This is a genomic window from Paenibacillus sp. FSL R5-0490, assembly GCF_001956215.1.
Classification (GTDB): domain Bacteria; phylum Bacillota; class Bacilli; order Bacillales; family Cytobacillaceae; genus Cytobacillus.
The window spans coordinates 1-49,939 of record NZ_MRTQ01000030.1 but is presented as its reverse complement, the minus strand read 5'-3'; the positions used below and the strand labels follow the sequence as shown (position 1 = coordinate 49,939).

The 49,939-nt window shown below is 41.1% G+C and carries 51 protein-coding genes and 2 riboswitches; of the genes, 27 read left to right on the top strand and 24 right to left on the bottom strand.

What is annotated here, in order from left to right:
* Positions 1–92: 92 nt before the first annotated feature.
* Complete coding sequence (locus BK139_RS20615; RefSeq protein ID WP_048009322.1) at positions 93–407, bottom strand: DUF948 domain-containing protein; 315 nt, start codon at positions 405–407, stop codon at positions 93–95.
* Between the two features lie 192 nt (positions 408–599).
* Positions 600–701, top strand: a riboswitch (purine riboswitch).
* Between the two features lie 90 nt (positions 702–791).
* Between BK139_RS20615 and BK139_RS20610 the strand changes: the two genes are divergently transcribed.
* Both BK139_RS20610 and BK139_RS20605 read left to right on the top strand, forming a co-directional pair.
* Positions 792–2,087: an NCS2 family permease gene (locus BK139_RS20610; RefSeq protein WP_076262525.1), complete on the top strand. Its 1,296-nt coding sequence runs from the start codon at positions 792–794 to the stop codon at positions 2,085–2,087.
* Positions 2,088–2,303: 216 nt separating this feature from the next.
* The gene (locus tag BK139_RS20605) at positions 2,304–3,221 is read left to right on the top strand and encodes a cation diffusion facilitator family transporter (RefSeq protein ID WP_076262522.1); all 918 of its coding nucleotides are present in this window, start codon (positions 2,304–2,306) and stop codon (positions 3,219–3,221) included.
* A gap of 62 nt (positions 3,222–3,283) precedes the next feature.
* Here the strand turns inward: BK139_RS20605 and BK139_RS20600 are convergent, their stop codons facing one another.
* A complete protein-coding gene (locus BK139_RS20600; protein ID WP_035326772.1) occupies positions 3,284–3,601 on the bottom strand; it encodes an ArsR/SmtB family transcription factor in 318 nt (105 codons plus the stop codon).
* Positions 3,602–3,684: 83 nt separating this feature from the next.
* Entirely contained in the window at positions 3,685–4,323 is a 639-nt protein-coding gene (locus tag BK139_RS20595; protein WP_076262520.1) for a hypothetical protein, read from the bottom strand.
* A gap of 183 nt (positions 4,324–4,506) precedes the next feature.
* Here BK139_RS20595 and BK139_RS20590 point away from each other — a divergent pair, with 183 nt between their 5' ends.
* Positions 4,507–5,205 (top strand): response regulator transcription factor, encoded by a 699-nt coding sequence (locus tag BK139_RS20590; protein WP_076262533.1) that lies wholly within the window; start codon positions 4,507–4,509, stop codon positions 5,203–5,205.
* Positions 5,195–6,604, top strand: a complete 1,410-nt coding sequence (locus BK139_RS20585) for a sensor histidine kinase (RefSeq protein WP_076262530.1) — start codon at positions 5,195–5,197, stop codon at positions 6,602–6,604. The genes BK139_RS20590 and BK139_RS20585 overlap by 11 nt, the downstream gene beginning before the upstream one ends.
* A gap of 46 nt (positions 6,605–6,650) precedes the next feature.
* On the opposite strand, the gene BK139_RS20580 is transcribed toward BK139_RS20585, so the two are convergent.
* The 5 genes from BK139_RS20580 to BK139_RS20560 form a co-directional block, all read right to left on the bottom strand.
* Positions 6,651–8,006: a hemolysin family protein gene (locus BK139_RS20580; protein ID WP_076262518.1), complete on the bottom strand. Its 1,356-nt coding sequence runs from the start codon at positions 8,004–8,006 to the stop codon at positions 6,651–6,653.
* A gap of 64 nt (positions 8,007–8,070) precedes the next feature.
* Complete coding sequence (locus BK139_RS20575) at positions 8,071–8,472, bottom strand: MerR family transcriptional regulator (RefSeq protein WP_076262515.1); 402 nt, start codon at positions 8,470–8,472, stop codon at positions 8,071–8,073.
* Between the two features lie 297 nt (positions 8,473–8,769).
* Positions 8,770–10,062: a hemolysin family protein gene (locus tag BK139_RS20570; RefSeq protein WP_076262513.1), complete on the bottom strand. Its 1,293-nt coding sequence runs from the start codon at positions 10,060–10,062 to the stop codon at positions 8,770–8,772.
* Positions 10,063–10,268: 206 nt separating this feature from the next.
* Positions 10,269–10,811 (bottom strand): GNAT family N-acetyltransferase, encoded by a 543-nt coding sequence (locus BK139_RS20565; RefSeq protein WP_076262511.1) that lies wholly within the window; start codon positions 10,809–10,811, stop codon positions 10,269–10,271.
* A 104-nt stretch (positions 10,812–10,915) separates the two neighbouring features.
* Positions 10,916–12,055 carry a histidine kinase N-terminal domain-containing protein gene (locus tag BK139_RS20560; protein ID WP_076262509.1) on the bottom strand — a complete coding sequence of 380 codons (1,140 nt, stop codon included), beginning with the start codon at positions 12,053–12,055 and terminating at the stop codon, positions 10,916–10,918.
* Positions 12,056–12,324: 269 nt separating this feature from the next.
* On the opposite strand from BK139_RS20560, the gene BK139_RS20555 reads away from it, so the two are divergent.
* On the top strand, positions 12,325–12,795 hold the full coding sequence (locus BK139_RS20555) for a helix-turn-helix transcriptional regulator (RefSeq protein WP_076262506.1): 471 nt from the start codon (positions 12,325–12,327) through the stop codon (positions 12,793–12,795).
* Between the two features lie 46 nt (positions 12,796–12,841).
* Here the strand turns inward: BK139_RS20555 and BK139_RS20550 are convergent, their stop codons facing one another.
* The gene (locus tag BK139_RS20550) at positions 12,842–13,378 is read right to left on the bottom strand and encodes a universal stress protein (RefSeq protein ID WP_076262504.1); all 537 of its coding nucleotides are present in this window, start codon (positions 13,376–13,378) and stop codon (positions 12,842–12,844) included.
* A gap of 319 nt (positions 13,379–13,697) precedes the next feature.
* On the opposite strand from BK139_RS20550, the gene BK139_RS20545 reads away from it, so the two are divergent.
* On the top strand, positions 13,698–15,788 hold the full coding sequence (locus BK139_RS20545) for a transglycosylase domain-containing protein (RefSeq protein ID WP_076262502.1): 2,091 nt from the start codon (positions 13,698–13,700) through the stop codon (positions 15,786–15,788).
* Positions 15,789–15,844: 56 nt separating this feature from the next.
* Entirely contained in the window at positions 15,845–16,591 is a 747-nt protein-coding gene (locus BK139_RS20540) for a class I SAM-dependent methyltransferase (RefSeq protein WP_076262500.1), read from the top strand.
* Positions 16,592–16,735: 144 nt separating this feature from the next.
* On the opposite strand, the gene BK139_RS20535 is transcribed toward BK139_RS20540, so the two are convergent.
* On the bottom strand, positions 16,736–17,059 hold the full coding sequence (locus tag BK139_RS20535; RefSeq protein WP_076262498.1) for an HPr family phosphocarrier protein: 324 nt from the start codon (positions 17,057–17,059) through the stop codon (positions 16,736–16,738).
* Positions 17,060–17,316: 257 nt separating this feature from the next.
* Here BK139_RS20535 and BK139_RS20530 point away from each other — a divergent pair, with 257 nt between their 5' ends.
* The 10 genes from BK139_RS20530 to fumC all read left to right on the top strand — a co-directional run bounded on the left by BK139_RS20530 (position 17,317) and on the right by fumC (position 27,811).
* A complete protein-coding gene (locus BK139_RS20530) occupies positions 17,317–18,603 on the top strand; it encodes an MFS transporter (protein WP_083675419.1) in 1,287 nt (428 codons plus the stop codon).
* A 95-nt stretch (positions 18,604–18,698) separates the two neighbouring features.
* Entirely contained in the window at positions 18,699–19,316 is a 618-nt protein-coding gene (gene sigY / locus BK139_RS20525) for an RNA polymerase sigma factor SigY (protein ID WP_440231570.1), read from the top strand.
* A complete protein-coding gene (locus BK139_RS20520; protein ID WP_076262493.1) occupies positions 19,270–19,620 on the top strand; it encodes a YxlC family protein in 351 nt (116 codons plus the stop codon). Before sigY ends, BK139_RS20520 begins: the two co-directional genes overlap by 47 nt.
* Positions 19,617–19,817 (top strand): hypothetical protein, encoded by a 201-nt coding sequence (locus BK139_RS20515; protein WP_048011862.1) that lies wholly within the window; start codon positions 19,617–19,619, stop codon positions 19,815–19,817. The genes BK139_RS20520 and BK139_RS20515 overlap by 4 nt, the downstream gene beginning before the upstream one ends.
* A gap of 15 nt (positions 19,818–19,832) precedes the next feature.
* On the top strand, positions 19,833–20,036 hold the full coding sequence (locus BK139_RS20510; RefSeq protein ID WP_061792357.1) for a hypothetical protein: 204 nt from the start codon (positions 19,833–19,835) through the stop codon (positions 20,034–20,036).
* Entirely contained in the window at positions 20,017–20,334 is a 318-nt protein-coding gene (locus tag BK139_RS20505; RefSeq protein WP_048011864.1) for a YbjQ family protein, read from the top strand. Before BK139_RS20510 ends, BK139_RS20505 begins: the two co-directional genes overlap by 20 nt.
* Positions 20,335–20,541: 207 nt before the next feature.
* On the top strand, positions 20,542–21,330 hold the full coding sequence (locus BK139_RS20500; RefSeq protein WP_076262491.1) for an alpha/beta fold hydrolase: 789 nt from the start codon (positions 20,542–20,544) through the stop codon (positions 21,328–21,330).
* A gap of 787 nt (positions 21,331–22,117) precedes the next feature.
* Positions 22,118–23,875 (top strand): ABC transporter ATP-binding protein, encoded by a 1,758-nt coding sequence (locus BK139_RS20495; RefSeq protein ID WP_076262488.1) that lies wholly within the window; start codon positions 22,118–22,120, stop codon positions 23,873–23,875.
* A complete protein-coding gene (locus tag BK139_RS20490; protein ID WP_076262485.1) occupies positions 23,872–25,884 on the top strand; it encodes an ABC transporter ATP-binding protein in 2,013 nt (670 codons plus the stop codon). The genes BK139_RS20495 and BK139_RS20490 overlap by 4 nt, the downstream gene beginning before the upstream one ends.
* A gap of 544 nt (positions 25,885–26,428) precedes the next feature.
* Positions 26,429–27,811 carry a class II fumarate hydratase gene (fumC, locus tag BK139_RS20485; RefSeq protein WP_076262482.1) on the top strand — a complete coding sequence of 461 codons (1,383 nt, stop codon included), beginning with the start codon at positions 26,429–26,431 and terminating at the stop codon, positions 27,809–27,811.
* Between the two features lie 68 nt (positions 27,812–27,879).
* Here fumC and BK139_RS20480 read toward each other — a convergent pair whose 3' ends face one another.
* Complete coding sequence (locus tag BK139_RS20480; protein ID WP_035326833.1) at positions 27,880–28,098, bottom strand: alpha/beta-type small acid-soluble spore protein; 219 nt, start codon at positions 28,096–28,098, stop codon at positions 27,880–27,882.
* A 296-nt stretch (positions 28,099–28,394) separates the two neighbouring features.
* Here BK139_RS20480 and BK139_RS20475 point away from each other — a divergent pair, with 296 nt between their 5' ends.
* Positions 28,395–28,637 (top strand): hypothetical protein, encoded by a 243-nt coding sequence (locus BK139_RS20475; protein WP_076262479.1) that lies wholly within the window; start codon positions 28,395–28,397, stop codon positions 28,635–28,637.
* 89 nt (positions 28,638–28,726) lie between these two features.
* Here BK139_RS20475 and BK139_RS20470 read toward each other — a convergent pair whose 3' ends face one another.
* Both BK139_RS20470 and BK139_RS20465 read right to left on the bottom strand, forming a co-directional pair.
* Entirely contained in the window at positions 28,727–29,836 is a 1,110-nt protein-coding gene (locus tag BK139_RS20470; protein ID WP_076262477.1) for an ABC transporter ATP-binding protein, read from the bottom strand.
* 115 nt (positions 29,837–29,951) lie between these two features.
* The gene (locus BK139_RS20465; protein ID WP_076262475.1) at positions 29,952–30,845 is read right to left on the bottom strand and encodes a PucR family transcriptional regulator; all 894 of its coding nucleotides are present in this window, start codon (positions 30,843–30,845) and stop codon (positions 29,952–29,954) included.
* A 128-nt stretch (positions 30,846–30,973) separates the two neighbouring features.
* Between BK139_RS20465 and BK139_RS20460 the strand changes: the two genes are divergently transcribed.
* Complete coding sequence (locus BK139_RS20460) at positions 30,974–31,234, top strand: metal-sensitive transcriptional regulator (protein ID WP_076262472.1); 261 nt, start codon at positions 30,974–30,976, stop codon at positions 31,232–31,234.
* Between the two features lie 317 nt (positions 31,235–31,551).
* Here the strand turns inward: BK139_RS20460 and BK139_RS20455 are convergent, their stop codons facing one another.
* A complete protein-coding gene (locus BK139_RS20455; RefSeq protein WP_076262470.1) occupies positions 31,552–31,737 on the bottom strand; it encodes a hypothetical protein in 186 nt (61 codons plus the stop codon).
* 89 nt (positions 31,738–31,826) lie between these two features.
* Positions 31,827–32,033: a YheE family protein gene (locus tag BK139_RS20450; RefSeq protein WP_076262468.1), complete on the bottom strand. Its 207-nt coding sequence runs from the start codon at positions 32,031–32,033 to the stop codon at positions 31,827–31,829.
* 98 nt (positions 32,034–32,131) lie between these two features.
* Here BK139_RS20450 and BK139_RS24155 point away from each other — a divergent pair, with 98 nt between their 5' ends.
* Positions 32,132–32,302, top strand: coding sequence for a hypothetical protein (locus BK139_RS24155; RefSeq protein ID WP_169799746.1), 171 nt, complete (start codon positions 32,132–32,134; stop codon positions 32,300–32,302).
* 83 nt (positions 32,303–32,385) lie between these two features.
* Here BK139_RS24155 and BK139_RS20445 read toward each other — a convergent pair whose 3' ends face one another.
* From BK139_RS20445 to BK139_RS20430, 4 genes are read right to left on the bottom strand one after another with little or no spacing between them, the layout of a single operon-like run.
* Positions 32,386–33,555: a YheC/YheD family endospore coat-associated protein gene (locus BK139_RS20445; protein WP_076262466.1), complete on the bottom strand. Its 1,170-nt coding sequence runs from the start codon at positions 33,553–33,555 to the stop codon at positions 32,386–32,388.
* Positions 33,552–34,916, bottom strand: coding sequence for a YheC/YheD family endospore coat-associated protein (locus BK139_RS20440; RefSeq protein ID WP_076262464.1), 1,365 nt, complete (start codon positions 34,914–34,916; stop codon positions 33,552–33,554). Before BK139_RS20440 ends, BK139_RS20445 begins: the two co-directional genes overlap by 4 nt.
* On the bottom strand, positions 34,894–35,997 hold the full coding sequence (locus tag BK139_RS20435; protein WP_076262462.1) for a YheC/YheD family endospore coat-associated protein: 1,104 nt from the start codon (positions 35,995–35,997) through the stop codon (positions 34,894–34,896). Before BK139_RS20435 ends, BK139_RS20440 begins: the two co-directional genes overlap by 23 nt.
* Entirely contained in the window at positions 35,957–37,372 is a 1,416-nt protein-coding gene (locus BK139_RS20430) for a YheC/YheD family endospore coat-associated protein (protein ID WP_076262460.1), read from the bottom strand. Before BK139_RS20430 ends, BK139_RS20435 begins: the two co-directional genes overlap by 41 nt.
* Positions 37,373–37,598: 226 nt before the next feature.
* On the opposite strand from BK139_RS20430, the gene BK139_RS20425 reads away from it, so the two are divergent.
* The 3 genes from BK139_RS20425 (at position 37,599) to BK139_RS20415 (ending at position 39,848) form a co-directional block, all read left to right on the top strand.
* Positions 37,599–38,738: a DUF445 domain-containing protein gene (locus tag BK139_RS20425; protein WP_076262458.1), complete on the top strand. Its 1,140-nt coding sequence runs from the start codon at positions 37,599–37,601 to the stop codon at positions 38,736–38,738.
* A 106-nt stretch (positions 38,739–38,844) separates the two neighbouring features.
* Positions 38,845–39,195: a YlbF/YmcA family competence regulator gene (locus BK139_RS20420; protein WP_076262456.1), complete on the top strand. Its 351-nt coding sequence runs from the start codon at positions 38,845–38,847 to the stop codon at positions 39,193–39,195.
* Between the two features lie 128 nt (positions 39,196–39,323).
* Positions 39,324–39,848, top strand: a complete 525-nt coding sequence (locus tag BK139_RS20415) for a D-glycero-alpha-D-manno-heptose-1,7-bisphosphate 7-phosphatase (RefSeq protein WP_076262454.1) — start codon at positions 39,324–39,326, stop codon at positions 39,846–39,848.
* A 66-nt stretch (positions 39,849–39,914) separates the two neighbouring features.
* Here the strand turns inward: BK139_RS20415 and BK139_RS20410 are convergent, their stop codons facing one another.
* The 5 genes from BK139_RS20410 to BK139_RS20390 all read right to left on the bottom strand — a co-directional run bounded on the left by BK139_RS20410 (position 39,915) and on the right by BK139_RS20390 (position 44,019).
* Positions 39,915–40,115: an alpha/beta-type small acid-soluble spore protein gene (locus BK139_RS20410; RefSeq protein ID WP_009331452.1), complete on the bottom strand. Its 201-nt coding sequence runs from the start codon at positions 40,113–40,115 to the stop codon at positions 39,915–39,917.
* 250 nt (positions 40,116–40,365) lie between these two features.
* Positions 40,366–41,145: an energy-coupling factor transporter transmembrane component T family protein gene (locus BK139_RS20405; protein WP_076262452.1), complete on the bottom strand. Its 780-nt coding sequence runs from the start codon at positions 41,143–41,145 to the stop codon at positions 40,366–40,368.
* A complete protein-coding gene (locus tag BK139_RS20400; protein ID WP_076262450.1) occupies positions 41,132–42,832 on the bottom strand; it encodes an ABC transporter ATP-binding protein in 1,701 nt (566 codons plus the stop codon). The genes BK139_RS20405 and BK139_RS20400 overlap by 14 nt, the downstream gene beginning before the upstream one ends.
* Complete coding sequence (locus tag BK139_RS20395) at positions 42,816–43,412, bottom strand: ECF transporter S component (RefSeq protein ID WP_076262448.1); 597 nt, start codon at positions 43,410–43,412, stop codon at positions 42,816–42,818. Before BK139_RS20395 ends, BK139_RS20400 begins: the two co-directional genes overlap by 17 nt.
* A 1-nt stretch (position 43,413) precedes the next feature.
* On the bottom strand, positions 43,414–44,019 hold the full coding sequence (locus BK139_RS20390; protein ID WP_076262446.1) for a YkoF family thiamine/hydroxymethylpyrimidine-binding protein: 606 nt from the start codon (positions 44,017–44,019) through the stop codon (positions 43,414–43,416).
* A gap of 86 nt (positions 44,020–44,105) precedes the next feature.
* Positions 44,106–44,207, bottom strand: a riboswitch (TPP riboswitch).
* 216 nt (positions 44,208–44,423) lie between these two features.
* Here BK139_RS20390 and BK139_RS20385 point away from each other — a divergent pair.
* The 4 genes from BK139_RS20385 to BK139_RS20370 all read left to right on the top strand — a co-directional run bounded on the left by BK139_RS20385 (position 44,424) and on the right by BK139_RS20370 (position 49,826).
* The gene (locus BK139_RS20385) at positions 44,424–45,290 is read left to right on the top strand and encodes a Cof-type HAD-IIB family hydrolase (RefSeq protein WP_076262444.1); all 867 of its coding nucleotides are present in this window, start codon (positions 44,424–44,426) and stop codon (positions 45,288–45,290) included.
* 254 nt (positions 45,291–45,544) lie between these two features.
* A complete protein-coding gene (locus BK139_RS20380; protein WP_076262442.1) occupies positions 45,545–47,059 on the top strand; it encodes a coproporphyrinogen III oxidase in 1,515 nt (504 codons plus the stop codon).
* A 142-nt stretch (positions 47,060–47,201) separates the two neighbouring features.
* Positions 47,202–48,827 (top strand): long-chain fatty acid--CoA ligase, encoded by a 1,626-nt coding sequence (locus BK139_RS20375; protein ID WP_076262440.1) that lies wholly within the window; start codon positions 47,202–47,204, stop codon positions 48,825–48,827.
* Between the two features lie 207 nt (positions 48,828–49,034).
* The gene (locus BK139_RS20370; RefSeq protein ID WP_048010725.1) at positions 49,035–49,826 is read left to right on the top strand and encodes an enoyl-CoA hydratase; all 792 of its coding nucleotides are present in this window, start codon (positions 49,035–49,037) and stop codon (positions 49,824–49,826) included.
* The last annotated feature ends 113 nt before the right edge of the window (positions 49,827–49,939 follow it).

Genomic DNA, 49,939 nt, shown 5'->3' with positions numbered 1-49,939 from the left:
CGATTGATCGAAGCGCTAGCGGAGATCTTAGCGACACTAGAACGCGACTAACAATCAGTGGGGGATAAGGAAAACCCTCACTGATTGAAGTTTCACTTTATCTGATGGATAAAAGGTATTTTAATGTTCCACCACTTTTTAATTTTTTTTGGTGTTTCTTTAACAGCAGCCACTGTATTATTAAATGTTTGTTTCTTAAAATTGATATCCCTTTGGATTTCTTTCTGGGTTGCTGTCAGTTCGTCAACCCCATTTTTCACTTGATCTGCTTTTAGCTGCATGACAGTGCTTATTGCTGTCAGCTTCTTAATTGCGGGTTTGGCATCCTTGTACGTTTTAAAAGCATAGATGCCCAGAAAAATCAGAGATGCTGCTATAAGAATCAAGCTTGCATAAACAATGAACATTACGACCTGCCTCCTCATGCGGGTTTTCTTATTATTTACCCATTAACGCAAAAAATTAACGTTAAATCTTCTTAACCACTTTGATAAAGAGAATTCTCAGAATAAATTAAAGAATTGACGTCCAAATTAGAGTTTGCTAGAATTGGTTTCATTATATCAATATATAATGTTTGGGCAGTACACTAATTGATGTGCTGAGCCTTACATTTTACCTGTATATGTTCAGAGATAGGGTCTGAGCGTTTCTACCGGGCTGCCGTAAATAGCTTGACTACAGGGGATATAGCTTGTTTGAATAGGCATGCTATTTTCTTCTGTTTTTCTTTATGGCAGCTTCGCATCTTGCGGAGCTTTTTTATTTTCCAAAAAAAAGGAGGGAATGGCATGTCATCTTTTTTCCGGTTTCATGAAAGAGAAACATCATACAAACAGGAAACAATTGCAGGTTTAACCACATTTTTATCAATGGCATATATTCTAATTGTAAATCCAATTATCCTTAGCCAGGCCGGAATGGATAAAGGGGCTGTTTTTACTGCTACGGCACTCTCGGCTATTATTGGCTCTTTATTAATTGGCCTGCTGTCCAATTATCCGATTGGGATTGCCCCAAGCATGGGCCTCAATTCTTTCTTCACTTTTTCTGTCTGCATCGGAATGGGTATTCCGTGGCAAACGGCATTAACAGGTGTTTTTATCTCAGGGATCTTATTTGTGATTTTAAGTTTATTAAAAATACGCGAAAAAATTATTAACATTATACCGAAGGATTTAAAGCATGCAATTGCAGGCGGCATCGGATTTTTTATTGCTTTCATAGGATTGAAAAATGCGGGCCTTGTTGTAGGAAATGATGCGACATTTGTGGCGATTGGCGATATCAAATCCCCAGTCACGCTTCTGGCTGTTTTCTGTTTTATATTAACAATCGTTTTAATGGTAAGAGGAGTTAAAGGGGCCATTTTCTATGGTATGGTCATTTCAGCAGCTGCCGGAATGTTAATTGGCATTATTGATAAGCCGGAAAAAATCATCGGGGCCATCCCGAGCCTTGAACCGACATTTGGTGAGGTTTTTCTTCATATCGATCAAGTCTTTACTCCGGAAATGCTGGCAGTAATATTTACTTTCTTATTTGTTGCCTTTTTTGATACAGCCGGAGCCTTAATAGCGATTGCAAGTCAGGCTGGCTTAATGAAAAATAATGAAATTCCTAATGCCGGCAAAGCGCTTTTGGCTGATTCCAGTGCAACTGTAGTAGGTTCTGTGCTTGGAACTTCTACAACTGCTTCCATGATTGAGTCCAGTTCAGGGATTGCAGCTGGAGGCAGAACAGGTTTTACATCAGTAATTATCTCTGCATGCTTCGCGGTTGCATTATTCTTTTCTCCATTGCTCAGTGTGATAACGGCTGAAGTAACATCGCCGGCACTGATCATTGTTGGAGCACTGATGGCCATGGAGGTAAAACATATTGATTGGGGTAAACTGGAAATCGCAATTCCTGCGTTCGTGACCATCTTAATGATGCCATTGACCTTCAGTGTAGCAACAGGGATTGCACTCGGTTTTATTTTATACCCAATTACAATGCTGGCACTTAAAAGGCCACAAGAGATCCATCCCATCATGTATGGACTATGTATTGCATTTATGGGTTATTTTGTTTATCTTGCATAAGGGAAAGGGGCTGCCTGCAGAGTCGGGCAGCCTTTTTGTGATTTCTATAATTACATGGATTTCAATTTTCTGCTGTTTTTTGTTGATTTCGTCAGAAGATGTTTGAGCGTATTTATTTAGTCTAAATTAAATGGGAATAATAAAAATTATTGAACAATAAGCCAAAGTCATACATAATATATATGAGCATATATTCATATAAAAGGGGTGCATTATATGGGACACAGTCATGGGCACGGGCATTCACATGACCACCATCACACTGGCAATAAAAAGGCGTTGATGTGGGCATTTATTTTAATTGCTTCATTTATGATTGTAGAAGTGATTGGCGGTATATGGACTAATAGCCTTGCGCTGCTATCGGACGCCGGGCACATGCTGAGTGATGCAGCTGCGCTTGGCTTGAGTTTTCTGGCGATCAAAATAGGTGAAAAAAAGGCGACGAATTCAAAAACATTTGGCTACAAACGATTTGAAATTATTGCTGCTTCAATAAATGGCATTACACTGCTCCTAATTTCTCTTTATATTTTCTATGAGGCCTATCACCGCATTCTTGAGCCGCCGGCCGTTCAAAGTATGGGAATGCTCGTGATTTCATCGATTGGTCTTCTCGTCAATATTGCAGCAGCATTCATATTAATGAGCGGGGATAAGGATCATAATTTAAATGTCAGAAGTGCTTTTCTGCATGTTCTTGGTGACCTGCTTGGTTCTGTTGGAGCAATTGCCGCTGCACTTTTAATTTATTTCTTCGGGTGGGGCATTGCAGACCCAATAGCAAGTGTAATAGTAGCAGTTCTCATTCTTGTAAGCGGATGGAGAGTGACAAAAGAGTCTTTCCACATTCTAATGGAGGGGACACCTTCCCACCTGAACCCAGAGGATATTAAAAGTGCGCTCCTCGGACTTGCACATGTAAAAGACGTTCATGATCTTCATATTTGGACGATTACTTCCGGTTTTCCTTCTCTTAGCTGCCATCTTGTAATTGAAAATGAGGGCGGACACGATGCAGTCCTTCATGCGGCTCAATCTGTGCTGCATGATGAATATGGGATTGAGCACAGCACGATACAAGTGGAGGGAGAAAGAAAAGGCTGTCCCGGCCATAATGAAAGCTGCAATTAATAAGGCCCTTAGGACAGCTTATTCTTCTGCGTTCCTTTGTGGGCAAGGCTCTTCCGCTTTTCTTATGAATGCTGGCTATGTTCAATTGCCTGGTTCAATAAACTTATAACATGTTCATCATCATGGCTGTAGAAGAGAGTAGTTCCTTCACGGCGGAATTTTACCAGACGCAGGTTTTTCAAAAAGCGAAGCTGGTGAGAAACGGTAGACTGGAGCAGGGATAGATTTTCGGCAATTTCATTTACAGAATACTCTCCATGAAATAATAAGTGAAGAATTCTAAGCCTTGTTGGATCTGATAAAGCTTTAAAAGTCTGGGACACCATGAATAAAGTTTCTTCATCCAGGTCGGCTGGGTACACCGGGTTTTCATCTGTCATTTTGTTTCACCTCTCCCTCTCATTATAAGTCTGTTTTATATAAAACGAAACCGCAGAGATGTTCACTCTGCGGTTCTGCCTTATTATTTTGCCTTTCTGATTTCCTTGTGAATTTCATCAACCAGTTTTTTCATTTCAGCATGGATTTGTTCTTTATCAACATTTAATTCTTTTTTAATCTCTGGTAATGATTTTCCTTGTTCCCTCAATTGGATTATTTCACCCAAATCCTTATTTGCCGCCTTTGCAATGGCTGCACCCGAAACAAGGAAACGTAGCGGAACTCCTTTGTCAAGATACCCATGCAGCACTTGAGTCGAATTGCCGGAGTACTCGGAGACCTTTTGCAGAACAACCCCCTTGTTCGCTTCAAGGAACTTATCCATGTGATGATGGTGCTTCTTTATTTTTTCTAAATCCACTCCATACTGCTGAGCTGTTTTTTCCCAGGAGGAGTTATTTTTTTTATAAAAAGTCAATACCTCTGTAACCTGTTTATCTGAAAACTTCGCAATGTGGGCAGCTATGAAGATTTCTCTTTTCGTGAATCCTTGCTCCTGAAGGGATTTCATTAGGGATTCATCGATCATTCTGTGATGGTGTTCATGTTTTTGCTCCTGTGCCGGTGACTTTCCCCTTGGCGCAGATTCAGCATTAACCGAAATTGCGGCACCTATTAAAATAAAGCAAAAAGATACTAATAAAAGAAATTTTTTATTCATCTTATACTGCACTCCTTTCAAAATGATAAGTCGTAATTAGCATTTCCCAAGATATAGCTAAACAATAAATAAGTTGGCTGACTTTTTATAAAAAAACATTAAGGTCAGAGATATTCATTGAAAAAAAACACTCATATCGATTACATTAAGAATAAAAGACTGTTCATGGGCGGTGAAGGGAAATTGAAAATACTTGTTGTGGAAGATAATGAAAGTGTCTGTTCAATGCTGGAGATGTTCTTTATGAAAGAAGGGTATCAGGGTGTGTTTGTTCACGATGGCCAGCGGGGGTTTGAGCATTTTAATAAAGAAAAATGGGACTTAATTATCGTTGACTGGATGCTTCCAGTCATGGATGGAGTGACGCTCTGCCGGAAAATAAGAGAACTGAGCAAAGTTCCGATTATTATGCTGACAGCTAAAGACAGCGAATCCGATCAGGTTCTGGGTCTTGAAATGGGTGCCGATGATTATGTGACCAAGCCATTCAGCCCATTGACGCTGATGGCCAGGATTAAAGCCGTGACACGCAGATTCCAGGCTGAAGCAGGAACAGATGAACATCACTATGTTGCCAGTGAATATTTCAAAATCAGCAAAGAATCCAGAGAGGCATATTATAATGGACAGCTTTTAAAGAATTTGACCCCAAAAGAATTTGACTTGCTGTATTATCTTGTAAAACATCCCAAACAGGTTTTTACAAGAGAGCAGCTGCTTGATAGTGTATGGGGCTATCAGTTTTATGGAGATGAAAGAACGGTAGATGTACATATAAAAAGGCTACGGAAAAAAATAGGCACGGATGAGCAGCCCTTTATTCATACTGTTTGGGGTGTAGGTTATAAATTCGATGAAACGGCAGCGGAAAATGAAGGTTAAGTATTTTTATCAGCTGCTGATCAGTCATGTCAGCATCCTAATATTGGCATTCCTGTTATTAAGCCTTCTATTCTCACAGTTTGTGGAGAATTATATTTTTGAAAATAAAGTGGAAGAGCTCGATTCCTATGGAGAGCAGATCCTGACAGACATAACAGTCAGGATAGAGGGGGATGAACAATTTCTAACAGAATACAGCCAGCTGCTCGATGCCAGAAACATCAAATACATCCTCTTTGATCATAAAGGGAGGGTCTTGTACCCTGAACTTAAATCAGATCCGATGATTCAGCTGACCAAATCCGAGTGGGCTGAAATTTCGAAAGGAAATAAAGTGACTGTAAAGCATGATATAAAACGCTTCGGCCAGGAGGTAACATTGGTTGCCCTGCCATATATGCAAGGGGGCAGTCTTGTTGGCGGAGTTTTACTTCTGTCTCCTATAACAGGGGCTATGGAGGTTGTCAGCCAATTAAATCGATTTTTATTATATACCATTTTTATTTCTCTCTCTGCAACCATCCTTTTAAGTCTGGTTCTCTCTAAAAATCTGATTAAGAGGATAACGGAGCTTAGAAATGCTGCCTCTATGATTTCATCCGGGAACTATGATATCAATGTTCCTTATACCTATATGGACGAAATTGGTGAACTGGCTAAAGACTTTAATGATATGGCAGCAAGGCTCAGAGAATCAAATGAAGAAATTAAAAGACTGGAAAATAGAAGAAGGAAATTCATTGCTGATGTCTCGCACGAGCTTCGGACTCCTTTGACCACTATCAGCGGTTTGGCTGAAGGCATTAAGGGAGGTCTGATTCCAGAGGCGGATACAGAAAAAGGGATGATCCTGATAGACAGGGAAGCGAAGAGGCTTATCCGGCTGGTGAATGAAAATCTGGATTATGAGAAGATCCGATCCAATCAGCTTCAGCTGAATAAAATGGATATTGATCTCATGGAAGCCTTTGAAATTGTTAAGGAACAGCTGGAAATTCAGGCAGAGGAAAAAGGTAACAGGATTTATATAGAGGCTGAAGAAGGGGTTTCGGTATATGCGGATTATGACCGGCTAATTCAGATCCTGGTGAATATTGTAAAAAATAGCATTCAATTCACGGAGCAGGGCTCCATATTTTTAAGGGGCAAAGAAGATCCCGATCAGACATTGATCGTAATAGAAGACACAGGTATGGGCATCGACCCGAAAGAAATTGAGTCGATCTGGCTGCGTTTTTATAAAGCGGATTTATCCAGGACCAATCATTCATTTGGTGAATTTGGCATTGGTCTTTCCATTGTCAAACAGCTTGTTCAGCTGCACAGCGGAGAAATTGCTGTAAGCAGTGAAAAAGGGGCAGGGACCCAATTTACGATTAAATTTCCGAGGGAGCAATAAGGCTAAAGAAAAGGAACAGCACTCCAGGAGGCTGTTCCTTTGGTTATTATGACAATACTTGTGATTCAGTAAAGGGCAGTTCTTTTGCAGGTGCCGGCTCTTCTGTTTCAGGTACTGCTGTTACTTCAAGATACTTAATATGGTGCTCTTCCATATCCAGAATTTTAAATCGATATTTTTCGTGCTCGATTATGTCGCCTTGTTGGGCTTCGTAATTCTCAGTCAATATCCATCCGCCAATGGTGTCAACATCTTCATCATTAATATCGGTACCCAGCAAGTCGTTGACTTCGCTGACAAGAACTTTTGAATCAATGATATATTGGCCTTCTTGCGTCTTTCTGACCATCGGTACTTCATCCATGTCGAACTCATCACGGATCTCGCCAACAATCTCTTCAATGATATCCTCAACAGTCACTAACCCCGAGGTACCGCCGTATTCATCCATTAAGATGGCCATGTGGATGCGGTCTTTTTGCATTTTAAGCAGCAGCTCATGGATAGGTATGCTGTCAATGACCCGGATAATGGGACGAATGTATGATTCAAGCGTGCTTGATGATAATTCCCGGTTCATAATGAGATCTGTCATGACTTCTTTAATATTGACCATGCCAATGATATGATCCTTATCTCCATCTATAATGGGATATCGAGTAAATTTCTCTTCCTGAACGATTTGCAGAAAGTCTTCAAGTGTATCATCTTTTGAGAGAGAAACTATTTCAGTACGCGGAACCATGATTTCTTTCGCAATCCGATTATCAAACTCAAAGATTTTATTTACATACTTAAACTCAGATTGGTTAATTTCGCCGCTTTCATAGCTTTCTGATAAAATAATGCGAAGTTCTTCTTCAGAATGTGCTAATTCGTGTTCAGAAGCAGGCTTTAATCCAAACATGCTGGTCAATAGGCGGGCAGAACCATTCAACGCCCAAATGATTGGATACATAACCCGGTAAAACCAGATTAAAGGACGTGTTGTTAAAAGTGTTACCGCTTCTGCTTTTTGTATCGCCAAAGTCTTTGGAGCCAATTCTCCCACAACTACATGCAGGAAGGTGATAAAAGCAAAAGCAATGCTGAATGAGATAACATGTGAAATGGATGACGGCAGACCGAAACTATTTATCACCGGACGCAGCAGGTGTTCAATTGTCGGCTCACCCAGCCAGCCAAGACCGAGTGCTGTAATGGTAATTCCCAGCTGACAGGCTGAAAGGTATTCATCCAAATTCGAAATCACTTTCTTCGCAGCAATTGCATTTTTATTGCCTTCTTCAATTAGCTGATCAATTCTGGAACTTCGTATTTTAACAATGGCAAATTCCGAAGTAACGAAAAAAGCCGTTAAAGCAATTAAAATGGCTATAAAAACCAAGTTTAATATGTCCAAATAAGTTCCCCTTATCCCGCCTGAACGGGCAGGGTGTCACCTCCTGATTTTGTGAAAAATGGGATTAGCTTGTTAAGCCGGAAAGGGAACGGAGCAAAGCAGTACTCTCGGCAGTCAGCCTACTGGAGAAGCCATCTTTCTGCTCCTCATTCATTGTATTGATGAGCGGCATGAGGACAGCTATTTCCTGCTGCAGCTGTTTCATCTGTAATGTGACTGCATTGATATGCTTTTCAACTTCCCCTGTCTGAATTTCCCTTTTCGTTTTCATTTCTAGTTTTCTCTTAATCTCTTCAAGCGGAAGATGCAGTATTTTGCATTCATCGATAAATCTTAGATCAGACAAAACTTCTTCTGAATATATGCGATAATTTGATTTTGAGCGTTTCGCTTTTATTAGGCCAATGCTAGTGTAGTAGTCAATGGTTCTTTTGGAAACGTTAGCAATATTGGCTAATTCGCCGATACGATAGTAAGCCCCATCATATCACCTCTGTTTTGAATACTTATATCTCCATAATAATGCTTTACAACAAGAGATATAGTTAGAATCAATTATACGTTAGCGGAAACCATACAGTCAAACGTAGCAGTTTTTGAAAAAAGGATTACATTTATTTTATGAAATTATTCCTTAAATATGAAGTAAAAAGATTCGGAAAAATTAAATTTTTTATTGAGTTTGAAAAAGGTGGAACTTAAGCAGTCCGCGGTCAGCAAAAACCGGGAGCAAAAGTGTGCTCCCGGTTTAAAAAAATGCAGATTATATTTTCACAACTTCAATATAAGAAATATGGTGTCCATCCATTTCTTTAATCATAAATCTGTATCCTTCCTGCTCAACAAAGTCTCCCTGAGCAGCATCATATTTCTGCGTCATAATCCATCCGCCGATAGTGTCCACATCATCATCAGATAATGTTGTTCCCAGGAGATCATTTGCTTCTGAAATCAGCAGTTTCGCATCAAGGATATAATGGTTTTCTCCTGTCTTTTGAACAAGCGGAAGCTCATCGGCATCAAATTCGTCCCGGATTTCACCTACGATTTCTTCCAGGATATCTTCAGCTGTGACCACTCCAGCGGTTCCGCCGTACTCATCAAGAAGAATCGCCATATGTGAACGCTCCTTTTGCATTCTAAGGAGCAAATCGTGAATGGGAATGGTTTCAATCACCCTGATGACAGGTTTAATATATTGCAGTAAGGGGTGTTTGCCTTCACATTTTTTTCTTACACAGTCAGTTAAAATTTCCTTAACATTAATGATTCCGAGAATATTATCCTTATCGCCCGCCGTAACCGGATAGCGGGTATAACGCTCATTTAATATGAGATCGAGAGTTTCTTCCAGTGATGAATCTTCCGGAATGGTAACAATTTCGGTCCGGGGAACCATTATCTCTTTGGCGATTCTATTGTCAAATTCAAATATCCGGTCCACATACTGGTATTCAGAGGGATTAATTTCACCGCTCTTTAAGCTTTCAGATAGAATAATCCGCAGTTCTTCCTCTGAGTGGGCCATTTCACTCTCTGAAACTGGCTTCAGTCCGAATAATCCTGTAACAACTCTGGCTGAACCATTTAAAATCCAGATAAACGGATACATAACCCTGTAAAATAATATTAATGGCTTCGAAAAAGTTAAAGTAATGGCTTCTGCTTTTTGAATCGCAAAGGTCTTTGGCGCAAGCTCTCCAATGACCACATGGAGAAATGTCACAACAGCAAAAGCAATGACAAAGGATAGGAAATGAGTTACGGAAGCCTGCAAGTTAAGACTTTCAAATACCGGATGAAGCAGTCTCTCAATAGTCGGTTCACCGAGCCACCCGAGACCCAGTGCGGTTATTGTAATTCCAAGCTGACAGGCAGATAGATATTCATCCAGACTGCTTATAACTTGTTTTGCAGAACGGGCTTTAGGATTTCCCTCCAGCATAAGCTGGTCAATTCGTGAAGTCCTTACTTTAACAATGGCAAATTCAGATGCAACAAAAAAAGCAGTTAATGCGATTAATAAAAATAATAAGAAAAGGTTAAGGGTGATCATATTATCCCTTACACGAAATGTAAGGGGCCGGCACCTCCTTTATAATAAGTACTTTTCCCTCATTCATGAATTTTACAAATAAACCATGAATAAAGGATTTACTTTAATTGAAATTACCCTTATTTAAGAGATGTAATCAGGAGAAATAATTAATCCAATATTTTTGTATGCAGGGAAAAATAAAAAAGCCTGAGCAGGCTTTTTGTTTAAACATTCCATTCTCTTGACAGAAGTCCATATACGGCAAGATCGTGATATCGATTATAAAGATACTCGCCATCCCGGATGATTCCTTCCTGCCGAAAGCCGAGCCGTTCAGGAATCGCACGGCTTTTTCCATTTTTGATTCCGCAGCGTATTTCGATGCGGTTCAATTTTAAATCAAAAAAAGCATGATTGACCATGGCCTGCACACTTCGTGTCATAATTCCTCTGCCTTCAAAATTTTCGGCAAGGTAGTATCCAATGCTGGTTTGTCTGTTGTTCCAGTCTATATGGTGAAAACCAATAGAGCCTGCAAGTTTTCCCTGATAACGGATTCCGGCATTAAAGCCGTTATTATCGGCAAACTGTTTCAGCCAAATAGGAATGATCGAATGATACTGAACAGGTGAAGCCATATTATCTACCCATGGAAGCCATTCTCTTAAGTGGCTGCGGTTCCGGTCCACCAAGCTGAAAAGCTCTTCTGAATGATGAAGCTGGAACAATTGCAATTCTATATCCTCATCTACCTTTAAAGAAAACAAGTGACAAACCCCCTCCGGCAAACTATAAATATAATAATTTATTGTTTAAATCATAGAAGCATTTTTAGTATGAAAGACGAAAAAGCTGTTCCCAGGATTCAGAGTCAGCTCATATCTTTAGTCAGCTTTTCAGTTGGCAAAGTTATGCTGAAAACGGTCCAGTCTGATTCGGTATCACATGTCAGAGTCCCTTGATGTTTTTCAATTATCTCTCTGCAGACAAATAGACCCAGCCCTGTTCCGAGTGTTTTTGTTGTAACAAATGGCTCGAAAATGGAATTGATAAGATGATCAGGAATTCTTGGCCCATTATTAGAAATATCCAATCTTATGTGCCCATCTGAAGTCCATTTGCTTTTAATATGAATGACAGGGTCGCTGCGGTACTGTGTAAGCACATCAATGGCATTGAAGATAATATTAATGAAGACTTGGCGGATTTCATCCGCATAGCCAACCAAATAGATATCATCTTTTATATCCTGAAGGATCGTAACCTTTCCATCCAGGATACTGGGATATAAGAATATCAGGACTTCATCTATTAATTCATTTAAAGAGAATGTAATTTTTTCTTTTCCGATCAGTTCCTTTTTAGAGAGGAGCAGGAATTGTGAAATTCTAAAATTCAGCTGCTCCAGTTCATTTGAAATGATATCCAAATACTTCATGGAGGGATTTTCGGATTTTAAAAGCTGAATAAACCCTTGTACAGAGGTAAGCGGATTTCTGAACTCATGAATAAAGCTTGAAGTCATTTGGCCCAGAAGAGTTAATCTATCTTTATGGGTGGAATCAATAAATTGTGTTTTTTCCTTAATAATCTGATCTTTGGCATCGGTATATCTGGACACTGCGTGATATAAGAATTTATCGAAGCAATAACCGATTCTTTCGTACTGTCTCTGGAGTTCATGAAAATGTATTTCGGAACGATTAAATATATTGAGGACGATTGTTCTTCCCAAGTTGACATTATAAACAAAGTCTCCAATATTAATATCTGCTTTTACTCGCTGTTCAGCGACAGTGTAGGCCAGTTTTTGAATATAGTTTTCCAGTTCTTTCCCGTCTTTTATTAAGATTTGAATAATTAATTGGAACATGGCATCGCCATTCTCCTTGATTTTATCTTTAAAAGGGTCATCCTTATTTATGAGGATTTTCTCATTCCATTCACTTAAAAGGTTTTCTTTTTCCGTCAGCAGAAGTTGCAATATGGCATTATTTGTTTCAATCGTCATTTTATCCTCCACTTTTTTGCATAATAACAGTTAACCAATAGATTTCGATAGAATCCGGCAAAATCCTCTGTTAAATTAATGGAAAATATCAGCAATTTTACCCTGAGGAATAAGGCCAACTTGTGACTAAAAGCACAGTCATTTTTTTGTGATAATTGGTATAGTTAAAGAAAAAGGCAGTTTTTTATTTGTAAAATGGTTATTATTTCTTTTATAATATAGAGGCAGGTGTAAATTTACACCAACAACAAAAAGGGAATGAAGCTGCATTGACTAGAGATGAAATTATACTGAAAGTTTCAGATAAGATCCGTCTTATACGTACAGAGGCAGGATACACACAGGATAAAATGGCAGAAATTATTGGTGTTTCAAAAAAGACGCTTGTTCAAATTGAGAAAGGGCGGGCAGAGGCAGGCTGGTCGACAGTGGTAGCCGTTTGTGCTTTATTCAGAGAAACGGAAACGGTCCGGTTTTTGTTTGGAAATGAACCATTAGAAGTTCTGGAGACTATTGCCAGAGAAGGAATTGATTACAGGAAGGAAAAGACTCTTGGCGGAAAGCTCTGGTGGAGGGAATTGAAGAGAAGCAACAGTCTGATCCTTCAGCAGAATATCATCAGCCAGCACTACCGGATTATTGATCAGGACCATTTTAGAATTTACAGCAGTTTCGATGAATTGTCTTCTAAAGAACGATTTGAGGAGCTGGCAGCAGAGAATAAAGACCTTCACGAATAATAGCTGTATTCACATAAAAAAGCAGCCACCGGGCTGCTTTTCTATTTTAAGGGATTTGCGGACTTTCCTTATCCTTAGCTATAAGCACGGGGCAAGGCGCATTCCTGGCAACTTTTGTACTGGTGCTGCCCAGGAACATCTTTTTAATTCCGCCCTTGCCTGAGCTTCCCACAATAATTAAGTCTGCGTTTTCAGCCGCTGCATATTCACAAATGCTTTCTGCAGGATTTCCCTCAATAACATCGAACTTCGCATTAATGCTGTAAGGCTCAAGGATTTCCCTTGCATTGAAAAAAGTATTGTCTACGCTATGCTTTACTCTTGCGTGTGTATTGGAAGAGGATTCATCATGATATACCGGAAGAGGAGGGATCTGAATTCCTTCAAGCAGATAGCCATTCGTTCTTACAGGCTCTACCGCTTTTTCGTTGTTTATGTGAATATTTTCAACTGTTTCTTCAAAGACCTGAGCAACCAGCAGCTGAGCATCAGGGTTTTGTTTAACTAATCCGATTGCCATATTCAAAGCCTGTCTGCTTCCGTCTGTATCATCATAGCCCAATACAATTTTATTAAAATTCATCAGTGTTCACTCCTTCTTATAGTAAGGAAACTTATTGGTTCTATACCCTCTGCTGCGAAGAGTAAATCATAAAAATACAGCTTGAAAACAAAATACCCCCATAAAAAATGACCGGGCTCCGTAAATTCTAATGCACATTTTTCAGCATAGTGAAGAGTAACATTGGGAATTTCAGGGTATTTTTTATATGACCTTCAGAAATTTGCATGGAAACAAATACTATATAAAAACATATTCATTGAAGTTATGCTGTTATCGGTGTAATCTGAAGACTTCCGCACAAATGCAAATTAATCATCAGCAAGAATTTGGAGGAAATATGAGAAAGAAAACTTCAGTTATTAAAAAGTTTCAGTCAACTTGGAATAAGCTTCACTTGACACAGGTATCCATATTGCTTGCATCTACTTTGGTCCTGGCTTTCTTAAGCTTCGTCTATTTTTCATATAAGGATGCGGATATCAGTGCACTCGAAGCAGGGCTTGCACAATCCACAGTCATTTATGACGCTGATGGGGAAGTAGCAAGCAAGATCTCAGCAAATAAAAATGAAGGCATTTCCATAGATCAAATTCCTGATCATATGAAAAATGCAGTTATTGCCATTGAAGACCACCGCTTTTATGAACACGGGGGCATCGATTTAAAAGGTATAGGCAGGGCCTTCTTTACAAACGTGAAAGCAGGCGGAATAGTCGAGGGCGGCAGCACGCTTACCCAGCAGCTGACCAAAAATGCACTATTGTCTGCAGAAAAAACATACAAAAGAAAACTGGAAGAGTTTTTCCTGGCCATTGAAATTGAAAAGGAATACAGCAAAGACGAAATACTTCAAATGTATTTAAACCAGGTTTATTTCGGGGAAGGCGCATGGGGGATTAAACGTGCGGCGATGAAGTACTATGGAAAAGATGTTGAGGATCTCTCCATTAGTGAAGCAGCATTGCTGGCAGGGCTGGTTAAAGCCCCATCAGCCATCAACCCTTACCAAAATGAAGAAAAGGCAATTGAGAGAAGGAATACCGTCCTTGACCGTATGAAAGAACACAACTTTATTACTGAAAAGGAATGGGAGAAAGCAAAAAATGAAAAGCTTGTTTTTGAAGACAGCGGCGGTGATCCCTTTAAAGGGAAATACCCATATTATGTAGATGTGGTTCTGGAAGAAGCGATTAATAAATACAATATTTCACTTGATGAGCTTTTAAGTGACGGATATCAAATATATACAGAGCTTGATCAGGATATGCAGAGCAGTGTTGAAGAAACCTACACAAATGATCAATTATTTCCTAAGGGTACTGGAGATCAGCAGGTTCAAAGCGGAGCCATACTTCTGGATCCAAAGAATGGCGGAATCCGTGCCCTAGCAGGCGGAAGAGGTGAACATACCCTTCTTGGACATAACCGTGCCGTTCATAAAGTAGGCCAGCCGGGATCGACCATGAAGCCGATTGTGCCATACACAGCAGCACTGGAGGCGGGTTGGAAGATCACAGATGAACTTAAAGATGAAAGAATGACATTCGGCAAAGATTATGAGCCGAATAACTATAATGGCCAGTTCCGGGGAAATGTGCCAATGTATGAAGCAGTCAAGGACTCTTTAAATGTTCCTGCTGTATGGCTTTTAGATGAGATTGGTGTGGACAAAGGGGTTGATGCGGCAAAGAGGTTTGGCATACCTGAAGAAGCCATCAATCAAAATCTTGCACTTGCTCTTGGGGGCACAAGTGTTGGAGTTTCTCCTCTGACCATGGCGCAGGCATATGCTGTATTTGCAAATGGCGGCGAGAGGCCGGAAGCACATTCCATTACAAAAATAGTTGATAAAGATGGAGTCACAGTCGCAGAGTGGAAAGGTGAGAATACAAGAATCATTTCCAAGGATGTTGCAGATAAAGTGACCACCATGCTTCTAGGGGTAGTTCAGCATGGTACAGGGAAGGCTGCCCAATTACCAGGCAGAGAAGTTGCAGGGAAAACGGGCAGTACACAAATGACCATCGAAGGCATTGACGGAGTTAAGGATCAATGGTTTGTCGGCTACACACCACAGCTGGTCGGTGCTGTGTGGGTAGGCCATGATAAGACAGATGCGAATAATTATCTTACTACCTCCAGCAGTGAAGGTACAGCTCCGATATTCCGGGCAATCATGTCAGAAGCCCTGAAAAATCAGGAAGCAAAGTCATTTAATGTCCCTCATATTGCCGGCTTGATGGAACAGAGGCAAAGGGAGCAGCAAAGGAAAGCATGGGAAGACAACATAAAAAAAGAAACAGAGAAGATAAAAGAAAGAATTGAAGAAGAAAAAGAGAAATGGAAGGAGAAATGGAATAAGGGGAAAGAGAAACACAAGGGAAAAGATAAAGATAAAAAGAAAGATAAAGAAAAGAAGAATGATTAATACATTTTACGAGTACAGTGAAAAGCTGTACTCTTTTTTTTAAGGAGGTCATCTATATGGCAGAACAATTTTATGATGAGTTAGCGGAAGAGTATCACTTAATATTTGAGAATTGGGATCGTTCCATTGCCAGACAGGGCGATGTACTGGATAATCTTTTATCGGCAGAAGGCATAAAAAAAAATTCATCTCTTTTGGATTGTTCTTGCGGAATAGGGACTCAGACATTAGCTCTCACCCAAAAGGGGTACAAAATAACTGCATCAGACATTAGCGGTAAGTCTATCTTAAGGGCAAAAAGAGAAGCAGAACTGAGACAGCTGAACATCCAATTTTATCAGGCAGACATGAGGGCATTATCATCTGTGCACAGTGAATCTTTTCATGCCATTATTTCTATGGATAACGCCTTGCCGCACCTTATCACCGAAAAAGAATGCATCAAGGCACTTAAAGAGGTTTACAGTTTACTCAGCGAGAAAGGCATTTTTCTCTTTTCTATCAGAAATTATGATGAAATTCTTAAAGAGAGGCCAACATCCACCTTGCCAGCAAAAAGGGATCACACCATAACCTTTCAGCTTTGGGATTGGCTTCAGAATTCTGATATATATAATTTGAGGCATTTTACAATGGTGGAAAAGGAGGGAACCTGGTCTGTGTCAGAAAGACTTTCTCAGTATAGGGCCTACAGAAGGGAAGAGTTAAACAATTTTCTGCGCAAAGCTGGTTTTCGGCAGGTCAAATGGCTGCTCCCGGAAGAGTCTGGATTTTATCAGCCAATTGCCATTGTATATAAATAAAAAAAGGCCATTCGGCCTTTTTTAATAGAATAATTTAGAATAACCAGCTGATTAGTGCGCCAATTACCACAATCGCTCCAACTACCATAAAAATTGTACGTATCATCTATTTTCACTCCATTCACTCTGCAATAAAATAGTCAATTATAGCTGAATTGTTTCAGCAGTATTGATTAAGCGTTTTTCTGACATGCGAAGCACCGAAACATGGTTGCTGCACATGTCTTTGATATGCTCCAGATGGTTCTGGACGTCAGTTCCTTCCACAATGATCTTCAGACTCGTTTGCGGTTTCACTGTTAAAAGGAAAGACACTAATTTAGAAAGGTTTGAGGCATCCACCGCTTTGTGTTTGCTGTAGAGATAAGTGGTGCCTTCAAATTGTTTTGACGCCTGGTAAATTTCAAGCATTTTCTTCATTGTGAACTTGTTTTGAACTAATACATTAGTAGAAATAATTTCTTTCATTTTAATAATCTCCTTTAAAAAAGTATTTTATATATTAATCGATTAATGATTTGGTTGTACTATGGAATTACCCCGGTAATCACAACCGTAAACCACCCGGGTTCCCAGTGTGAATAATTACCTTTTAAATTAATAAGTATTAAGGGTTGAGGCGCCATCAGTCTGCAGATGGAGATAAAAACCATCAAAAGCCGCTTTATCAGATGTTAGTCGCAATTTATAGTGGAGATATAAACAGGGAAACTGAGGTAAAAGGGATGAAGAACTTCAAAGGGATTTTTCAAAATGCCAATTATGTGAAATTATTTTTCGCCAACTTTACTTCTCAGATGGGCAGCACGATTGGTTTAACAGCATTTATGTTTTATTTGCTGGATCGTTTTTCGGAACAGCCTTTTTATGCCACATTAACTGAATTGATGTTCTCGGTTCCGACCCTGGCGGTGTTTTTTTTAGTTGGAGTGTTTGCGGATAGGATGGATCGCCAGAAAATAGCTTATCATTGTGATTGGATCAGCGCGTTATTATCGTTTGTGCTTTTACTGACTATTATTATTGGCTGGATGCCTCTGGTATTTACAGTATTGTTCCTGAGGAGTGCCATTCAGAAATTCTTCTTTCCCGCTGAACATGCAATGATTCAAGGCATATTGAAAAGTGAGGATTATACAACTGCTGCAGGCCTTAATCAGGTGGTGATGAGTCTTTTCATGCTGTTCGGAAACGGCCTTGGCATTTTTGCCTACTGGTCAGTGGGAGTATACGGTGCGATTGTGGCTGATGCACTTACCTTTATCATCAGTGCATTATTAATAAAATCCTGCCGTATACCCGAAGAGGTCCGGCTGCCAAATGGCGCACATGGTCTTAAAGACTTGAATATCCCGCTTGTCTTCAAGGATTTTAATCTGGGGATAAAATATATTCTCCAGCACAAATTATTATCTGCCTTGCTTGTCGGCTTTTTCGTTTTCGGAGTGGTAAACGGCGGATTTTCAGTCATGCCTATTTTTATGCTGAAATACAAACTCGAGCCGCAATCCTATGAGGAATACTCAGTTCTGCTCGGAATAACATTTGGAATTGGGGTTCTTATTGGCAGCTTTGTGGCCTCTTTGCTTACTCAAAAATTCAAACTTTATCAGCTGGTCATTACCGGATTGCTGTTATCCGGAAGCTTCATCATTGCTGCTTCTTTTGCAGAGAACACGTTTATTTTCCTATCTTTATTATTTGCTGCAGCTTTTGGACTCCCTTTAGTGAACATCGCAATTGGCGGCTGGATGCCAAGCATTGTTGATCCGAAGATGATGGGAAGAGTACAGGGATGGATAAGTCCGCTGATGATGCTTTCTCAATCCATAACACTCGGATTTATTGCTGTCAGCTTTCCGGGGTTCCTCAAAGTGGAAATGCTTTATTGGATGGTAGGAGGCTGTTTAGCACTTGTCGGTGTATTTTACAGCCTTGTTCTCCCGGGATTAACGAAAAAGTCAGAAAAAACAGGTGAAGCACATTCTTTGGAACAAACTGATGCAGTATAATGTAATAAACGGAAAAAAAGTCCCTATAATAGGGGCTTTTTATGTGTAAAAAAAAATTAAAAAAATAATGAACCTTTTCATCTCTGGAACGTCTTATGAGTGAAATAAACAGTAAACAGCGGGATGATAAGAAGAGAGGAAAGAAGCTGATGGAGGAGAAAGACCTTATAGTAAGTGCCAAACGAGGTGATCAGCTCGCTTTTGCCATGCTTTTTAAAAATAACTATCCCTTTCTGGTTAAATACTTAATCAAAATCACAATGAATCCCGATGCAGCTGAAGAACTTGCTCAGGAAACAATGGCCAAATGTGTTGAAAAGATCGGCCTGTTTAATGGGAAATCGAAATTTTCCTCCTGGCTGATAACCATTGCGACGAATTTGTATATTGATCAGAAGCGAAAGTCGAAAAGAGAGAAGAACTGGAAAACGCAGGAAGAGGTTTTCAGACGCATGAAATGGCATCTTGAAAGCCGAAATGAAGAATGGAATGATGTCTTATCCGCATTGGGAAAACTAAAAGATGAGATAAGGATACCTATTGTTCTTAAACATTATTATGGCTACTCGTATGAGGAAATAGGAAAAATGATGAACATATCTTCAGGCACTGTCAAATCAAGAGTGCACAATGGAATCATGTCTGTAAGAGAGGAGTTGAAGCTTCATGGCGAACAGGAAAGTGCTGCAGCTGGAACAAGATCATCAAGATGAGCAGTTATTGGCTACAGTCAAGGAGATAGAAAACGGATTGGAAACGCTGGAAGAAAACATCCCGGTATATACACCTGATCTGCAATTTTTTGAAAACTTAGTTGCAGAGCAAAAACAGGCAATGAAAAGGAAATTAATCAGGGAGTTAGCTATCTTCACTGTTGCAGCACTCCTCATTGTAACTTCTGTATTATTCATGCTGTATCAGGTTCCATCTGTATTTTTTATTCTGCAGGGAGTTGTCACAGTTTTTATTATGGCCTATAGCACAGTCAGCTTCGTGAAACAGGTGAATGGCACATGAACAGTGAAGAAATATCTCTTCCTCTGCTGATTATTGTGGGAGTCATCTTAATAGCACAGAGCACGTTCCTATTTCTTGATGCAAGAAAGCACGGCCACAATTATTGGCTATGGGGAATTATCGGTTTAATTCAGGCGCCAATGCCGACGCTGTTTTACTTGATTTTCGTCAGAAAGATCTGGCAGAAAAAAGATTAATTGAGGGATGGAAGGATGAAAAAATTAAAACAGATGCTGCTTCTTGCAGCCGGTGGCGGCCAGCTTCTCGGGATTGTCATGCTGTTTATTAATATGAAGGCTGCAATTATGTTTTATATTTTATATGCTTTAATGATCATTGCATTATTTATTGTGCTGATAGCTGAGAGAAAAAGAGAAAAAGAGGAGGAAGAACAAAATGATTATCGTGACTACTGATACGGTATCCGGAAAAGAGATTAAAGAGATTAAAGGGTTTGTAAGGGGGAGTACAGTCCAGACAAAGCATATAGGAAAAGATATTCTGGCAGGATTAAAAACAATTGTAGGCGGAGAAATTGGCGAATATACTGAAATGATGGATGAAGCCAGACAGAAGGCAATTGGCAGAATGGTTGAAGATGCAAAGGCAAAAGGGGCAAACGCAATCATTGGAATGCGGCTGCAAACCTCAGCCGTTATGCAGAATGCTGCAGAAATCATAGCCTATGGGACTGCAGCAATAATTGAAGAATAGCAGGAGAAGAACCAGCTGACATAGTTAGCTGGTTTTTTAATGTCTTTAATAGGGAAAGGATGAATATTTGGCAGAAAATACTTGAAAAGAAACTAATGAATTTTTTGTGATATTATAAGCATTTTTCGCTGAAATCCTTTACAATAGAATGAAACTTCTTAAAAACATAACTAAGAAAATGACACTAGAATGTGGATTGGAGTATATATGCTATATTACCGTACGTATGTGAAAGATGAGTCCCTGCCATGGGTTACCTTTGTTCATGGTGCAGGGGGCAGCTCTGCAATTTGGTATAAACAAATGAGAGAGTACAAAAAGCATTTCAATGTTCTGCTGGTAGATCTGCGGGGACATGGTCAATCAGGAAAGGGCACCTGGGAAGAAGGAGATCATTTTACAGAAGTTTCTCAGGATATAGTGGATGTGCTCGATCATCTTCATATTACAGACTCCCACTTTGTCGGAATTTCGCTGGGGACTATAGTGATCCAGACAATCGCGCAGAATCATCCGGAAAGAGTAGCTTCCATGATTTTGGGCGGTGCCATTACTGAATTGAACTGGCGCACAAGGTTTTTGATAGCCATTGCGAATTTGACTAAGTATATGCTGCCATATATGCTGCTTTATAAGCTTTTTGCATGGATTATTATGCCAAAAAGGAACCATCTTGAATCAAGACATGCCTTTGTAAGGCAGGCAGCAAAAATGTGTCAAAAAGAATTCATCAACTGGCTGTCCTTAACAAAATCGGTTAATCCGTACCTGGGAAAAATCCAATCCAGCATTTCCCACATCCCTACCCTTTTTATTATGGGACAGGAAGACCACTTGTTCATTAAGTCTGTAAAAAGCATTGCCCAAAAAGCTAAAACAGCTACAGTCAAAATCATCACAGATGCAGGACATGTATGCAACATCGACAAACCTGATGCCTTTAACAGGATTACCATTGACTTCATCAACAGGCAAAAAAGAAGGTTGGCTTCATAAAGGATCCCGGCGGATCCTTTTTTTAAATGCTGTTTTACAAGGTTTATTGATTTTTGTATTTTATTTACTGAGTTGATTGGAGCGGAAGGTGCGAGACTCCAGCGAGAGTAGCGGGACAGGTGAGACCCCGCAGACGTGTAGCGTCGAGGAGGCTCACCGCCCGCCACGCGGAAAGCGAGCAGCCTGGAGCGGAAATCAACGGACAACATTGATAGAGGAAAAACAGCACTTCATACGAAAAGAGCCTTTATAATAAATAACAGAAAATTTCTAAAAGTAGGTAAAAAGCTGATTGACTTTTAGTTTAAGCGGTGATAATCTTACCAATATGGAAAAAAATGAAAAGGAGGGCTACAAAATGATCTTAATTCATCATCATCAAACAACAACACAAAAATTAAAATTTGTAACCTCTCCTTTAGAAGATATAAAAATGTAAACAGGATTTTCCTGCACATTTATTTTGATGGAGCACAGGTTACATTTCGTAACGTGGGCTCTTTTGTCTCTTAAGACATATCGCATGCCGCGGTATGTCTTTTTCTCGTTTAATTATCAAATATCATCATTAGGAAATACAGGTATTGCCTGTTTCCATATATTTTAATAGCGGCTGTTGTCGGCAGCCATAAAAAAGGGAGGAAAATTTTATGAATGCAGTAAGAATGAAAAGAAAAACAATTTTGCCGGAGGATCTGGATGGAGGCTAGTTATGTATTTGCTGATGGTTTTTGTATGAAAGCTCTCTTTAGAAACGTGAGCTTCATACCGGAAAGGGGAGAGATCGTTGTTTTCGATTTTAGGAAAATTAAGCTGGTTTTTTAAAGAAAACTGGAAAAGGTATACAATTGCCATTACTCTGCTGATCATTGTCGGAATCCTTGATGTTATGCCTCCAAGGCTTGTTGGAATGGCAATTGATGATATACATCTTGGTCAAATGAGCAGTGCTAAAATAATGGAGTACCTTGGTTTATTGGGAATCATCACAATTGTGTCCTATGCAATCACTTATATCTGGATGTACCAGCTCTTTGGAGGGGCATTCCTGGTAGAAAGAAAATTGCGTTCACAATTTATGGGTCACCTATTGAAAATGACTCCTACATTTTTTGAGAAAAACCGGACCGGTGATTTAATGGCCAGGGCAACAAATGATTTAAAAGCTATTTCGGTAACGGCCGGTTTCGGAATATTAACACTGGTGGATTCCAGCGTCTTCATGTTGACAATATTGTTTACGATGGGATTTCTGGTTAGCTGGAAACTAACCTTTGCAGCAATATTGCCTTTGCCTATCATGGCCTATCTGATAAAAATTTACGGCAAGAAGATTCATACGCGGTTTATGAGCGCACAGGATGCCTTCGGTGAACTAAATGACCGGGTTCTTGAATCAGTTTCGGGAGTTCGGGTGGTGCGCGCTTATGTTCAGGAAAGAGCGGATCAGCAGCGTTTCCATGAACTCACTGAAGATGTTTACAGCAAAAATATTGAAGTGGCCAAAATTGATTCACTATTTGAGCCGACGATAAAGGTGATTGTGGGCTTAAGCTATCTTATAGGGCTAGGATACGGTGCTTATCTTGTTTTCCACCAAACCATCACCCTGGGCCAGCTCGTGTCCTTTAATGTGTATTTAGGCATGCTGATTTGGCCAATGTTTGCTATTGGAGAATTAATTAATGTCATGCAAAGGGGGAATGCATCCCTTGACCGGGTACAGGAAACCTTGTCCGCTAAGCAGGATATTGTGAATCCTGAAAACCCTTCTATCGTTGACATACCTGAAAATGTTATCTTCAAGGATGTTCATTTCCAATATCCTTCCTCAAAAACGGCTAATCTCACAGGGATTAAGCTGCATATTGAACGCGGGGAAACACTGGGCATTGTAGGGAAAACAGGAAGCGGAAAGACCACTTTTATAAAGCAGCTATTAAGAGAATATCCGACAGGCACAGGGAAGCTTGCGATTGCCGATGTTCCGATTGAAGAACAGGAGCTTGAAAGAACAAGGGGATGGATCGGTTATGTTCCACAGGATCATGTTCTTTTCTCTAGGACAGTTAGAGAAAACATCCTTTTTGGAAAAGAGGAAGCAACTGAAGAGGATATGCAAAAAGCGATTGATTTGGCAGCTTTCCGAAAAGACCTTGAGCTTCTGCCGGAAGGACTTGAAACAATGGTCGGTGAAAAAGGAGTGGCCTTATCAGGAGGGCAAAAACAGCGTATTTCGATTGCACGTGCCCTTGTGAAGAATCCGGAAATTCTGATCCTTGATGACTCTCTTTCAGCCGTTGATGCTAAAACAGAGAAGAAAATTATTGATAATATCCGGACTGAGCGCAAAGGGAAAACGACAATCATTACGACACACAGAATGTCAGCAGTCCAGCACGCCGATCATATTATTGTGCTTGATGAAGGCATGATAGCAGAAGATGGCACTCATGAGGACTTAATGGCTATGGATGGATGGTACAAGGAACAATTTTTGAGGCAGCAGACTCAAGCATCTGCTGAAGAGGAGGTGCTTTCATGACCACAGGAAAGCGGTTATTCCAGTATGCACTTCATTATAAAAAAACGATTATTGCGGCATTGCTGATGCTTACAGTCGCTGTAGCAGCAGATCTGGCAGGGCCATTCATCGCGAAGAAGATGATTGATGACCATATCCTTGGCATAGAATCTGTCTGGTATCAGACAGAAGGCGGAAAAGATGCTGTGGAGTATGATGGCCAGTTTTATAAAAAGGAGCAAAACCTTGATCAGGGTGAGCGGAAAATTGATCAGGCCCGCATCCTGCAGGCTGGAAGCCAATTCGTCTTTATCAGTGGTGACATTGCTTTTGATGGAGAGCGAACCTTCAAAGAGGGCATACTCTTTATTGAAAAAAGCGGCCAAACCGAAACTTATGCAGGGAAGGCATTGACTGGTGAAGAATTAATGCTATTCTACTCACCCGAGATTCCTAAGATTGTTCAGCTTTTGGCCTTTTACTTTGGATTACTGGTTATCGCTGCATTTTTTCAGTACGGCCAGCGTTTCTTTCTGCAAAAGTCAGCAAATAGGATTATCCAGCAAATGAGAGAGGATGTCTTCGGGCAGATACAAAGGCTGCCAATCAGTTATTTTGATAATCTTCCGGCAGGCAAGGTGGTTGCTCGTATAACCAATGATACCGAAGCCATCCGTGAGCTTTATGTGACTGTATTGGCAACCTTTTTTACAAGTGCCATATATATTTCAGGTATTTATATCGCTTTGTTTATTTTAAATGCCAAGCTTGCTGCCATATGTTTAATCCTGCTCCCGATTTTATATGTATGGGCGATTGTGTACCGTAAGTATGCATCAAAGTACAATCACGTTATCCGTTCCAGGGTGAGTGATATCAATGGCATGGTGAACGAATCGATACAGGGAATGAACATTATTCAGGCGTTTGGCCGTGAAAAAGATACACAGAAGGATTTTGAAAAGCTGAATACAGAGCATTTTACCTTTCAAAATAAACTTTTGAGCCTGAATTCTCTTACATCTCATAATCTAGTTGGCGTGCTGAGAAATGTGGTTTTTGTTGCATTTATCTGGTACTTCGGAGGAGAGTCGCTCAATGCGGCAGCTGTCATTTCACTTGGGATGCTATATGCTTTTGTGGACTATATTAACCGCCTGTTTCAGCCTGTGCAGGGCATTGTCAACCAACTGGCCAATCTCGAACAGGCATTGGTTGCCGGTGAACGAGTCTTCAAACTGCTTGATGAAGAAGGCATTGATATCAGTGATAATAAAATATCCCGCTATAAAGGGAATGTCACTTTTGATCATGTGCACTTCGGCTATAAGGAGAAGGAATATGTGCTGAAGGATCTTAATTTTGAAGCAAAGCACGGAGAGACAGTTGCGCTGGTTGGCCATACCGGCTCAGGGAAAAGTTCGATCATGAATCTTCTTTTCCGTTTTTATGATTGCCAGGAAGGGAAAATTATGATTGATGGCATTGATATAAAACAGATTCCAAGGCAGGAGCTCAGAAAGCATATGGGAATCGTCCTTCAGGATCCATTTTTGTTCACCGGAACGATTGCTTCCAATGTCAGCCTTGATGATCCTAAAATACCGCGGGAGAAAGTGGAAAAAGCCCTGAAGGATGTCGGAGCAGATAAGATATTTCAGCATCTTGAAAAAGGCTTTGATGAGCCGGTTATTGAGAAGGGGAGCACGCTCTCCAGCGGGCAGAGGCAGCTCATTTCGTTTGCTCGTGCCCTTGCTTTTGATCCGGCCATTCTGATCCTGGACGAAGCAACATCAAGCATAGACACTGAAACAGAATTAATTATCCAGGAAGCCATGGACGTCCTGAAAAAAGGAAGAACCACCTTTATCATCGCCCATCGGCTTTCGACAATCCGAAATGCTGATCAAATCCTCGTTCTGGATAGGGGCAGGATCGTTGAAAAAGGTACCCATGATGAGTTAATGGAGCAAAAGGGCAAATATTATCAGATGTATCAGCTCCAGCAGGGTTCAACACTTGCAGGATAGGGGAAAGCGCCAGCTGGCGCTTTCTTATTAAATATGGTTTTATTCTAGAAGGGACTTTGTTCAAAAAAAATTCATACTTCAGACACAGAATAGTACTGGTATAAAGAATTTGTAATCCTGTATACATGATAATCTTATGTTATCACACATATCTGGAGGAGATTATAATGGAGGAATTTTCTATTACCTTGGTGATTGCAAGTATTATGGTTCTGGGATACTTCATTGGATATACAATTATAAAAGCATAGCTGCCGGCTGCCTAGCCAGGCAGTTTTTTTATTGTAGAGGAAACTATAAAATTGAACGAAGAGAATAACTCTGTGGAAGAGTGTTTGCATCTAGCTCCAGCGCCTGCCCCCTCGAGGTCACAAGCCGAGCCGCCCAGAAAGGTAAAGAACACCTTCCCGAGCGGCTCGTCTTGTACATTTCGGGGATGAGCAAGGCGCTTCCGCTTTTGTTTTGCTGATTTTTATCATTAAATTTTGAAAATAAGGGAAAAGAATATAAAGGAAACATAATAATCATTTAAGGAGGTATGAAATTGGCTGATTTTAGAATTGAGAAAGATACTCTAGGCGAAGTGAAGGTTCCCGCTGATAAATATTGGGGAGCCCAGACACAGCGGAGCAAGGATAACTTTAAAATAGGCATTGAAAAGATGCCGATGGAAGTAATTTATGCATTTGCCAAGATAAAGCGTTCAGCTGCAGTAGTCAACAACAGTCTAGGGAAGCTTTCCCATGACAAAATGGAAGCTATCACAGGGGCTTGCGATGAAGTTCTAAACCATAAGTTTGACAGCCACTTTCCGCTGGCTGTATGGCAGACAGGGAGCGGCACACAATCAAATATGAATGTAAACGAGGTTGTCGCCAAAAGGGCGAATGAACTGCTGGCTGAGAAGGGAATTCGAGATAGTAAGGTGCATCCAAATGATGATGTCAACATGTCTCAAAGCTCCAATGATACTTTTCCGACTGCCATGCATATCGCAGCTTATACGGAGGCGGAGCAAAAGCTGCTTCCGTCATTGAAGGAATTAATAAGGACGGTTAAATCGAAAGAAGAGGCCTTCAAATCAATCGTCAAAATAGGCAGGACCCATTTACAGGATGCAACACCTCTTACATTAGGTCAGGAAATCAGCGGCTGGCGTGCCATGCTTGAAAAGAATGAAAAGATGCTTATGGACGCAAAGCAGTATCTGCTTGACTTAGCCATTGGCGGTACAGCAGTCGGAACGGGCATTAATGCAGAGAAATCATTTGGACCTGAAATGGCAAACGAAATTTCCAGACTTACAGGCTATTCATTCCGTTCGTCGGACAATAAATTTCAGGCACTGACCAGCCATAATGAAATTGTCCATTTTCATGGGACATTGAAGGGGCTGGCAGCAGATCTGATGAAAATAGCCAACGATGTACGCTGGCTTTCAAGCGGGCCGCGCAGCGGAATTGGGGAATTATCGATCCCTGCAAATGAACCAGGCAGTTCAATCATGCCTGGCAAAGTTAATCCGACACAAAGCGAAGCCCTTACGATGGTGGTTTGCCAGGTCTTTGGAAATGATGCCTCGATTGGATTCGCGGCAAGTCAGGGGAATTTTGAATTGAATGTGTTCAAGCCTGTTATTATCTATAATCTTCTTCAAAGCATCAGTATTCTTGCAGATGGAATGGCCTCTTTTAATGAAAAATGCATGATGGGACTGGAGGCAAATAAAGAAGTGATTAATGGCCATGTTGAGAGATCACTAATGCTTGTAACGGCACTCAATCCACATATAGGCTATGAAAAAGCAGCGGAAATTGCCAAACTCGCATTCAGGGAGAATACAACCTTGAAAGAAGCAGCCTTAAAAACAGGGTATATCACGGAAGAACAATATGAGAATTGGGTTGTGCCCGAAAAGATGGTCTAAATATAAAATGGCCCCCCTTTCAAGAAGGAGGGCCAAAGCCATATTTATTCAATTGTTATCTTGCTTTATTAGAAAGAACCGCCGCCAAGCTGTTGTTCAGCCATTTGTACAAGGCGTTTTGTGATTTCTCCCCCAACAGATCCGTTAGCGCGGGAAGTTGTTTCTGCACCAAGGTTTACACCAAATTCAGTAGCGATTTCGTACTTCATTTGATCAAGTGCTTGAGCTACTCCTGGTACTAGTAATTGGTTTGAGGAATTGCTTCTGCTAGATGATTGGTTGTTCATGTGATTTCCTCCTCGAAATATTAGTGTATTGGTTTTTGGCTGGGTTAGCTGGAATTGCACCAGCGCAAGGATTTTGTCCTGCTCCACTGCCTGGCGTAACCCATCGGTTTTCACTGCGAATGCTTGATGCCGCTGTGTTTACTCTCTATTATGTTTGATTTATAAAAGTTTATTCTTTCAGGAAATCGGGAATTTTTTCCTGAGAAAATCCTCTGATTAAGAGTCTTACATAACGAAGATTAAACAGACAAATCATAATAAATATCAGCAAAGAAAACGAAAGTGAGAGGATTTGAATGGCTATTTGCCCAGTCTGCAACGGCTTTGAAAAAATCAAAGCAGCCTGCAGCTCCTGCGGAAGCAGGATGGAGGACAGTGGAAGAGTAATGGACTATTACGATGATTATAGTGCTTATATGCCAATTGACCAGATGAAAATGGAAGATGGCTATCCCCGGGATTATCAGCAGGAGGAATGCCCCCATTTGCTGAAGTGTCCATCATGCGGCCATGATTCGGTAAAATTTATCAAAGAGTAGAATGAATATAGATGGCGGCAGCACCTTGTTACGGAGAGGTTGAGGGAGACAGTATTAAAAACCCCGTCAGCTTTGACGGGGCTTCAATGTTATTCTTTTTCAGAACGGATTCTTCTTTCATGGTCTGCATCAAAGAAATGCGCTTTGTTCATATCGAAAGCAAGCTCAAGGTTTTGGCCCGGCTTAATATCTGTGCGGGAATCCACGCGTGCAACGAAATCCTGGCCTTCGATGCTTGAGTAAATCATTGTTTCAGCACCAGTCAGTTCTGAAACGTCAATGCGGGTATTAATTTTTGAACCGGCAGATGCATCAATAAACACCGGCTCATCGTGAATGTCTTCCGGCCGAATGCCAAGGATAATGTTTTTGCCTGTATATCCCTGTTCACGAAGAACCTTCATTTTACCTTCAGGGACTGCAATCTGAGTTTTGCCAATAATAAATTTGCCGTCTTCAAGCGTTCCGTTAAAGAAGTTCATGGCAGGTGAGCCGATAAATCCGCCTACAAATACGTTTTCAGGCTTTTCATACACTTCTTTTGGTGCGCCAACCTGCTGGATCACTCCATCCTTCATAACAACAAGGCGGGTAGCCATTGTCATGGCCTCTGTCTGGTCATGTGTTACATAGATAGTAGTTGTTTGAAGACGCTGGTGAAGCTTGGCAATTTCTGCACGCATTTGAACACGTAGCTTTGCATCAAGGTTTGATAAAGGCTCGTCCATGAGGAATACCTTTGCATCACGGACAATCGCACGGCCCAAAGCTACACGCTGGCGCTGTCCGCCTGACAATGCTTTTGGCTTGCGGTCAAGATAAGGCTCAAGCCCCAGAATTTTTGCTGCCTCTTTTACACGGCGGTCGATTTCATCCTTTGGAAACTTACGAAGTTTAAGGCCAAAAGCCATGTTATCGTACACGGACATATGCGGATAAAGTGCATAGTTCTGGAAAACCATTGCAATATCACGATCTTTTGGCGGAACATCGTTGACACGCTTCTCATCGATATAGAAGTCGCCTTTTGAAATTTCCTCAAGACCTGCAATCATACGGAGAGTTGTGGATTTTCCGCAGCCGGAAGGACCGACAAAAACAATAAATTCCTTATCTTTAATATGAAGGTTAAAATCTTCTACAGCTGTAACTTTATTATCATAAATTTTATAAATGTTATCGAGTTTTAATTCTGCCATCAGGGTAACCTCCCAATAATCTTTTTCTTAATAACAGTTTAATGGATATGAGGGTTTTCCCATATGGCCAAACTGCACAAAAAAACTGAAAGCGTTTTTATGCAATGTGCTCAAGTCAGGTTTGCTCAATCAGCAAACAGGCTAAATAAACAGTCAGCGCGCTGTTAAAGTCCTTTAACTGAATGCCGGTCTTCTCTGTGAACTTATCAAGTCTGTACTGCAGAGTATTCCGGTGAATATACAATTTTTTCGCCGTTAATGAAACATTGGAGCTGTTCTGTAAAAACACTTTTATCGTGTGCAGGAGTTCAGGGTCCTCTTCCAGTAAAGAAAGGCGTGAAAGCAGGCTCTTTTTTAAAAATGCATCCAGATGGCCAGTGATAAGAGAGGGGAAGAGTTTTTCAAAATTCAGCACTCTTTCAGCTGGAAGCAATGAGGAAGCCTGCTCGAATAGAAGCTGTTCTTCTTTGAAAAGCTGGTGTAATTGTGTTCCCGTCTTATTCGGAATGCCAATGTAAAAGGCTGTTTTCACAAAAAAATCACTTTCTAAAGCATTGGAAACAGCAAGGAATTCTTCTTCCGCAAGAGAGTCTTTACTCTCTTCAATGATGACCCCTGTGGCTTTCCCGTTCCATAAAATCGTTATGTCCTTTTCAAAAAAACCTCTAAAAGCAGCTTCCATATCCTCACGTATCCATTCGCCCTCAGACATTTTGAATTGAATCAGCCTGTACGGAACATCTTTTGCGAATGACGGATGATCCCCATTTGAAAATAAGTATTGAAACCAGGCTTGGGCAGCAGGGGCAAGGTGAATGGAGCTGTCATGGAATTCAAACAAAGTTTTCAATACCATCAGACTATCTGAGGATACCTCTTGAGCTGGAATGCCAAGCCATTGGCCTGACTCCTCATGATGAAACCAGTACAAATCAGAATTATAGCTAAAATCAGGTTTTATAAATTGAAGTTGAGAGCCCGGATACCGGTCATGTAATTTGTTTAACATATCTTTACCCTTTGGTTTGATAAATTTTTGTGTTTCTTATATTATAGCAGTTATAATTTAATTGAAAAAATTAACTTAATCTGTGAATGTTTCTATAAAGGGAATTGAGAGTGTGAGGAGTGAGACTCATGGAATATACACCTGAAATGAAAAACCGCTTGAAAAGGCTGGAAGGCCAGGTGCGGGGTGTGATCCGAATGATGGAAGAAGAAAAACACTGCAAGGATGTTGTTACACAATTATCTGCTGTCCGTTCTGCAGTTGACCGCGCAATGGGATATATTGTAGCTAAAAACCTGGAGACATGCATCCGTGAAGCAAATGATGAAGGCAAAAATGCGGAAGATGCAATCCAGGAAGCTGTGAATATGATTGTGAAAAGCAGATAACCAGAAAAGCGGAAGGCGCCCGCTTATAAAGGAACGCAGACTAAAACCGCCACGTCCTGTGGCTACGTCTGCATGACCCGCTTCCTCCCAAAAGCTGTCGCTTTTGGTCGTGCGATGTTTATGCTGACGTAGCCTTCCTTGTCCTGCGGGCCTCAAGCATAAGACGAGCCGGCTGAAAGGTTGTTCTTTAACCTTTTGTGGCCGGATTGGCTTATTACCTCGAGTCGATGGCGCTTGGAGCTAGACAGTTATCCAACTGCAGAATAAATTGAATTTAATCTTTATAAAAGGCACCTGAATTCAGGTGCCTCTTATTTTTATTCAGCCTCATATGGAGGTTCTTCCTCATGCAGTTCCCTGGCTTGTTCGATATTAACATCACCGCCGCGCCCATGGACCGAGCCTCCGGAAAGACCTTCGTTTATGATCCTGTCTATATCCATATAAGCTTTGTCTCTGCCTTCATATTGTACGTCCTCTGTAACCTGGCGTTCCTTATCCATATGTGAATCGCTCCTTTAATGAAATATCCTGGCGGGATTATTTTTCCAAAAGAGCTTTATCGTCATGCATGGATTCTCTAATTTTTTTCCTATTCATATACATGAAATAACATCAATTCATGAATCTGGGATTTCAAGTCTTCCTCATGGCCGGCAGGATCTCCGGATGTCCATTCAATTTTTCCGTCAGGATGATAGATGCCGGTAACTTTTTGCTTTTTGAAGTAAAAAGAAAATGTCCATCCCGGCAATTGTTTGTTTTCATATAAAGGCTTGAATTGAAAGTGTGTCAGCATTAGGATTCCTCCAGATGTTGTAATATCCGTTTAATGTTCCTGAAAAGGGGAATGGAACAGATGTAGAAACATTTTAACATTAAAAGGAGGCAAAAAGGATGAAAAGAAACAACAAATTTATGATGTCAGCCATGGCCCTTGGAGCAGCTTATTTAATGAGAAACCCGGAGTCACGCCAAAAGCTTAAAGACCAGTTTAAATCTTTCGCCGGAAGTGCCTCTAAAAAAAATAGGGTTAAGACAGCGAAAAGCCCTGTGACGACTTATTAAATCCTTTGACAAGGACATTTGTAAAAGAATCGCATAAAAATAGCCGTACACGCTGTGGGTGTACGGCTATTTTTATTAGCATTCTAGAACCCCGACATGGTGAAAAATAAGCGGGTCAGTTCTTCAATTCTTTTTTCTTCTATCCAGGCTTCATCAAAACTCATCGGCTTTGAATTTATTTCATAAATCACATAAGTGCCCTGTGCAGTTAATCCGGCATCAATAGAGTATTCTCCATGAAAACCTTTCGTCTTCCCAAGGAGATTTCCTGCCTCCGATGCTGCAGTATGAATAAACGCATCATGTTCTTTTGCGCGGACACTTTCATATGGAATCATTACCCCGCCATTCGGTATGTGGGTTGTAATGTCCTGTTCCTGAGACTGCCTAATGCCAATCCCTGTAACCGAATAGCTGCCTCCGCTGAAATGGGCTAAGATTCTAAAATCAAATCGCTTGCCTTCTATTTTGGCAGGGCTTATCGCTTTCTGTGCTAAATAAGGTTTATTCATCAGGTGAGTGTCCCATTGGTTCCAGAAATGTTCAAAATCAGCGTAACTGAATGAATCGTGCAGACCATTTAATGAGATGCCTTTTTCCAGCTTGATTAATTGGTATATCCCTTTGCCTTTGGACCCGTTTGCCGGCTTTAAGTAGATATTATTATATCTGTGGATAAAATCCTTTAGAGCCTTTGGCCCGGTGACAAGAATGGTTTCAGGAATATAATCCTGCAAGGGCGGATGGTCTTTTAAAAGCTGGTATACTTCGAATTTATCCAGGAAGCCCGGATTGAAAAATGGAATAGCCTGCTCATTAAAAAAACGGCTTGCTTTATGGAAGGCTTCTGTTTTTTCAAATTTCCGGAATGGAACCCTGTTGTAGACAAGATGCGGAAGTGGGCACCTGGCTTCAATCCACTTATCCTGCCGGGGAATATAAATATAGCCGTTCACGGAATTATCATTCATGTCCTCTGGTGTAAATACATAGGAAACTCCGTTTTTTTGAAGGATGCTTTTCTGGAGGGCCTTAAATAAAGGACCATTGCCGGCAATAGCCTGATCCTTTCCTTTTCCGGTAAGAATGCCAATCACCGGCCCCGCGTTACCGTTCCGCAAGGATAATGAAAAGGAAAGCAAATCTCGTGCCGCCTGCAGGCTAATAATGCTTAAAGGGTGTTGGCTGCTTCCAAGGGTACAAATGCTGCTGCCGAACCAGGTCCTGCTGGCCCGGTCATAATAAACCTTCATCTGACTATTTCCTGTGGCTTCATAATAGATGCTTCGGCAAGGAAAACGGCGAATGAAAGTGATAGCTTGCGGGTAAGAAAGTCGAACTCTCTGAGCTGAGGGTGTTTGAATATAGATCTTCCGGGCTTTGAGTTTGCTTCAAACAGCCACACATGACCATTTCGGTCCAATCCAAAGTCAAAGCCGATTTCACCGATAATACCTTCCATGTTTCGTTCCAGTGCCTTGCTGATATGAAGTGCCGCCTCACTTAACTTCGCTACTGCCTCTGTTTTTTCTGCATCCGATTCAAATACTTCTTCAAGGATTTTGATTTCACCACCGCTTTTCACATGAGTTGTAACACTTCCAGGTCCTGCTATTTTTGCAGCTGAAGCGGTTACTTTCCATTCCCCATTCTCATCTTTATTCGTATGAACCCTGAAATCAATCGCTCTCTGTTCATAACGGAGCAAATGAATTCCCTGCTGAACCAGCATCCGGCTTAAACTTCGTCCTGCAAAAACATTCCGCATTAAATTTTCCAAAGTATTAAACCTTCTCAGACGATTTTCGTCCCGCACTCTATATCGGCAATAATAAAACCCATCCTTTTTATCATAAATAATTTGATGAATCCCAAGCCCAAGGCTTCCATTAATAGGTTTCAGGAAAACATGGCCATAGTCAGCCAGCATTCTTTCAATTACAGAAAAAGAAGAAAAAGGGTGGGTTTCAGGCAGGTAATGACTAATATCATCATCGTTCTGCAGTCTTTCATAAACATCTAATTTATTAAAGAAACCAGGATTATACCAGGGAATTAAATAGTCTTTCTGAAGCCGGGCGCGAACTTCCTTCAGCTCATTCCTTCTTTCACTTCTTCGGTTAGGAAGCCGATCATAAACAACATTCGGAAAAGGGACTTCAAAGGTTTCCCAGCCTTCCTCATGATAAAAAAGCCCATGGATGGTTTCTTTTTCCCAGTTGATTTGCTGGTCACCGAATAAAAACGGAATGGCACCAACCGTTTTTTTGACCGAAAGCAGTTTGGCAAAAAATAGGGTCCGATCCCCAACTGGTCTTAAAGGAAAAGAGGTGAATCCTGATGTGAAGATACCTACGAGCGGGCCGAGGTACAGAGTACCCTTATTGGCAAATGCATGCAGAGGAATCTTGAGATCAGGGAAATGCAGTGCTTCGGCAACATCTTTACTTATGATGATGGAGTTCTTCTTTGTTTTTTGGAGTAAGAAAGAAGAATCTGCCGAATGAGTGCCAAATGCCAGTTTCGTCAAATGAGTATGAAGGTTCAGCTCATTTGGAATATAAACTGTTTTGGAGGCGGAATCGGAAATTTCAATTTGATATTGTTTTCTCATGATTCGTTTTCCTTTCCATTTCCTTATTGGCTGCCAGGAATTTGGCATAGAGAAGGGGAGCGGTATATAACTCTTCCTCCTTCTCAGGCTGGCTGTTCAGGATGGTTTTCCTTCCTGGCTTTGAGTTAATATCCAGTATCCAAATAGAGCCGTTAGATTCCACTCCGATATCGATTCCCATCTCAAATAGCGGGGAAAGCTTTCGTTCAAGGGCAGCAGGAAGTGTATCGATAATGTCATAAAGTTCATCGGTAAGAAAACTTTTTAAAGAAGGTGGGTATTGAGTGATCCACTCCTCAAAAGAAATATTGCTGCCGCCAGCGCTTAAGTTGGAGACGATGCCTCCTTCTCTGCCTGTGCGAATGCCCCGGCCCAGCTCCTTCCAGGCACCATTCCTGTCCTTTTGAAGCAATATTCTTATATCAAAGGGCTGACCGTCCTTGTTTGAGAGATTCACATATGGCTGGATGAGGTACTGCTGTTTCGAGGTCAATTTATTCAGCCATCGGGCTGCCTTTTCTTCAGTTTCAAAGCTGCGTGAAACCTGGGCATTCCTTTTATCTGTTTTAACAAGAATATCTTTGCCCGTTTTCTCAATATAATAGATTCCATGTCCCTGTGACCCGCTTGCCGGTTTTAAAATGCAGGGCTGATCGGGAATGAGGCTGTTTATGAAACTGTCAGCTCCGGTAAATCGAGCCGTTTTCAGCAAATAAGGTGATATGTTTGAGCAGGAGAGAATTTCATATAATTCAAGCTTATTAGGCAATCCGTAGCCAAGGAATTGGATGTCATTTCTTGCCTTTAGCCAATTCACGATGGATATACATTGTTTTGAGCGGGAGTCATTTCTGTAAAAACAGCGATCATAAAGAATCTCCGGCACTGGAAATTCTGCCGGCTCCCATTCTCCTGAAGAAGGGTTATAGGAATCACCTGCAATCCTTTCTGAAACAGGATTGATATCTGTAGGCACAAACCTGAAACAGTTAATGTTATATTCATTAGCTCTCTTCGCCAATTCCGTAAAGTATGGCTGTTCACTCCGTTTGTTTAAAGTCATGATTCCGAATGAAAGCATTTTGTAGTCCTCCTTTTTGGATAAATGATAAAGCCGTTGCATATTCGATCAGTGCCTTGGCAGAGGGTCTTATTCTTTTTTCTTTGTCTTCAAAGTTCTTGGAGGGTTTAGAATTCACTTCGATAATCCAAAGTTTTCCATTAGTGTCTAATCCAATATCAATCCCGAGTTCTCCAACAAGGCCTTCGCATTTCTGACTGATGATTGTTGCTGTTTCCACTGCAAGCTCCTTCAGTAACGCCAGCTGCTGAACCGCTGTTTTCTGATCAGAGTGCATCGTGAAAATTCTTAGAGGCTTCATAATTTCCCCGCCTCTTGCAATATTGGAAACAAATTGCTGCTCGGCAGAAATCCTTGCCACTGCAGAAGTTGCCCTCCAGATATCTTGAAAGTTTTTATGGCAGAGCACGCGGAAATCAAGCTGCCTGTTCTTATAAGTTTGCAGAGGTATGGCCTGCTGTGCCAGAAAAATCGTTTTCTTTTGGTACTGCTTGAACCATTGTGCAAAACGGTCATAATTTTTGAATGTGAGCGTATTTTCCCTGCCGTTTCCTGTGGATACTTCTGTCATGATTTCTTCGTCCTGTATACTCAGTCTGATAATATTCCGTCCCTGGCTGCCATGTATGGGCTTAAGGAATATTAACCTGTGTCTGGCCAGCATTTCCCTGATGGTTTGTTCATCTGCAATGGCTGTATCAGGCAGATAGGGATGCATATGATCCTCAGAAAAGAGGAGGTTATGAACTTCCTTTTTCGATAAAAAACGGTCATTAAACATTGGGATGTTACAGTTTATCAAGTTATATTTAAATGATTGAAAAGCAGAACTTGCTTCAAGCATCCGGGAGTGGATCCGGTTATAAATCACACTAGGCAAAGGAACGGGACGTTTTATCCATTTTCCCTCACGCAGGCAATAACCCTGCAGCTTTCCTTCAATGCAGTCGCGAAAATGAAATACATAGAAATATCCGCGCAGGCCGGAAACAACTTCATGCAATTCTTCGCAAAAAGAATGAATGGATCGGAAATCAGGCTCTTCGCCACTTTCATTAAAATCCGTCATCAGTCCAATAACCGGCCCGGCAGTAATAGTAAAGTCCTTTCTGGAGTAACTGGCGACAAAATGGATATCTTCCATTGGCAGGCAGCATTCCTGAAAAAGCCGTTCACAGAACATAATTTCATCTTTTGTAATGTTTGCTCCTTCAATGGTTACCTGAATGGCATGCATGCCGATCCGCAGCAAATGGGGCATTTGCAAATCAATATTCCAGTAATGTACGAGAGAATGGCTAAGTTGAATGCGAAAATGATTTTCCTGAAACATTTTTACCGGAACAATCGTAATAGGCAATAAAGAAACTGTCATGATCATTCCTCATTTGCTTACTTTATTTGAGCCTATTCTGAACAACCTCATGCAGTCTGCAAATTGAATGCTGAATTTATTCCGCAGAATGTGCAAAACTCCCATTGATGAAGTTTTCACTGTATAATGAAAAAATAGGCAAAAGCTGATACCATATCGTATGTTCTGGGCAATTAAATGGTGCGTCAAGAGAGGCGCCTGTAACTTAAGGAAGGTAGAGATATCTATGGAAATTGCAATGACAATAATTTTAATGATGATAATTGGGGCTCTCATTGGCGGGTTTACTAACTACCTGGCTATTAAAATGCTCTTTAAACCTTATAATGCCGTGTACATAGGTAAATGGAAGGTTCCATTTACCCCTGGGCTGATTCCTAAACGAAGAGATGAAATGGCAGATCAGATGGGAAAGCTGGTTGTTAATCATCTTCTGACACCGGAAAGCATCAAGAAAAAGTTCATCAATGATCAATTTCAGCGTGATATAACCGGGATTGTTCAGAAAGAGATGGAAACTATCCTGCAATCAGAAAAATCAGCAGAGGACATTCTTGCAGCGTTTGGAATCACGGATGGCCAATCGAAAACGGAGAACCGCATAAACTTATTAATTGAGCAGAAATATGAAAAGATTATAAGTGAATATCGAGGCCTGCCTCTTAAAGAAGTTATTCCTCAGGGCCTTTTGGATAAAGCGGATGAAAAAATCCCGGCTATCAGTTCAATGATCCTTCAAAAGGGGGCTGATTATTTCTCCAGCATTGAAGGTAAAATGAGGATCCAAAGAATGGCTGATGATTTTGTTCGTGAACGCAGCGGCGTGCTCAGCAATATGCTGCAGATGTTCATGGGGAACATCAATCTTGGGGATAAAATTCAGCCGGAAATCATTAGGTTTTTAAGTAATGAGGGTACGGCCGACCTGATTACAACACTTTTACAAAAAGAGTGGCGCAAAATCCTTGAGATGGAAGCTGCAGTTATTGAAGACCAGCTCGAAAAGGAACAGATTCTTTCAGTATTAAAGAATATTGCACACAGAGTCATTAATCTGGAGAATGTATTTAGAAAGCCTATCTCATCTTTTATGGACCCTTATAGGACAGTACTGATAGAAGAGCTGGCTCCTAAAAGTGTTCAGATGCTTTCTGATTGGCTTTCAGGAAAGACAGAAATGGTTATGGAACGGCTTCGTCTGGCAGAAATTGTCCGGGAACAGGTCAGCAATTTTTCGGTTGAAAGATTAGAAGATATGGTCTTTTCCATCATCAAAAGCGAGTTAGCCATGATTACAAATTTAGGTTTTCTGCTTGGGGGTATTATTGGTCTCGTACAGGGAATCATTGCTATATTGATTAATTAAAGGGTATCGCCTCGCGTTTACTGTCATAGTTTGTTATAGTGTAGTGGATGTTCGAAACGGAGAGTGTATTGTCCATTTTGAACAAGAATCGGAAGGAGTGTTTTTAATGGCAGTAAATTTATATGACTCAGCCTATGAATTAGAAAAAGCAGTGCGGGAAAGCGATGAATATAAGGCTTTAAAGCAAGCATATGATGATGTGAATGCAGATCCGTCTGCAAAAGCAATGTTTGATAACTTCCGCAAAATCCAGATGGAACTTCAGCAAAAACAAATGATGGGCCAGGATATTACACAGGAAGAAGTAGAACAGGCTCAAAAGACAGTCGCGCTTGTACAGCAGCACGCCCAGATTTCAAAGCTTATGGAAGCAGAACAGCGCATGAGCATGATGATTGCAGAAATGAACAAAATCATCATGAAGCCTCTTGAAGACCTTTATGGTGCAGCTGAATAATACCATGAGAAAACTCCCGGAAATTGATCCGGGAGTTTTTTATACGAAAAAAGCATCTTCCGATATTAAACTGAACAAGGTTTGGGTACCTTTATGATAGATATCGATTTAATGAAAGGGGCAGCACATTGAAAAAAGCCATTTTTTTGGACCGGGACGGCGTTTTGAACGAGGTTCTATCAGACAGGGTAAAATTCGTTAACAAGCCTGAGCAGTTATATTTACTGGAAGGGGCAGCAGAAGCTGTGGCAGAACTGACCAAAGCCGGTTATGAAATTTTCGTTGTGACCAATCAGGGCGGCGTGGGACTCGGTTTTTTGAAAGAAAGGGAGCTAAAGAGAATTCATGAAAGGCTGCAGGAGCTTGTCTCAGTAAAAGGGGGACATATTAAAGAGGTTGCCTATTGCCCTCATAAGCCGAAAGCAGGCTGTGAATGCCGCAAGCCAAATGCAGGCATGCTGGTGGATTTGGCTGGAAGGCACAATCTTGATCTAACTAAAAGCATTATGGTAGGCGATCATGAACGGGACATTGAGGCGGGTAAGAAGGCAGGCTGTAAAACTGTTTTTATCGGCTCTGATCCAACTAGTGCAGATATCCAGGCGTCATCTCTTTTTGAGGCAGTGGATGATATATTGAATATGCTTAAATAGGGTGAAAAACCGCTTCCGGGATTAGCTGGAAGCGGCATTTTATTTTACTATGATTTCGTTTTTGGACTAGCGTGCTCCGCCAAGCTGCTGCTCAGCCATTTGCACAAGGCGCTTCGTAATTTCTCCGCCTACTGATCCATTTGCTCTTGAAGATGTTTCCGGGCCAAGGTTCACACCGAATTCTGTTGCAATTTCATACTTCATTTGATCAATTGCCTGACTGACTCCTGATACTAAAAGCTGATTAGAATTGCTGTTTCTTGCCATGTAAATCATCTCCTTGGTGTAGTTTTCTTGATTGTTACAATTATAGCTTTAGGAGAGTAAATAAGATTTATTCATAGTTGTTTGTGGTATTTTATGGTATTTTTTCGTGTGTGAAAAAGGCGGGTACGGCTCTTAGCCGCTTTCCGCACATAAATTGGAGCTGTACTTACAGAAAAAATTTTATGCGTACATAAAATTGCTCCATCCGACATAAAAAGGTGCTATCCGCACAGAAATCAAGAATAAGCTGTTAAAGTTCGCCATTATAAAGCTGTAAAAACCCGAAAAGCCATGAAATATAGGCACTAGCCAGTACTGCCCCTATAAAGAAGGTAAAATAAGCCCAATCTTTCCAGGAAACCGAGATTTTATGATAAAAATCCCGGTTTTTATCTCCGGTAAACCCTTTTGATTCCATTGCCATGGCCGTCCTCTCAGCTTTACGAATCGCTCCGGCAAGGAGAGGAACTGTATATCTCTTAAGCTCAGCCATTTTTTCCGGAAATGTCCCGGCTTTGGGTACTCCCCTGATCCGGTGGGCGCTTCGTATAATCTCAAATTCTTCTTTCATTAATGGCAAAAACCGGTAGCCTGCCATAATTCCATATGCAAGCTTTGGAGGGAGCCTGCATTGCTGCATTAAACTGAGCAGAAATTCTGTCGGCTTTGTAGTTAAAATGAACAGAAGGGACAGAGAGGTAAAGCTTAATACCCTCATTCCAAGGGAGAGGGCGCGCAAAAAGCCCTCCTCAGTCAATGTGAAGATCCCCCATGTCCATAATATGGTTTCTCCTTCAATCGTTTTAGAAAAAATTAAAGCTGACCAAATAGATATTGCAGCCATGAAAATAAATGGCGAGAAAAGCAGAATCCATCTTTTGAATGAAACTCTTCCAAAAATAAAGGTGGCTGCTGCAGTCATCACTAAGGTCAGAAAAGGTGTAACGGGATCAAAGAAAACCGATAGAATTAACACACAGACTATCACAGTGAATGCTTTAATGCTGGGGTTAAATTCATGTAAGAACAAGCTTTTCCCTCCCTGCCATGGACTTGATATCGTTCCTGAGTTTTTCTATGTAAGGAACCTTTAGGGAAGCAATTTTCATAATCTCATCTTTCTTCCATAATGCATCAGGCAAACCCTCGTAAATCTTCTCTCCTTCTGAAAGAACAACCACTTTGTCCGCATAGGAATGGAGGATTTCCATGTCATGGGTGATCATCACCACGGAACCTCCGCATTGAATTTTTGTTACCAATAGCTTCATAAGCTCCCCGGAAGTCCTGGCATCCTGTCCAAAGGTTGGCTCATCAAGGAGGAGCAGTTCCTGGTCATTCACAAGCATTGATGCGACACTAAGCCGCCGCTTTTGCCCCTGGCTTAAGGAAAAAGGATGCATGTCAGCGTACTGGAGCAAGTCCACTTGAAGAAGAGCAGCCTCAACTGTTTTTTGAATATCGGCATCAGGAATCTGCTGTATCTTTAGACTAAAAGCAATTTCATCAAAGACAGAATCAGCAATAAATTGGTGTTCGGGATTTTGAAAAACGTAACCTGATTTCTGTCTTAACTTCTGCTCCTTCCATTGGGAAAGAGGGCGGTCATAAAAAAGAATTTTGCCTTTGGAAGGGGTATATAGACCAGCCAGCAGTCTGGAAAGCGTTGTTTTTCCTGATCCGTTTGAACCGGCAATTGCCACAAATTCGCCTTTTTTTACTGAAAAACTAATATTTCTTAGCAAGTCCTTACCAGCTTTATTAAAAGATAGGTTCTCTGCTGATAGGATGATCTGCTCTTCAAGAGCTTGGTGTTTGTTCTTCCGGTTGTCTAAATTCTGAAGTGCGCTAAAGGGATTTGCAAATCCGGCGATTAATTCCCGATCAGTTAACGGGAGTTTTTCCCCTTTGTAAATACCTTCTTTTTTTCCTGATAGGCCGGCTCTAACCGCGCTTGGCAGCCAGATGCCCTCATGCAGAAGTTCTTCTGCATATTGATTAAAGCATTCTGCGGTGCTTCCATTAAATAAAATTTCGCCATCCCGGTTTAGCACCACGCAGCGGTCGGTCAAATCAATCCAATCATCCAGCCTGTGCTCAATTATTAGAAGAGAAAATGCCTGGTTCTCTTTAAGCTCTTTGATGATGCGGGTAAGTTCATAGCTTGAAGCAGGGTCCAGATTTGCTGTCGGTTCGTCCAAAATCAGGATATCCGGTTTTAATGATAAAACACATGCCAGTGCAAGCTTTTGCTTTTGGCCCCCGGAAAGAGTGTGGATTAAGGAATGTTTATATGGCAAAAGATGAACAAGCTCCAATGCTTCATCAATCTTACTCTCTATTTCTTCAGGAGGTGTTTTCAAATTCTCAAGCCCAAATGCCAGCTCATCCTCGACTGTGGTCATGCAAAATTGGCTTTCAGGGTCCTGAAACACAATGCCAATGTGCTGATTAATTTCGCCAGGGCCGAACTCTTCCATCATCTTTCCTTTGAATGAAATAGTCCCGTCCAATTTGCCATCAACGGCCTCGGGATACAACTTATTTAAGCAGAAAGCAAGTGTGCTTTTTCCCGAGCCGCTTGGGCCCAATAATAGAACTGCTTCCCCTGGATAAAGGCTGAATTGCACATTTTTTATAATTGGTTTTTTCACATCTTCATACCTGAAGGAAAGCTGTTCAGTTATTAATATATGCCGGTTATCCTGTAATTCCATTTTCCGGTTTTCCCCTTTTCAGCTCTTTTCCAATTGGAAAGCTGTTCAATGCCCCGGTTTTCGCAAGGCTCTCGCTCAGCCATTTGCCCAGCAATCCAGCTAGTAAAGCACCGCTGATCAGCCTCACAAAAAACATAGCCGTTACATAACCGGGTGAGAGGGCCGTATAGCCGGAAATGAAATAGCCCCAAATAAAACTAGTAACAGAAGAACCCATGCCTGCAGCAATTAAAACCCATGTCCGGTAATTATTCCATTTCGTGGCCGCAAAAACAGCTTCCGCTCCAATCCCCTGAATCATCCCTGACAGAATCAGACGGGGACCAACTGCGTTGCCGATCATGACTTCAATGGCTGCAGCGATGGTTTCCGATAAAAAGGCTGCACCGGGTTTTCTGATTATGTACGCTGCGATGATCGAAACAATAAACCAAATGCCAAAAATAAGATCATAGCCAATTAAGCCGAACATTCCATATAGCACGTTGCCAAAGTGCATGAACACCAGGTAAACAACTGCAAACACAACTGCGAGTACAGACAGGACAATGACCTCACGAAGCTTCCACTTGTCGAGCATATTACTCAGCCCCCTTTTTGGAAGGACTATTGGCTGACATATTCACCGTCATAACAATATGCGTAGAAGCGCTTTTCTTGCAATTTTCAAAAGCATCCTCAAGTGTTTTAAACACAGCGTGTGCATCTCCATCTAGTCTTGAAGCATAATGCACCCCTTTAGTAAAAGTTCCCCGATTCGCTGCGAGCTCGACCTGGTCCATAATAACGTTCATGTAATCAGGAATACCCATCGGATAAAGGGCGAACTGGACAGCGACTTCCTGGCTGATCCCTGCTGCTGATTCTTCATTCGCCCGTTCCTCATTTTCAGCAAGATAAGCATCGCCTGCAGTATCACCGGGACATCCATTTGAAAAAGTGCCGTTAAACACTACATGGTCTCCATGCTTAACTGCTTCAAGATAAATAGCTTTGACCACATCGAAAACATGAATAGACCTGCCTCGCACACAGGTGCTCACATCATCTGTTTCCATCCATACCTTACTCTTGTCCACTTCTTTTAGAGCTGATAAAATAACATCTGCAAACCTGTCAGTCATTGGGTAAATTGAAAACCTGCACCCTGTAATTTCACTAGTTCCACATAAAAAATTTCCCTGCATTTTGCCATCCTCCTAGTAATAATGAAAATAAAAAACTGCATTCCCATAAGGAAATGCAGTTGAATGTATCAATACACTAGAATGATAGCCGTTCACCTGCACTTCCCCACGCTGGTATTATCCAGATCGGGTGATAAGAGTCAGAACGGATTGTTCTTCTCAGCCAAAAAGCTCCCCTAGTGCAAAACTTGGATATGCAGTTTTTTTATGACTCCATCTTAATACGGAGCAAACAAAATGTAAATGAATAATTTATCATTTTTATATCTCATGATCGGAAAATCATTAAGATCTTAAGCTATGAAAATATATTTCCACATTGTCCATGTTATGTTCTAATCAAGTCCTTCCCTTCATAAAAGTGTAATAGGACAATTTTACACCGAGAATAGGGGGCAAATTGGATGATATACAGAATGCTTGCTTTAAACATAGACGGAACACTACTCCAATCAAATGGAAGACTTCATAAATCAACAAAAGAAGCGATAGAATATGTGCAGCAAAAGGGGATCTATGTAACACTTGTTACGTCCAGAAGCTTTCCATCCGCGAAAAAAGTGGCTAAAGCATTGAAAATCAATTCTTTGCTGGTCACCCACAGGGGGGCATATATTGCAGCTTCCCAGGAAAAGCCGATCTTTGTAAAAAGGATTCAAGAAGATGAAACGTTTGAAATCGTGCGCCTGCTTGAAGGCTTTACCTGTCAAATCAGGCTGGTGCACGAAAAATATTCCCTTGCCAACAAAACGAAGCTCAATACCAATATGCTTGCTAAAACTGTTTTTACAACCGGTGATCCCATTTTTTATTCCCAGCAGTTTGTGGATTCATTAAGTGACACCATTTTAGATGAGCCTGTTACACCGCCGAAAATTGAAGTGTACTTTGAAGATAAAGAAGACCTTGAGGATGCTAAGACAGCCATTTGGGGCATGTTTGAAAATGTGGAAGTCATTAAACTGAATGATCTGAGGATGGACATTGTTCCTGCCGGAGTTTCAAAGTTGAATGGTTTGCTCTATTTATGTGAGCACCTTGGGATTTCCAGAAATCAAATGGTCGTTATAGGAGATTCTGGAGATGATCTGGAAATGATTGAAGCCGCCGGTCTGGGTGTGGCAATGGGCAATGCCCCGGCAGAAGTAAAAAAAGCAGCAGACTGGCTGACACGATCCAATGACCAGAGCGGCGTAAGCTACATGGTTAAAGAACATTTCCGCAAACAGCATCCAATCGATTTCCTGAAGAAAATGAATCTGTTAAAATAAAATGAATGAAAGAGAGTCCAGTCAGGCAGATGGGCTCTCTTTTTGATTCAGGCATTGGATAAAGAGAAAGAGAAAAAGAGAGGGAAATAAACAAAGCGATCCAATGGGATTCACTTCCCTGATATTGACCTTGTTTCCCCATTTCTGTACACTAAAAGGAGTTTGTCAACATGAATAATAAAGACTCTGCAGCTGCCGTCAGTGAGATGAAACACCGGCAGATTTATTATATTTTCTAAAAAAAGGTGATAGATTTGAACATTTCAATTTTAGGCATACAGGATGAACGGTTCCATCGGCCGCTTCGGCTGATCGGGAACCTCTTTTTTGAAGAATGTGAAGTGGTGCTTGGTAAGAATGCTGCAGCAGATTTGACAATTTCTTTTCAGCTTGAGCAAGGAGATCGCATTAAAGCCATTGCAAAGCTTACTGATAAAGACAGCAGGAACCTTACAGCCAATTTTGAAAAGGAATTTGTTCCGGCTGAGTCAGAAAAAGAGACTTTCAGGCAAGTTAAGAATGCAGTATCACATGTATACCTGACTGTTTTGCAGGACTGGACTGGCATTACTCAAAAGTGGGGGATTCTGACCGGAGTCCGTCCCACAAAATTGCTTCACCGTGCCATGCAGAATCAGACACCTCTCAAGGAAGCTCATCAGCAGCTGAAGGAAGAGTACTTGATAACAGATGAAAAAATTCAGCTTATGCAGAATATTGTTGACCGGCAGCTTGCTGTTGTGCCGGATCTTTATGACCTAAAAAATGCGGTAAGCATATATATTGGCATTCCGTTCTGCCCGACAAAGTGCGCGTATTGTACTTTTCCTGCCTATGCGATTAATGGCAGGCAGGGTTCTGTTAACTCATTTCTTGGCGGCCTTCATTTTGAAATGAGCAAAATTGGTGTTTGGCTAAAAGAAAATAATGTAAAAATCACCACTGTCTATTATGGCGGAGGGACCCCGACAAGCATTACGGCAGAAGAGATGGATATGCTTTATGAGGAAATGTATGAATCTTTTCCAGATGTAGAAAACATTCGGGAGGTCACTGTGGAAGCAGGCCGTCCGGATACGATTACACCTGAAAAGCTTGAAGTGCTTAAAAAATGGAATATTGACCGTATCAGCATCAATCCTCAGTCCTATATTCAGGAGACCTTGAAAGCGATTGGCCGTCACCACACAGTAGAAGAAACCGTGGATAAATTCCATTTGGCCCGTAATATGGGCATGAACAATATCAATATGGATTTGATCATTGGATTGCCTGGAGAAGGTGTTCCGGAATTTGCGCATACTCTGGGTGAAACAGAAAAACTAATGCCGGAATCCCTGACTGTTCATACTTTATCCTTTAAACGAGCTTCGGAAATGACAAAGAACAAGCAAAAATATAAAGTTGCCGATCGTGAAGAGATTGAAAAAATGATGGACATGGCTGAGGATTGGACGAAAGTGCATAATTACCATCCTTATTATCTCTACCGCCAGAAGAATATTCTCGGCAATCTTGAAAATGTCGGCTATGCCCTTCCAAACCAGGAAAGCATTTATAACATTATGATTATGGAAGAACAGCAGACAATTATCGGGCTTGGATGTGGGGCTTCCAGTAAGTTCATTGATCCTGAGACAGGAAAAATCACTCATTTTGCAAACCCGAAGGATCCAAAATCGTATAATGACAGTTTTAAACATTATACAGATGAGAAATTGAAAATATTAAAAGAGCTATTTAATAAACATGAATCCCTAGCCGAATAGGCGGGGATTTTTTTATGAAAATATTTTGGAAAATTAAGAAAAATATTAAAGGAATTCCTGAAAATAAAGAGAATGAATAGGTAAAAGATCATAGATCTCTATGACTCTAAATGTAAGCGTTTTCTAAAAAGGGGGAATTGTAATGATGATGCAGACACCTTTGACTATGACGCAAATGATCAGGCGGGCAGAAAAGTATTTTCCAAAGAAAACGGTCGTATCAAGAACGGCCGGCGGAATTCAGAGATTGACATATAAGGAGATTGCAGAAAGGACCAGGAAGCTGGCAGAAAGCCTGCAAAAGCTGGGAGTGGAAAGAGGAGATAAGGTCGGAACACTTGCATGGAACCATCATCGCCACCTGGAGGCTTATTTCGCAATCCCATGCAGCGGAGCCGTTCTCCACACGATTAATATCCGTCTGTCACCTCAGCATATTACATATATTATTAACCATGCAGAAGATAAAGTGCTGCTGATCGACCCTGACATTGTCCCGCTAATTGAGAAGGTTAAAGATAAATTGAAGACGGTCAAGGCGTTCATCATTATGACAGATGAAGAAGAACTGCCTGAGACTTCTCTTTCACCGGTTTTCCACTATGAAAAGCTTATCAATGAAGCAGGCGGTGCCTATGAATTTCCTGATGATCTGGATGAAAATTCGGCAGCGGGAATGTGCTATACCTCAGCAACTACAGGCAACCCTAAAGGGGTCGTCTATTCCCATAGGGGAATTGTCCTTCACAGTATGGCACTTGGGATGGCAGACAGTGCAGCTGTCAGCGAGAAAGATATCGCTCTTCCGGTAGTGCCGATGTTTCATGTAAACGCATGGGGGCTGCCGTTTGCTGCTGTCTGGTTTGGAACCACTCTTGTATTGCCGGGGCCATATTTTACACCTAAACTTCTGGCAGAGCTTATTCAATCTGAGAAAGTTACCATAACAGCCGGAGTGCCTACAATCTGGCTCGGATTATTAAAAGAACTTGATGAAAATAAATATGATATGAGCTCACTCCGATCGGTACTATGTGGAGGTTCGGCAGCGCCAAAAGGCATGATTAAAGCCTTCGAGCAAAAGCACAAAATTCCATTCATGCATGCCTATGGAATGACTGAAACAAGCCCGCTTGTTGTTATTTCGACTTTAAAAAGCTATCAGGAAGAGCTATCAGCAGAAGAGAAGCTGGATATAAAAGCCAAACAGGGCATTCTTGTACCTGGGCTGGAAATGAAGATTGCCGGCAAGGATGGGGAAGCAGCATGGGACGGAAAGGAAATGGGGGAACTCGCTATAAGAGGGCCATGGATCGCTTCTGAATATTATAAAGATGAACGGACGAATGAAGCATTCCGTGATGGCTGGCTCTACACGGGAGATGTGGTTACCATTGATGAAGAAGGATTTATGAAAATCGTTGACCGGACAAAAGATTTAATTAAAAGCGGAGGGGAGTGGATTTCTTCCGTTGATATCGAAAATGCCTTAATGGCTCATGAATCGGTATTTGAAGCAGCGGTTGTTGCTGTCCCGCATGAGCAATGGCAGGAGAGGCCGGTTGCATGCGTTGTTCTGAAAGAGCCATTTAAAGGGCAGACCACAAAAGAGGAGCTTTATGATTTCCTGAAGCCGCAATTTGCAAAATGGTGGCTTCCGGATGAAATACTTTTCTTTGAGGAAATACCAAAAACCTCTGTAGGAAAATTCCTCAAAATGGCTTTAAGAGAGCAGGTCCAAAAAGAATATACAGGTCATGCAAAGTAAAAATGGGTCATTTACAGCATCTTTTTGGGGATGCTGTTTTTTTAATATCATTAAAATAGTTCATAACTTAGCCAAATGGTTTAATAGAGAGAGCGTATCGAAGAAGTGGAAAATAAGTGACAAAATTAAAAATTTTTAGACAAAACACTTTTTAAATATAATAATACTCTTTATAATAAAAGAAGCATTTAAAGGAGGGGAAAGATTTTGACAACAGATTTTGTAACTGAGACTGTCAGCGTGCAGTTTGATGGGCGTGTGGCGACGGTTGAAATGAACAGGCCTGAATCATTGAACGCATTGAATGTAGAAATGCTCAAAGGACTCCTGGCTGCTATGAAAGATATTGGCCAAATGGATGAGATTGATATTGTTGTATTGAAAGGAAGGGGCCGCGCATTTTCCTCAGGCGGAGATATTAAAACAATGCTTTTGGAAACAAATGAAAGCGATTTCCCGGATGTGATGGATTGCATCAGCGAGCTGGCTGTAACTCTTTATAGCATGCCGAAGCTGACCATCAGTGCTGTAACAGGGGCAGCTGCCGGCTTGGGCCTAAGCCTGGCCCTTGCCACTGATTATATATTGGCAGACAGGAACAGCAAACTTGCCATGAATTTTATTGGAATCGGCTTAATTCCTGACGGAGGGGCTCATTTCTTCCTGCAGCAGCGCATTGGCGAAGATAAAGCGAAGCATTTAATCTGGGAAGGAAAAGTGCTGACTGCAGATGAAGCTCTGCAAATGGGGCTGATTCACGAAATAGCAGAAGCAGATTTAAGCACAGCAGTTGATGCGAAATTAAGCCAATGGCTGAACAGACCGACAGAAGCAATGATTAAGACAAAGAAAATTCTTGCTGATAAAAACCGGCCGCTCCTGCTGAAAGTGCTTGAGCTCGAAAAGCTAGGCCAGCATAAAATGCGGCAAACAGAGGATCACAAAGAAGGAATCCAGGCCTTTATTGAGAAAAGAAAGCCTGTGTTTAAAGGGAAATAAAGATTGATAGAAGAAAAGCAAAGAGCTAAAATGGTACCTGTAGGAAGGACACTCGAAAAAGAGAGTGTTCAACCTACAGGTATTTTTTATATACTTGAATTAAGAATATGGGG

What these genes read in the sequence shown, in the direction of transcription:
- BK139_RS20615 (WP_048009322.1), bottom strand. Translation starts at nt 407, where the DNA reads ATGTTCATTGTTTATGCAAGCTTGATTCTTATAGCAGCATCTCTGATT.
- BK139_RS20610 (WP_076262525.1), top strand. Translation starts at nt 792, where the DNA reads ATGTCATCTTTTTTCCGGTTTCATGAAAGAGAAACATCATACAAACAG.
- BK139_RS20605 (WP_076262522.1), top strand. Translation starts at nt 2,304, where the DNA reads ATGGGACACAGTCATGGGCACGGGCATTCACATGACCACCATCACACT.
- BK139_RS20600 (WP_035326772.1), bottom strand. Translation starts at nt 3,601, where the DNA reads ATGACAGATGAAAACCCGGTGTACCCAGCCGACCTGGATGAAGAAACT.
- BK139_RS20595 (WP_076262520.1), bottom strand. Translation starts at nt 4,323, where the DNA reads ATGAATAAAAAATTTCTTTTATTAGTATCTTTTTGCTTTATTTTAATA.
- BK139_RS20585 (WP_076262530.1), top strand. Translation starts at nt 5,195, where the DNA reads ATGAAGGTTAAGTATTTTTATCAGCTGCTGATCAGTCATGTCAGCATC.
- BK139_RS20570 (WP_076262513.1), bottom strand. Translation starts at nt 10,062, where the DNA reads ATGATCACCCTTAACCTTTTCTTATTATTTTTATTAATCGCATTAACT.
- BK139_RS20560 (WP_076262509.1), bottom strand. Translation starts at nt 12,055, where the DNA reads ATGACGATTGAAACAAATAATGCCATATTGCAACTTCTGCTGACGGAA.
- BK139_RS20550 (WP_076262504.1), bottom strand. Translation starts at nt 13,378, where the DNA reads ATGAATTTTAATAAAATTGTATTGGGCTATGATGATACAGACGGAAGC.
- BK139_RS20545 (WP_076262502.1), top strand. Translation starts at nt 13,698, where the DNA reads ATGAGAAAGAAAACTTCAGTTATTAAAAAGTTTCAGTCAACTTGGAAT.
- BK139_RS20540 (WP_076262500.1), top strand. Translation starts at nt 15,845, where the DNA reads ATGGCAGAACAATTTTATGATGAGTTAGCGGAAGAGTATCACTTAATA.
- BK139_RS20535 (WP_076262498.1), bottom strand. Translation starts at nt 17,059, where the DNA reads ATGAAAGAAATTATTTCTACTAATGTATTAGTTCAAAACAAGTTCACA.
- BK139_RS20530 (WP_083675419.1), top strand. Translation starts at nt 17,317, where the DNA reads ATGAAGAACTTCAAAGGGATTTTTCAAAATGCCAATTATGTGAAATTA.
- sigY (WP_440231570.1), top strand. Translation starts at nt 18,699, where the DNA reads ATGAGTGAAATAAACAGTAAACAGCGGGATGATAAGAAGAGAGGAAAG.
- BK139_RS20520 (WP_076262493.1), top strand. Translation starts at nt 19,270, where the DNA reads ATGGCGAACAGGAAAGTGCTGCAGCTGGAACAAGATCATCAAGATGAG.
- BK139_RS20515 (WP_048011862.1), top strand. Translation starts at nt 19,617, where the DNA reads ATGAACAGTGAAGAAATATCTCTTCCTCTGCTGATTATTGTGGGAGTC.
- BK139_RS20510 (WP_061792357.1), top strand. Translation starts at nt 19,833, where the DNA reads ATGAAAAAATTAAAACAGATGCTGCTTCTTGCAGCCGGTGGCGGCCAG.
- BK139_RS20505 (WP_048011864.1), top strand. Translation starts at nt 20,017, where the DNA reads ATGATTATCGTGACTACTGATACGGTATCCGGAAAAGAGATTAAAGAG.
- BK139_RS20500 (WP_076262491.1), top strand. Translation starts at nt 20,542, where the DNA reads ATGCTATATTACCGTACGTATGTGAAAGATGAGTCCCTGCCATGGGTT.
- BK139_RS20490 (WP_076262485.1), top strand. Translation starts at nt 23,872, where the DNA reads ATGACCACAGGAAAGCGGTTATTCCAGTATGCACTTCATTATAAAAAA.
- BK139_RS20480 (WP_035326833.1), bottom strand. Translation starts at nt 28,098, where the DNA reads ATGAACAACCAATCATCTAGCAGAAGCAATTCCTCAAACCAATTACTA.
- BK139_RS20475 (WP_076262479.1), top strand. Translation starts at nt 28,395, where the DNA reads ATGGCTATTTGCCCAGTCTGCAACGGCTTTGAAAAAATCAAAGCAGCC.
- BK139_RS20470 (WP_076262477.1), bottom strand. Translation starts at nt 29,836, where the DNA reads ATGGCAGAATTAAAACTCGATAACATTTATAAAATTTATGATAATAAA.
- BK139_RS20465 (WP_076262475.1), bottom strand. Translation starts at nt 30,845, where the DNA reads ATGTTAAACAAATTACATGACCGGTATCCGGGCTCTCAACTTCAATTT.
- BK139_RS20460 (WP_076262472.1), top strand. Translation starts at nt 30,974, where the DNA reads ATGGAATATACACCTGAAATGAAAAACCGCTTGAAAAGGCTGGAAGGC.
- BK139_RS20455 (WP_076262470.1), bottom strand. Translation starts at nt 31,737, where the DNA reads ATGGATAAGGAACGCCAGGTTACAGAGGACGTACAATATGAAGGCAGA.
- BK139_RS20450 (WP_076262468.1), bottom strand. Translation starts at nt 32,033, where the DNA reads ATGCTGACACACTTTCAATTCAAGCCTTTATATGAAAACAAACAATTG.
- BK139_RS24155 (WP_169799746.1), top strand. Translation starts at nt 32,132, where the DNA reads ATGAAAAGAAACAACAAATTTATGATGTCAGCCATGGCCCTTGGAGCA.
- BK139_RS20445 (WP_076262466.1), bottom strand. Translation starts at nt 33,555, where the DNA reads ATGAAGGTTTATTATGACCGGGCCAGCAGGACCTGGTTCGGCAGCAGC.
- BK139_RS20440 (WP_076262464.1), bottom strand. Translation starts at nt 34,916, where the DNA reads ATGAGAAAACAATATCAAATTGAAATTTCCGATTCCGCCTCCAAAACA.
- BK139_RS20435 (WP_076262462.1), bottom strand. Translation starts at nt 35,997, where the DNA reads ATGCTTTCATTCGGAATCATGACTTTAAACAAACGGAGTGAACAGCCA.
- BK139_RS20430 (WP_076262460.1), bottom strand. Translation starts at nt 37,372, where the DNA reads ATGACAGTTTCTTTATTGCCTATTACGATTGTTCCGGTAAAAATGTTT.
- BK139_RS20425 (WP_076262458.1), top strand. Translation starts at nt 37,599, where the DNA reads ATGGAAATTGCAATGACAATAATTTTAATGATGATAATTGGGGCTCTC.
- BK139_RS20420 (WP_076262456.1), top strand. Translation starts at nt 38,845, where the DNA reads ATGGCAGTAAATTTATATGACTCAGCCTATGAATTAGAAAAAGCAGTG.
- BK139_RS20410 (WP_009331452.1), bottom strand. Translation starts at nt 40,115, where the DNA reads ATGGCAAGAAACAGCAATTCTAATCAGCTTTTAGTATCAGGAGTCAGT.
- BK139_RS20400 (WP_076262450.1), bottom strand. Translation starts at nt 42,832, where the DNA reads ATGGAATTACAGGATAACCGGCATATATTAATAACTGAACAGCTTTCC.
- BK139_RS20395 (WP_076262448.1), bottom strand. Translation starts at nt 43,412, where the DNA reads ATGCTCGACAAGTGGAAGCTTCGTGAGGTCATTGTCCTGTCTGTACTC.
- BK139_RS20390 (WP_076262446.1), bottom strand. Translation starts at nt 44,019, where the DNA reads ATGCAGGGAAATTTTTTATGTGGAACTAGTGAAATTACAGGGTGCAGG.
- BK139_RS20385 (WP_076262444.1), top strand. Translation starts at nt 44,424, where the DNA reads ATGATATACAGAATGCTTGCTTTAAACATAGACGGAACACTACTCCAA.
- BK139_RS20375 (WP_076262440.1), top strand. Translation starts at nt 47,202, where the DNA reads ATGATGATGCAGACACCTTTGACTATGACGCAAATGATCAGGCGGGCA.